This is a genomic window from Rhodococcus sp. NPDC060086 (assembly GCF_042730275.1).
GTDB lineage: Bacteria > Actinomycetota > Actinomycetes > Mycobacteriales > Mycobacteriaceae > Rhodococcus.
In genome coordinates, this window is record NZ_JBHWWZ010000014.1 from 56,196 (window position 1) to 104,773 (window position 48,578).

Here is a 48,578-nt window from a genome sequence, read left to right on the forward strand (position 1 = left end):
TAGCGATCCTGATACCGCTGGAACAGTTTGCGTTTGATCACCCAGTCCACTTCGGTGTCGACCTTCGCGAAATCCTGCGATTCGACGGCGTCGAGGACCCGACCCCACAGATCCACCACCTGCGCCACATGCGCATCCGGCTCGCGGTGCCGCAGATACTCCACCGCCCGCGCATGATATTCGCGTTGGATATCGAGGGCGCTGGCCTGCCGGCCCCCCGCCAACCGCACCGGGCGGCGGCCGGTCAAGTCGTGACTGACCTCCCGGATCGCGCGGATCGGATTGTCCAACGCGAAATCGCGGAACGAGATCCCGGCCTCGATCATCTCGAGCACCAACGACGCCGACCCGACCTTGAGCATCGTCGTGGTCTCCGACATGTTCGAATCGCCCACGATCACATGCAACCGCCGGTACTTCTCGGCGTCGGCGTGCGGCTCATCGCGGGTGTTGATGATCGGCCGCGACCGGGTCGTCGCCGACGACACACCCTCCCAGATGTGCTCGGCGCGCTGCGACAGGCAGAACGTCGCCGCCTTCGGCGTCTGCAGTACCTTTCCGGCCCCGCAGATCAACTGGCGGGTCACCAGGAACGGCAACAGCACATCGGAAATACGAGAGAATTCCCCGACCCGCGCCACCAGAAAATTCTCGTGGCAGCCGTACGAATTCCCGGCCGAATCGGTGTTGTTCTTGAACAGGTAGATGTCGCCGCCGATACCTTCCTCGGCGAGGCGTTCCTCCGCATCGACGAGCAGATCCTCGAGCACCCGCTCCCCCGCATGATCATGCTCGACCAGCTGAAGCAGATCGTCGCACTCGGCGGTCGCGTACTCCGGGTGGGAACCCACATCGAGATACAGGCGCGCCCCGTTCCGAAGGAACACATTCGAGCTGCGACCCCACGACACCACCCGCCGGAACAGATAGCGGGCCACCTCGTCCGGGCTCAACCTGCGATGCCCGTGGAAGGTGCACGTGACGCCGAACTCCGTCTCGATACCCATGATTCGTCGCTGCACACTTCGACAGTACCGCGCACACCCGACCCCGAGCGGGTGCAACGCATCTACAGTTCCCACCTGTGACCTTCCACCGACAGACCCGCGACGCCGACCATGCGCTCTTCACGCTCACCGACCGTGTTCCGACCGCCGTCGATTCGACTTTCCGCCGACTCACCCGCAGCGCCGATCACAGTGTCCTGTGGATGGGGTGCGCCGCGGTGTGCGTCCTGTACGGCGGCCGGGCCCGCCGCGGCGCGGTCCGCGGGCTGTTGTCGGTGGCCGGTGCCAGTGCGCTGGCCAACGCTGCCCTCAAACCACTGCTGCCCCGCCGACGTCCCCCGGCCCGCACCGACCCCCGATTCGCGCGGCGCCTCGTGCCGATCCCCCGGTCCTCGTCGTTCCCGTCCGGGCATGCCGCCTCGGCGGCAGCCTTCGCCACCGGGGTGGCACTCGAATCACCGGCGGCAGGCGCGATGCTGGCCCCGCTCGCGGCCGCCGTCGCCTATTCACGGGTCCACACCGGGGTGCATTGGCCCAGCGATGTCCTCGTCGGTGCCGCCGTGGGCTCCGCGGTCGCGCTGTCCACCCGGCGCTGGTGGGCGGTCCGCACCGCGGAACCGGCCCGCGTCGACACCGCCGCCGATGCCCCGGCACTGCCCGGCGGCCGTGGGCTGCTGGTGGTGGTCAACCCGCAGTCCGGCAGCAGCGACACCATCGCAGCGGACCTCGCCGAACTGCTTCCACAGGCCCGCATCGAACTCCTCGACCCCGACACCGATCTCGAGGAGCACCTCGAACAACTCGTCACCACCGTCCGCCCCCGGGCGCTGGGGGTGTGCGGCGGGGACGGCACCGTCGCGACCGGCGCCGCGTTCGCGCACCGTCATGACCTACCGCTCGCGGTGTTCCCCGGCGGCACCCTCAACCATTTCGCCCTCGACGTCGGCTCCGGCACCACCGGCGACACGGCCCGCGCCGTCACCGGTGGACTCGCGGCCCGCATCGACCTCGGTGCGGTGACCGTCACCGGCCCCCACGGACACCGCAACCGGATTTTCCTCAACACCGCCAGCCTCGGCGGCTACCCCGATTCGGTGCGGCTCCGGGAGCTGTGGGAACCCCGCATCGGGAAATGGCCCGCCGCGGCCGCCGCGATGGTCGCGGTACTCGCCACCGCCAGCCCGATACAGGCCCGGGTGGACGGCATCGACACGGCACTGTGGTTGCTGTTCATCGGCAACGGCCACTATCGGCCCACCGATCAGGTGCCGATGTCGCGGACCGCTCTCGATGCCGGCACTCTCGACGTGCGGTACCTGCGCGCCGATCGGCGCTGGTCGCGCACGCGGCTGTTGTTCGCGGCCGCCACCGGCACCCTCGGCAGCACCGCCGTGTACCAGCAGCGTGACGTCACGTCGGTGTCGGTGCGGCTGGGCGGACCGCCGGTCGCGTTGGCGACCGACGGAGAAGTCAGCGCCGACGGTACCGCCTTCGAGGTGAAAGCGGTACCGACGGCGCTGACCGTGTACCGATTACCGGATGCTCAGCTCGCACCCTGATCGGTGCCGTCGTCGTCCCCAGTGTTCTCGGTCGCGGTATCGGACGGGGCAGCTGCCGCGGTGGCCGCAGGCAGCAGAGCATCGAGTGCCGCACCGGAGATACGCCGAAACGCACGCCGCGGCCGGGACCGTTCGAGCACCGCCACTTCCAGCTCCCCGCGACCGAGGACACGCCCGGCGGCATCACCCCCGGTCGACGTACCCTTCTGCAATGCGGACACGGCCACCTCGATCGCCGCCGCCAAGTCCAGTCCCGGACGGTACGACTCGCGCACAGCCGTCAGGATCGGTTCGGTGTTTCCGCCCATCACCACGAACTGCGGCTCGTCGACGATCGACCCGTCGTAGGTGATGCGGTACAGCTGCGCCGACGCATCATCGCCCGCACGACCGACCTCCGCGACACAGATCTCCACCTCGTACGGCTTCGGCTGATCGGTGAAGATCGTCCCGAGGGTCTGCGCGTACGCATTCGCCAGCGACCGGCCCGTCACATCCCGCCGATCGTACGAATAGCCGAGCATGTCGGCGCGCATGATCCCCGACCGCCGCAGACTCTCGAACTCGTTGTACTTGCCCACCGCGGCGAACCCGAGCCGGTCGTACAGCTCACTGATCTTGTGCAGCGCCTTCGACGGATTCTCCGCCACGAACACCACACCGTCGGAATAGATCAACGCGATCACACTGCGTCCCCGGGCGATGCCCTTGCGGGCCAGCTCCGAACGATCACGCATGATCTGCTCGGCGGACGCATAATACGGCAACGTCATCGGGCACCTCCTGCAGTACGGTCGACCACGATTGCCTGCGCCAACTCCGCCAACACCGCTTCCGGAACCACTACTGCCCCGGCCGCGGTGATCGCCACCGCGGTCGGATAGATCCCGCGGGTGGTATCCGGGCCACCGGTCGCCGAATCATCGTCGGCCGCGTCGTACAACGACTCGACCGCGATGCGCAGCGCAGCCGCTTCGTCGGCGTCGGCGCGGTAGAGCTTCTTGAGCGCCGACTTCGCGAACACCGACCCGGACCCCACCGCGTGATACCCGGCGCGTTCCTCGTAGCGACCACCGACCACGTCGTACGACACGATCCGCCCCGCCCGCCGCACATCCGACGCATCCACATCGAACCCGACGAGCAACGGCACCACCGCAAGACCCTGCATCGCCGCCCCGAGATTGCCGCGCACCATCGACGCCAGCCGGTTCGCTTTACCGTCGAAGGTCAGCGAGACACCCTCGATCTTCTCGTAGTGCTCGAGCTCGACCGCGAACAAGCGCACCATCTCGACGGCCAACCCCGCCGTGCCGGCGATACCCGCCGCCGAGTACGCGTCGGTGACGAACACCTTCTCCACGTCACGTGACGCAATCATGTTGCCCATCGTGGCGCGCCGGTCGCCCGCGAGGATCACCCCACCGTCGAACGTGACCGCCACGATCGTCGTGCCGTGCGGTGCGAGCTCACCGAAACTACCCTGCTCACGCACGAACCGGTTCTCCGGCAACAACTCCGGCGCATACGCCCGCAAATGATCGGTGAACGACGACAACGGGGACGCGAGGTGCAGGCGACCCTGCACCTCGCGGTAAGGAAGCGAGGATCTGTCCGCTGTCACTGGCCACCCTTCTGCACATACGCCCGGACGAAGTCCTCCGCATTCTCCTCGAGCACATCATCGATCTCGTCGAGGAGATCGTCGGTCTCCGAGGCCAGCTTCTCACGGCGTTCCTGACCCGCACCGCCGTCGCCGGTCACCTCGTCGTCGTCTCCGCCGCCACCGCGTGTGGTCTGCTCCTGCGCCATAGCCGCGACCTCCTCCTGCACTCGAGTGGCACACGACCCCGGTCGGCGACCGTGCCGCACACCACGACATTGCTCTCCACACTACCGAGCAGAGGCGACCGCGCGCGGCGTCCCGGCGCGTGTCGCGACCCCACCACCCCACACCCGTGCGGGCATCGGAAGGTCAGTGAGTGAGCTGATCGACCAGTTCCGCAGCCGACTGCGCCGTCTCGAGCAGCTCCCCGACATGCGCGCGACTGCCCCGCAACGGCTCGAGAGTCGGGATCCGCACCAGCGACTCACCCCCGAGATCGAAAATCACCGAATCCCACGACGCCGCTGCAATATCGGCACCGAACCGGCGCAGACACTCACCACGGAAATACGCGCGGGTGTCCGTCGGCGGGGAGTGCACCGCATCGAGCACCTGCTGTTCGGTGACCAGACGTTGCATCGACCCGCGGGCCACCAGCCGGTTGTACAGGCCCTTGTCGAGACGCACATCCGAATACTGCAGATCCACCATGTGCAGCCGCGGCGCCGACCAGGCCAGCGACTCCCGCTGCCGGAATCCCTCGAGCAACCGCAGCTTCGCGGGCCAATCCAACAGATCCGCGCACTCCATCGGGTCCCGCTCGAGCAGATCGAGCACCATCGCCCACTTGTCGAGAATGTCGAGCACCCGTGCATCGTCGGTGCCGTCGTGGAACTTCGCAGCCCGCTCGTGGTACAGACGCTGCAACGCCAGACCCGTGACCTCCCGGCCGTCGGACAACGCCACCGTCTTCCGCAGCGTCGGATCGTGACTGATGTGATGCACCGCCGTGACCGGCCGCGCCAACTGCAGATCCGACAGATCGACACCCGCCTCGATCAGATCGAGCACCAACGCGGTCGTACCGACCTTCAGGTACGTGGACATCTCCGCCAGGTTCGCATCACCGATGATCACATGCAGACGCCGATACTTGTCGGGATCGGCGTGCGGCTCGTCGCGGGTGTTGATGATGCCGCGCTTGAGGGTGGTCTCCAACCCGACCTCGACCTCGATGTAATCGGCACGCTGCGACAGCTGGAAACCCGGTTCGTCCCCGGACTGCCCGATCCCCACCCGCCCCGACCCGCAGATCACCTGCCGGGACGCGAAGAACGGGGTCAGCCCCGCCACCACCGCTGAGAACGGGGTGTCCCGCGCCATCAGGTAATTCTCGTGCGTGCCGTAGGACGCGCCCTTACCGTCGACGTTGTTCTTGTACAACTGCAGGCGCGGCGCTCCCGGCACACTCGACGCATGCCGCGCCGCGGCCTCCATCACCCGCTCGCCTGCCTTGTCCCAGATCACCGCATCGAGCGGGTCGGTGACCTCCGGTGCCGAGAACTCCGGATGCGCATGATCGACATACAGGCGCGCCCCATTGGTGAGAATCATGTTCGCCGCCCCGACCTCGTCGGCGTCGATCACCGGCGCCGGGCCGTTGAACCGCCCCAGATCGAACCCACGGGCATCCCGCAAGGGCGACTCCACCTCGTAATCCCACCGGGTCCGCTTCGCGCGCGGCACTCCCGCCGCCGCCGCGTACGCGAGCACCGCCTGGGTGGACGTGAGAATGGGGTTCGCTGTGGGGTCACTGGGCGACGAAATCCCGTACTCGACCTCGATACCGATGATCCGCTGCATACCATCGAGACTAGGTGATCGAGGACCCCGCGCCCGTGCGGCGGGCCGCACAATCCAGATAGCTCGACGCATCGATCAGCCGCAACACCGCCCCGACCGGCCACGGCGCCCACCCGGCCCCCGGATCACATCCGATGGTCGGGTCCGTGACCGGCACCCGCCGCCCCCGGGTGAGCAGCACCGCACCCCCGGCCGCCCGCACGTTACGGACCCAGTCGGTGTCGGTGCCATAGGTCAACGCCACCCGGAACCGCGCACCATCGGTGAACAACAACACCGGAGTCCGGTACTGCCGCCCCGACCGACGACCACGATGCTCGACGACACCGGCGCCCGGCAGAAACCGGGCTACCGGTGTCGCAATCCGATTCGTGGCCACCCGATTGACCCGGGCCAGCACACGCGGCAACGGCATGAGGCGTCCTACAGGTACTGGCCGGTGTTCGACTCGGTGTCGATCGCGCGGCTCGCGCTTGCATTCTTGCCCGTGACCAGCGTGCGGATGTACACGATCCGCTCGCCCTTCTTCCCGGAGATCCGCGCCCAGTCGTCGGGGTTGGTGGTGTTCGGCAGATCCTCGTTCTCGGCGAACTCGTCGACGATCGAGTCGAGCAGATGCTGCACCCGCAGACCGTTCGTCCCGGTGTCCAGCACCGCCTTGATCGCGTACTTCTTCGCGCGGTCGACGATGTTCTGGATCATCGCACCCGAGTTGAAGTCCTTGAAGTACAGGACCTCCTTGTCGCCGTTGGCGTAGGTGACCTCCAGGAACCGGTTCTCCTCCGACTCCGCGTACATCCGATCGACCACCCGCTCGATCATCGCCCGCACACACGCCGTCCGATCGCCACCGAACTCGGCGATGTCGTCGGCGTGCACCGGCAACTGCTCGGTCAGGTACTTCGAGAAGATGTCGAGCGCCGCCTCCGCATCGGGACGCTCGATCTTGATCTTCACATCGAGCCGGCCCGGCCGCAGGATCGCCGGGTCGATCATGTCCTCACGGTTGGAGGCACCGATGACGATGACATTCTCGAGCCCCTCGACACCGTCGATCTCACTGAGCAACTGCGGCACCACCGTCGTCTCCACATCCGACGACACACCCGAACCGCGGGTACGGAAAATCGAATCCATCTCGTCGAAGAACACGATCACCGGAGTGCCCTCGGACGCCTTCTCCCGAGCCCGCTGGAAAATCATCCGAATGTGCCGCTCGGTTTCACCGACGAACTTGTTGAGCAGCTCCGGACCCTTGATGTTGAGGAAGAAGGACTTCGCCTCCTTCGAATCCTCACCGCGGGCCTCAGCGATCTTCTTCGCCAGCGAATTCGCCACCGCCTTCGCGATGAGAGTCTTACCGCACCCAGGTGGGCCGTACAACAGCACACCCTTCGGTGGTCGCAGCGCATACTCGCGAAACAGATCCTTGTGCAGGAACGGCAACTCGACCGCATCGCGGATCTGCTCGATCTGCCGACCCAGACCACCGATATCACCGTAGTCGACGTCCGGCACCTCCTCGAGCACCAGATCCTCGACCTCGGCCTTCGGGATCCGCTCGAACGCGTACCCGGCCTTACTGTCGACCAGCAACGAATCACCCGAGCGCAGCGTCAACCGGTCACCGTTCTCGTCGATGACATCCTCGACCGACGAATCGAGAGTGCGGGCCGCGATCTGCGCGAGCGGCTCCGACAGCCACACCACCCGCTCCTCGTCGGCATGCCCGACCACCAACGCGCGGCGCCCGTCGTCGAGCAGCTCGCGCAACGTGGTGATTTCCCCGACCTGCTCGAACCCGCCGACCTCGACGACCGTCAACGCCTCGTTCAGACGCACCGTCCGGCCCGTCCGGAACGATTCGACCTCGAGATTCGGGGAGACCCCCACCCGCATCTTGCGGCCCGACGTGAACACATCGACAGTGCTGTCCTCGAACGCCTCGAGCAACACCCCGTACCCGCTGGGCGGCTGACCGAGCCGATCGACCTCTTCGCGGAGCGTGAGCAACTGCTGCCGGGCCTCCTTGAGAGTCTCGAGCAGCTTCCCGTTACGTATCGTGACCGACTCGAGCCGCGACTCGAGGTCGCGGAGCCGATCGGACGGTTCGGTGAGCCTGGTCCGGAGGGCGACCACCTCGGCGCGCAGTTCTTCGAGTTCCCGTGCGGCAGCACCCGAGTCCGGTTTCTCTGACGAGCTCATGTGCGACTCCCTCCACTTGGTCATTCCACGCTACCGGCAGTTCACCGAAAAGTGGGGGGTGACACGAAATCCTGGTGTTGCGAACGCGTGTCGTCCCTGTCACGGCGCCACGGCGACACACCCCTCCGCCGCACTGTTAGCCTTACCTAATCTCGATGCTCGTGCCGTTTCGTCTGTTCCCGAAAGGACCACTTCTGTGAACACCCGCACCCTCTGGGCCGCTGCGGCCACCGTCCTCGCCGTCACCGCACTGCCCGCCTGTTCCTCGGAGAACGACACCACCACCGAGACGTCGACCACGACCCCCACCAGCGCCGACGCAACCGCCGCCACCACCGGCACCGTCGACGCACCCGTCACGGCCGCCGACCTCCAGACACAGATGGACGTGTTCTTCGACCCCGCCGCCCCCGTCGCCGCCAAGGTCGCCGTCATCGAAAACGGCGAGGCCCGCACCGCCGTGATCACCCAGTTCAACGAAGTACTCACCGGCTACCCGCTCACCGCCACGGTCGCAGAGGTCACCGGCATCGACGACACCACCGTCACCGCCGTCACCGAGGTCACCGGCCCACACGGCGGCGCGCCCCTGACGCTCACCTTCACCGAGGCCGACGACGCATGGCTGCTCGCCGACGACAGCACCTGCTCCCTCCTCGAACTGGGACGCCTGACCTGCGAGTGAACCGACACTCCCCCGACCAGCGGCCGGCGTCTCAGCCCTTGCTGGGACGCCGCTGCGGTCTCGGCGTGACAGTCCCCTCCGCCAACTTCCGGGCCGACACCAGGAACGCGGTATGCCCCTGCATACGATGCTCCGGCCGCACCGCCAACCCCACCACATGCCAGTCCCGCACGATCGACTCCCACGACCGCGGCTCGGTCCAGCACGTCTGCTCACGCATCGCCTCGACGACCTTCGACAACTGCGTCACCGTCGCCACATACACGATCAACACACCACCGGGCACCAACGCATTCGCCACCGCAGGCAACGCATCCCACGGCGCCAACATGTCCAGCACCACCCGATCCACCGGCCCGTGCTTCTCGACGTCGTACGACGCGACATCGGCGACCGTCAGATCCCAGTTCGCCGGACGCTCCCCGAAGAACGTCTCCACATTGCGCACCGCATGCACCGCATGATCGTCGCGCACCTCGTACGAGATCACCGAGCCCTCCGGGCCCACCGCCCGCAGCAGCGAACACGTCAACGCACCCGACCCGGCACCCGCCTCGAGAACACGCGCCCCCGGGAACATGTCGCCCTCGTGCACGATCTGCGCCGCATCCTTCGGATAGATCACCTGCGCCCCACGCGGCATCGACAGCACATAATCGACCAGCAGCGGACGCAACGCCAGATACGGCGTGCCGTTCGTCGAGGTCACCACCGTGCCCTCGTCCGTACCGATCAGATCGTCATGCAGGATCCCGCCGCGATGGGTGTGGAACTCCTTACCCGGCTCGAGCACCACGGTGTACTTGCGGCCCTTGGCGTCGGTCAACTGCACCCGATCGCCCACCTCGAACGGTCCGCTGCGCCCGAGTCCGCCTACTGCCATCGCCGTGCCACCTTCACCTACATACAACCGCCACACTCGTGACGCCAGACCCGACACGGTGCCAGGCCGCACACCAGCCTGCCAGGTGACCGCAGGTGAGCCCCCACGCACCCCACACCCACCGGCCCTGCCATCATCGAAAGCTCATACTCGACCAGACCCGGGAGACCGACCGCGTGAGCGACACCGCCTATTTCGTGCCCATCCCCGCACCCGAAAGCACACGCGAGCGCACCCCACCCGACACCCACGTCGAATACTTCCGACCCACCCGCCACACCGTCAGCACCTGGGGTCCCGACCTGCAGCACGGCGCACCCCCGTCCGCCCTACTCGCCCGCGCCCTCGCCCGCCACCTGCCGCGCCCCGACACCCGGCTCTCCCGCCTCTGCATCGACCTGCTCGGCCCCGTACCGCTGACCGACATCGAAGTGCGCACCCGCCTCGACCGGCCTGGCCGCCAGATCGAACTCGTCGTCGCCGAACTGTGGGCCACCACCCCCGGCGGCACCGCACGCGCCGTGGCGCGCGGCACCGGCTGGCGCCTTCAGACCCACGACCTCCCCGGCGTCGCCCGCACCTCCGAACCGGCACTGACCCCCATCGACCCCGCCGCCGAGCCCTCCGACATGACCCTGTTCGGGCTCAGCGGCTACATCGACACCCTCGACTGGCACATCGTGACCCCACTCGGAGTACCCGGGCCGTCCGCCGCATGGCTCCGCGCCCGCCTCGACCTCGTCGAAGGGGAAACCCCCACCTGCCTCGAACGACTCTTCACCGTCGCCGACGTCGCCAACGGCATCGGATCGAAACTCGACCCCGCACACTGGCTGTTCCTCAACACCGACCTGACCGTCCACCTGTTCCGCGAACCCAGCAGCCACTGGACCGGCATCTCCGCGGAAACCTCCGTCGGCCCCGACGGCATCGGCATGACCACCGGAGTACTCCACGACGAACACGGCCCGCTCGGACGCATCACCCAGAACGTGCAAGTGCGGCCCCGCTGACGCGAGACCGCACCCGTCACCCACCCCCAGCAGGGGGCACCGTTCACTCGCCCGCGACGCCCCGCATCGCACGGCACGACCGGATGTCCGACGCCAGGATCGCGCGGGCACCGAGCTCCGCAAGCTGATCCATCACCGCATTGTGACCCTTACGCGACACCATCGCCCGCACCGCCACCGAATAATCGTTCGCCAGCGGCGAGATCGTCGGCGACTCCAAACCCGGCGTCACCTTCACCGCGGCGTCGAGCAAATGCTTCGGGCAGTCGTAATCGATCATCACGTACTGCTGCGCGAACACCACGCCCTCGAGCCGGGCAATCAACTGGTTACGAGCCCGATCGGTCCGATCCGCACCCTCCCGCTCGATCAGCACACCCTCCGAATCGCACAGGGACTCACCGAACGCCACCAGATCATGCTGCCGCAGCGTGCGACCCGACCCCACCACATCGGCAATCGCATCCGCGACACCGAGCTGGATCGAGATCTCCACCGCACCATCGAGCCGAATCACCGTCGCCTCGATACCCCGCTCCGCCAGATCCTGACGCACCAGATTCGCGTACGACGTCGCGACCCGCAGACCCTGCAGATCCTCGATCTTCCACGCCCGATCCTTCGGACCCGCATACCGGAACCGCGACGACCCGAACCCCAACGACAACCGCTCGCTGACCGGCGCACCCGAATCCAACGCCAGATCCCGGCCGGTGATCCCCAGATCCAACTCACCCGACCCGACGTAGATCGCGATGTCCTTCGGACGCAAGAAAAAGAACTCGACCTCGTTGACCGGATCGATCACAGTCAGATCCCGAGAATCGGAACGCCAGCGGTAACCGGCCTCCCTCAAAATCTCGGCGGCGGACTCGGACAACGAACCCTTGTTGGGAACCGCAACGCGCAGCATGGAAGAAACCTTTCAGACAGAAGGGGACACGAAGATTCGATCAGGACACATCCGGGGCACGGACGGCGCACCCGCCACCGAGGCGACGCTCACCGGCCGTCACAGATGCTTGTAGATGTCCTCGAGCTTCAGTCCACGCCCCACCATCAACACCTGCGTCCAGTACAGCAGCTGCGAGATCTCCTCGGCGAGCTCCTCATCGGACTGGTACTCGGCGGCGATCCACACTTCGCCGGCTTCCTCGAGTACCTTCTTGCCCTGCGCATGGACACCGGCATCCAACGCAGCAACGGTGCCGGAACCCTCAGGGCGGGTCGCAGCACGCTCGGTCAGCTCGGCGAACAGGGATTCGAAGGTCTTCACGGAAACCGATTGTTTCATGCCGCGGCCCCGCACCCACAATCAGGACACCGGTCCACTCACCACGACAACTCCCGCACACTGTCGAACCGACGCACCCGACCACTCACCGGATCCGTGAACTCCAACGTGCGCGCCAGCAACTGCAACGGATCGGTGAACTGCCCCGGCGCGCGGCGCACGAACACCGGATAGAAATTGTCCCCCTCGATCGGCACACCCAACGACAACAGGTGCAACCGCAACTGATGCGTACGCCCCGTGCGCGGAAACAACCGATACCGCGCCCGACCGCCACGATGCTCGACGAGCTCGATCCGAGTCTCCGAATTCGGCTCGCCGGGCACCTGCGTCGCCGTCAACTCACCATGCCGCTTGACGATTTTCGTCCGCACCGTACGCGGAAACTCCAGCTCGGGCCGATACCCCGCGATCGCCTCGTACACCTTGCGCACCCGCTGCCGCTCGAACAACTCCTGATACGGGCGTCGCAACGCCGGATCACTCGTACACAGCAACACCCCGGCAGTCATCCGATCGAGCCGATGCACCGGCACCAGATCCGGCAGATCCAGATCCCGCCGTAACCGCACCGTCACCGTCTCCCGGATGTGCGCACCCCGCGGAATCGTCGACAGAAACGGCGGCTTGTCGACCACCACCAGCCCATCGCCGCGATACAACACCTCCACCGGGAACGGCACCGGCGTCTCCGGCGGCGGCTCACGATAGAAATACACGAACCGGCCCGGCTGGAACCGGGTCAGCTCATCCACCGGCCGCCCATGCTCATCGACAAGCTCCCGCGCCGCCATCCGAGTGTGCCAATCCTCCTCCGGATGCTCCTCGATCAGGAACCCGAGCACCGTGCGCGCGGCACCCTCGGCCGGCATCCGGAGACGATCCGGACCCAACCCGTCACGCACCGGCAACGGTGCGCCGGCCATGTCAGGACCCGGCTTCGGCAGCGCCCTCGACAGCAGCGCCCTCGAAGACTCGCTCCGGAACACACCCCTCACACACCAACGTCAACTCACGAGCGTTGACATCGGGATGATTGCGATACCGCGACGTGGGGGCCCCGCACAACGTGCAGCGACCCAACGTGACAGCGTCCTCGGAGAACTCCACATTCATCCGACCGTCGAACACGTACAGCGAACCCTCCCACAACCCGGCATCACCGAACGTCTCGCCGTACCGGACGATCCCACCGTCGAGCTGGTACACCTCTTCGAAACCACGATTGCGCATCAACACCGACAACACCTCGCACCGCACCCCACCCGTGCAGTACGTGACCACCGGCTTCGACTTGAGATGGTCGTACCGGCCACTGTCCAGCTCGGCAACGAAATCGCGGGTGGTGTCCACATCGGGCACCACCGCATCCCGGAACCGCCCGATCTGTGCCTCGAGCCTGTTTCGGCCGTCGAAGAACACCACGTCGTCCCGCTCCGCCATCAACGCGTGCACGGCGAGCGGCGACAGATGCGTCCCACCGCCGACGACACCGTTCTCGTCGACCTCGACCTCGTCCGGCGTACCGAACGTGACGATCTCGGGGCGCACCTTCACCGACAACCGCGGGAAATCGTCGCCGGTGCCGTCGGACCACTTGACGTCGACATCGCGGAACGCCGGATAGCTGCGCAACCCCCGCACATACCTCTTCACCGCCGCGATATCGCCACCGACAGTGCCGTTGATCCCGTGCTCGGAGATCAGAATTCGGCCCGTCAACCCGTTCGACGCAGCCAGGGTGTACTGCCACAACCGGATTGCCTCCGGATCCGGCAACGCCGTGAACTTGTAGAACAGGACGATCTTCGGAACGGCCACGATCACTGCCGACCGGATGCGTACAGCACGTGCAGATCAGCCGCAGAAAGACCTTCCAGCGTCGATCGGAACACCCGCCGCGGCGAAACAGGCACCGTCGTCAATGACGGCACCACCAGCACCGTGCAGCCCGCCGCATCCGCCGCCGCCGCCCCGGTCGGAGAATCCTCCACCGCCAGACACTGCGCCGGATCGAGACCCAGCAACTCCGCCGCCCGCAGATACGGCGCCGGATCCGGCTTGCCCGCAGGCACCTCGTCACCGCACACCGTGTGATCGAAATGGTCGCGGCCGAGAGTGTCGAGCGCAACATCGCACAACGTCCGGCCGGTGTTGGTCACCAACACCTGCCCGAGCCCCGAAGCCCGTACCGACCCCAGAGCCTCCCGCGCACCCGGCCGCCACGGCAACCCCTGCGTGAACAACTCCGACATGTACGCGTTGAGCCAGTCCTCCGCGGCGGTCTGCTCGTCGGGCGTCGGAGCGAGCCCGAGACCGTCGAACGTCCGCCACACCGACAGATCCAGCGGACCGCCGATCGTCGAGATCCGCGTCTCCTCCGACATCGGCCCACCCAGATGCAGCGACAACTCCCGCATCCCGATGTCCCACAACTGCTCCGACTCGAGCAGCGTGCCGTCCATGTCCCACAACACCGCCTGCAACGCACCCGTCCCGCTCGTCGAACCGGATACGTTGCTGATCAACTCAGACATTGAAGTACTTGGCCTCCGGGTGATGCAGAACGAACGCATCGGTGGACTGCTCGGGATGCAACTGCAACTCCTCCGACAACACCACCCCGATGCGCTCGGGCTCGAGCAACTCGACGAGCTTGATCCGATCCTCGAGATCCGGGCACGCGCCGTAACCGAACGCGAAACGAGCACCCCGGTACGCGAGCTTGAAATACTCGGCCACATCGTCCGGATCCTCGTCCGCAGCAGTACCGCCACCGGAGAACGCCAGCTCCTGCCGGACCCGCCGATGCCAGTACTCGGCCAGGGCCTCGGTCAACTGCACACCGATGCCGTGTACCTCCAGATAGTCGCGATACGAGTTCGCCGCGAACAACTCGTTCGCAAAATCCGCGATCGGCTGACCCATCGTCACCAACTGGAACGGCCACACATCGACCTGACCCGACTCGATCGCATCCTTACGCGACCGCACGAAATCGGCAATGCACAAAAACCGCGACCGCTGCTGACGCGGGAACGTGAACCGGTACCGCTCCGGAGCATCCGGACGCGGCTCCGTCAAGATCACCACATCGTCGCCCTCGGACACCGCAGGGAAGTACCCGTACACAACCGCAGCATGCTGCAGGATGCCCTCGGTCGACAACCGGTCCAGCCAGTACCGCAACCGCGGCCGACCCTCGGTCTCCACCAACTCCTCGTACGACGGACCGTCACCGGCACGCTGCCCGCGCAACCCCCATTGCCCGAGGAACAACGCCCGCTCGTCCACCAACGACGCATAGTCGGCCAACGCGATGCCCTTGACCACCCGTGTACCCCAGAACGGAGGCGCAGGCACCGGCAGATTCGCCGCCACATCACTGCGCTCGGGGATCACGGCCGGAGTCTCCTCCGCCTTACGCTTCTCCGCGATCCGCTTACTACGCTCGTGCCGCTCCTTGCGGTCGGCTGCCTTGCGCGCGGCTTCGAGCGCCTCCGGGCTGTCCGGATCCGGACCCTCCCCGCGCTTGATCGCCATGACACGATCCATCAACGACAGGCCCTCGAACGCATCGCGCGCGTACGACACCTCACCCGCATACACGTCTGCGAGATTGTTCTCGACGTAGCTCCGGGTCAGCGCCGCGCCGCCGAGGAGCACTGGGAACTGATCCGCAACACCTCGAGAGTTCAGCTCCTCGAGGTTCTCCTTCATCACCACGGTCGACTTCACCAGCAGACCTGACATTCCGATGACGTCGGCGCGCTTGTCGATCGCCGCATCGAGGATCGTTGCGATCGGCTGCTTGATACCGAGGTTGACCACCTCGTACCCGTTGTTCGACAGGATGATGTCCACGAGGTTCTTACCGATGTCGTGCACATCGCCCTTGACGGTCGCCAGCACGATCCGGCCCTTGCCGTCGTCACCCGTCGACTCCATGTGCGGCTCGAGATGCGCCACCGCCGCCTTCATCACTTCGGCGGACTGCAACACGAACGGCAACTGCATCTGTCCCGATCCGAACAGCTCACCGACCGTCTTCATCCCCGACAGCAACGTCTCGTTGATGATCTCCAGCGGAGGCACCGCCGTCATCGCCTCGGTGAGATCGGCCTCGAGTCCGTTCCGCTCCCCGTCGACGATCCGCCGCTCCAAGCGTTCGAACAACGGCAGCGCAGCAAGCTCCTGCGCGCGTGATTCGCGCGCCGACGCCGCCGACACCCCCTCGAACAGCTGCATCAGCTTCTGCAGCGGGTCGTAACCCTCGCGGCGGCGGTCGTACACCAGATCCAACGCGACCTGCCGATGCTCGTCGGGAATCCGCACCATCGGCAGAATCTTCGACGCATGCACGATCGCCGTATCGAGACCCGCCTCGGTGCACTCGTTCAAGAACACCGAGTTGAGTACCTGCCGCGCGGCCGGATTCAGACCGAACGACACATTGGACACACCGAGAGTGAAATGCACCCGCGGATGCAGACGGTGGAGCTCGCGGATCGCCTCGATCGTCTCGATCGCGTCGCGTCGCACCTCCTCCTGCCCAGTCGAAATGGGGAACGTCAACGCATCGACGATGATGTCGTCGGGATCGAGGCCCCAGTTCTCCGTCAGGTCCGTGATCAGACGCTCGGCGATACGCACCTTGTGCTCGGCCGTACGTGCCTGACCTTCCTCGTCGATCGTCAGTGCCACCACTGCGGCACCGTGCTCGGCGACGTGCTCCATGATCCGCTGGAACCGCGACCCCGGCCCCGCACCGTCCTCGTAGTTCACCGAGTTCACGGCGCACCGACCACCGAGATGCTCGAGGCCCGCCCGGATCACCTCCGGCTCGGTCGAGTCGATCATGATGGGCAGTGTCGATGCGGTGGCGAACCGCGATGCGAGCTCCGCCATATCGAGTGCGCCGTCACGACCCACGTAGTCGACATTGAGGTCGAGCATGTGCGCACCGTCGCGCACCTGGTCCTTCGCGGCGTCGACGCACTTCTCCCAGTCGCCGGCGAGCATCGCCTCACGGAACGCCTTCGACCCGTTCGTGTTGGTGCGCTCACCGATCATCAGGATCGACGCGTCCTGCTCGAAAGACACCGCCGTATACAGCGACGACACACCCGGCTCATGTTCCGGGTTCCGCTGCGCAGGCTGCGCCTCGCGCACCGCGGCGGCAACCTGACGGACATGCTCGGGAGTCGTGCCGCAGCACCCACCGACCAGCGCCAGACCGAACTCCGACACGAACCCGGCCAATGCGTCGGCCAGCTCCGCGGGCGTGAGCGGATACTCGGCACCGTTCTTCCCCAGCACAGGCAGACCTGCGTTCGGCATCACCGACACCGGGATACGGGCGTGCTGCGACAGGTACCGCAGGTGCTCGCTCATCTCGGCGGGCCCCGTCGCGCAATTCAACCCGATCAGATCGATACCGAGAGGTTCCAACGCAGTGAGGGCCGCTCCGATCTCGGAACCGAGCAGCATCGTGCCCGTGGTCTCGACCGTGACATGCGCGATGATCGGGACCCGCCTGCCCGCCTGTTCCATGGCGCGGCGACTACCGATGATCGCGGCTTTCGCCTGAAGCAGGTCCTGGCAGGTCTCGACGAGGATCGCATCGGCACCACCGTCGAGCATGCCCAGCGCGGCTTCGCCGTATGCATCGCGCAGCACGTCGAACGGCGCATGACCGAGGGTGGGTAACTTGGTACCCGGTCCCATCGAACCCAGCACCATCCGAGGCACACCGTCGGCGGACGGACCCATCTCGTCCGCCACCTCCCGCGCAAGCCGGGTGCCACGCTCGGAAAGGTCACGAATCCGGTCGGAAATGTCGTAATCGGCGAGGTTGGGCAAGTTGCAGCCGAAGGTGTTCGTCGAGACGATGTCGGCCCCGGCTTCGAAGTACGCCCGGTGGATCCCCTTGATCACATCGGGACGAGTCTCGTTCAAGATCTCGTTGCACCCCTCGAGGCCGCGGAAGTCGTCGAGCGACAGATCCGCGTCCTGCAACATGGTGCCCATCGCCCCATCTCCGATGACAACGCGCTGCTTCAGCGCATCGAACAAGGCAGAGTTCAGTGGGGTGGACATGGCAACCAGAGTAGTGGGCGCGCAAACCGCACCCCGCCGTAGGCTGGACGGGTGAGTGCAAGTGAGTATCCCGAGACCCCGGAGCAGGCCGTTCCCGACTTCAGAAACCCGGTGCTCGTCGCCGCATTCGAAGGATGGAACGATGCAGGCGACGCCGCTACCGGGGCTGTCGAGCACCTCGAACTGATCTGGGACGCCGAACCCTTCGCCGAACTGGACTCCGAGGAGTACTACGACTACCAGGTCAACCGCCCCCAGGCCCGCCTCGTCGACGGCGTGACCCGACAGATCGACTGGCCCGCGACGCGCCTGTCCGCATGCTCCCCGCCGGGCAGCGACCAAGACATCGTCCTGCTGCGTGGCATCGAACCCAACATGCGGTGGCGCAGCTTCTGCGACGCGATCCTCGAACTCATCGACGACCTGGGAATCCACACCGTCATCGTGCTCGGCGCACTGCTCGCCGACACCCCGCACACGCGCCCGGTACCCGTGACGGGCACCGCCTACAGCGCCGAAGCAGCCAAACGGTTCAACCTCGAGAAGTCCCGGTACGAAGGACCGACCGGCATCAACGGGGTCCTACAGGATGCCTGCGTGCGCGCGGGAATCCCCGCTGTGTCTTTCTGGGCGGCCGTCCCCCACTACGTGTCGCATCCACCGAACCCCAAGGCCACCGTTGCGCTGCTGCGCCGCGTCGAAGACGTCCTCGACGTCGAGGTTCCACTCGGTGAACTCCCCGCACTCGCCGAGGAATGGGAAGAAACCGTCACCTCGATGACCGAGGACGACGAAGACATCAGCGACTACGTCCGCAGCCTCGAAGAAGCCGGCGACGCAGAAACCGACATCTCCGAGGTCATCTCCAAGATCGACGGTGATGCACTCGCCGCCGAATTCGAACGCTATCTGCGAAGGAGAGGCCCCGGCGGGTTCGCTCAGTGAACGGACTCCGCGAGCCCATCCAGCGCGCGGCGCTCTACATCGGTGGATTCCTCGGTCCGTTCGGCGGTGGCGTCGTCGTGTCGATGCTCCCCGAAATCGGGGAAGACACCGGTGTCTCCGCAGGGGTCGCCGCGACCACAGTCACCGCGTACTTGGGTGTGTTCGCCGTCTTCATGTTGTTCTCCGGGACCCTCGGCGCCCGCTGGGGCCGGTTGCGGACGGTGCGTACCGCATACGTGATGTACGCGGTGGTCTCGATCGCTGCAGCACTCGCGCCGACGTTCTCACTGCTGATCGGCGCCCGAATGCTGCAGGGTGCAGGCAACGCATTCACCACTCCCCTGTTGCTGGCGGCCCTGGCCGCAATCACTCCTCGTGCCTCCCTCGGGCGTGCGCTCGGCCTGTTCGGCGCGATGCAGGCCGCCGGGCAGACCACGGCGCCGCTCGTCGGGGGTCTCGCTGCCGAAGTGAACTGGAGGTGGGCGTTCGTCGTACTCGCCGCCGCAGCGGTCGTACTCGCCGTGATCGGCCTGCCCGGTCGGATGGACGAGGCGGAGGATGGCTCGGCTCGCCTCCGTGACGCACTGCGGCCACGGGTGCTCCGCGTGGGGGTGGTCGCGCTCCTCGGCTTCGGAGCGCTCGGCGGCTTGGGGTTCCTTCTTGCGTTCCGGGTAGAGGACGACTTCGGTCTCTCTCCCGCAGGGCGAGGTGCGCTGCTCACGGTGTTCGGGCTGGCAGGGATCCTCACGGCCCGCCGTGTGGGCACGCTCATCGACCGGATCGGTGCGCACCGCGCGGTACTGATCGGGGCAGTTGCCGGCGGTGTCCTCGTCGTCGCAGCGGGGACGCTCGGCAGCATTGCCGTCATCGCGGTGGTGTGGTTCGTCGCCGGGATTGCCTCGCAGTGCGTCCTGGTGGCCGCGAACGCCGCGGTCCTCGGCGACGCCGGCGGCAATCGAGGTGGCGCAGTCTCGGTGGTCCTGGCATTTCGCTTCGGCGGTGCGGCCCTGGCACCCGTCGCATTGACTCCCCTGTATGCCACGTATCCGCTCGCGGCGTTCATTGTGCCTGCGGTGCTGCTGGCAGTGGTGGCGCCCTTGGTCATGCCTGCGGATTCGACGCCCGCAACCGACCGGTGAGCAAAGCTAGTGCCTCTTTGATTGGTGAGGTCAGGTGGGAAGTGGTGTAGATATTCTGTTTTTCTAGTTGTTCCGTATAGTTCAGAATATTTGAAGGCACGCTGCGGTTTGGATCGAACTACCCTCGGCGACCCTCTTTCACCCGCACTACGCGGGCGTTTCTCTACATCGACTCGATCAGGTGCTCACTCCCCCGATTCCCCGGGAGACCCTCGCGGCCCCCAGGGAATCCCCCTCATTCGAGGGAGCGAAAACTCCCGGGCTCAGCGCTACTCCCCCACCGGGAGTGCCCGCAAGGACTTCACCGTCGCATCGACGGCACGCGCGGCTTCAGCACCCTTGGTGACGAAGTGGCGCGTGTAGTAGCCGACGTGCTCCTCGTGCTCGTGGAAGTGGTGCGGGGTCAGCACGATCGAGAAGACAGGAACATCCGTGTCGAGCTGGACGCGCATCAAGCCGTCGATCACGGCCGTCGCCACGAAGTCGTGCCGGTAGATACCACCGTCCACAACCAGGCCGGCGGCGACGATCGCGTCGTACCGGCCGGAGCGCGCGAGGCGCTGGGCGTGCAGCGGAATCTCGAACGCTCCCGGCACCTCGAAGTAATCGAGTGAGTCCTTCGCGTAACCCAGGGCAACGATCTCGTCGGTGAAGCCTTCCTTCGCCTGGTCGACGATAGTGCGGTGCCAAGTGGCCTGGATGAACGCGATACGGCGCGCGGTGTCACTCATATCGATGAAGTTAGCGCATGCACCTACCGCACTTTGCGGGTTGTACCGACGTGACGCGCGTTACAGCACCGTCATTTCGTTTAACTAGGTATTCCGTCTTGTACAGACTGTTAGTGTGACGGATGTGATGCAACAGGACCCATCGGACGCCGCCGAAACCGCCGCCGGCCCCAAGCCGGAACGGCCGATCGACATCTACCGCCGCGCGTCGGTGTGCCTGGACGCGTGCCTGCCTCTGGGGTGGACGATGTCCAGCGACAGGCCCCGCTCCCCCGAGGCCCCGCAACGCCTCGTTGTCACCGCACCCGACGGTGAATCGGTGTCGTTCGCGATCGTCGCATCGCGGGGTGTCCTCAGCGGCGACGTCGCGCGCATCGTCGCCGAACTCTCCGACTCCGACCGCGGCTTCGTGTGCGCGCACTACCTGTCCGATCCTGTTCGCCGTCAATTCGACCAGCACGGCATCTCTTACGCGGACGCCACCGGAAATCTCACGCTGGTCGCGTCACGGCCCGCCGTATGGGTACGTAATCGTGGCGCCGACGCAGATCCCTGGCGGGGGCCGGGGCGCCCCTCCGGTGTCCTGACCGGGGAACCGTCCGACCGTGTGGTCCGTGCCCTCGCCGACCACTCCGGTGAGATGACGGTGCCCCAGCTGATCACACTCTCCGGGGCATCCACCGGCGCGACCTACCGCGTGGTGGAAGTCCTGGTGGAACGCGAGCTCATCCGGCGAATCCCCCGCGGTGGCATCACCGAAGTCCGGTGGGAACAGATGCTGCGCGCCTGGGCCGCCGATCGCAAAATGTGCGCGACGCGCCGGTTCGCAGCACCGGACGGCCTCGATATCGTGCGCAACCAGCTCGCCGAGCGGATCGACATCACCTACGCCCTCAGCGGTGTCGGCGCCACCGACTACGCACAACCCGACGTCCTCGAGCTGTACGCAGACGACCCCGACGACTTCGCGGGGGCATTGGGATTGCGCCCCGTCGATCGCGGTGGCGACGTGGTGATCGCGATTCCGTGGTCGCCGGTGGTCTTCGACCGAATGGAACGCTCCGGGGCACTGCGGAGGGTTGCTCCGTCGCACGTCTACGCAGACCTGTTGTCCGGCCCGTTCCGCAATCAGGAGGCGGCGGAACATCTGCGTGCGCAGCTCACCGCCGACGAAGCGCACTGGCGTCGCCCCGTCCACTGACCGGGTCGCCGAGTCCCTGTACGGTTCGGAGAGGCAGTACACGCGTAACAGGAGGTTCGGCCGGGATGGATTCCACATCGGCGGTCGGGGGTCTTACCTCGGCGCTCGACTCGGCAGCATTGGGGAAGCGCTCGAGCGGCCGCAGGCCCGCGGTATTCCTCGACTACGACGGCGTGCTCACCCCCATCGTCGACCGACCCGAAGATGCGGTCCTGTCCGACACGATGCGCGCCATCGTCCGCGCCTTGGCCGACCGCTGCCCCGTCTGCATCATCACCGGCCGCGACCGCGCGGTCGTCCAGCAGTTGATGGGGATCGACGACCTCACCGTCGCGGGAAGTCACGGCTTCGACATCTGGATGCCCGGGCAAGGTGCCATCTCCCCTGATTCCCTCGGCGACTTCACCGAACTCGTCGCCGAGGCCACTGCCACATTGCGCGACCGACTCGCCGACACCGACGGGGTCACCCTCGAACCGAAGCGGGCCTCCGTGGCCGTGCACTATCGCAATGCCGCACCTCAGGAGCGTCAGCGCGTCCACGACATCGTCCACGCATTGCTCGCCGAGATGCCCGATCGCCTCGAGGTCATCCCCGGGAAGATGGTGTACGAGCTGCGGCCTGCGGTCGACTGGAACAAGGGCAAGGCAGTCCTGCACCTGATCGATGTGCTCGGCCTAGATTCCGACGACATCGTCCCGATGTACCTCGGCGACGACATCACCGACGAGGACGCATTCGCTGCCCTCCGCGGCACGGGGATCGGGATTCTCGTGGGCAGCCCCGACGACCCGGAGATGAAAGATAGGGTCACCGCAGCCGAATTCGGGCTCGCGTCGGTGGACGACGTGGCACGCTTCCTCTCCGAATTGGAATGTTGACCAGTATGTGACCGAACGGCTCGACTGCCAGGAGGTACTCCGTGTACGACCCCGAGTTCACCCTCGACTACGACCGGTTCGATCCCGAGGCGGAGGGCCTGCGGGAATCGATGACCTCAACGGGCAACGGCTACTTCTGTACTCGCGGCACCGCCGAGTGGGAGGACATGGGCGAGGTCCACTATCCCGGCACCTACGCGCACCGCTGCTACAACCGCGAGACGACGATCATGGGCGGAAGCCCGGTCCTCAACGAGGATCTGGTCAACCTGCCCAACTGGCTCGTCCTCAAACTGCGTATCGACGGTGAGGAAGCGATCCGGCTGTCGAATGTCGAGGTGTTGTCGTACCGGCACGTCTATGACATTCGCACCGCGACGGTCATCCGCGAACTCCGCTTCCGCGATCGGAACGGCCGCGAAACCTCGCTGACGAGTCGACGGTTCGTCAGCATGGCGCATTCGCATCAGGGCGCACTCCAATGGACGCTCACGCCCGAGAACTGGTCCGGCCACGTCGAGATCGTCTCGGCACTCGACGGCCGTGTCACCAACCGCGCGGTCGCCCGCTACCGCGATCTCGTCGGTCGCCATCTCGATCCGGTCACGCCCCGCACGTTCGGACCCGAGACGATCGCGTTGAAAGTGCAGATCCGGCAGTCGGACATCTACATCGCGCAGGCCGCACGCACGCGGGTGTTCTCCGGCAACGACACCGAGCCCACCGAGGTCGAACGCGACCTGTATCAGACCGAGGACTACATCCAACAAGTCCTGGCCTTGGACGTCACCGAGGGGCACACGATCCGCGTCGAGAAGATCGTGGCGATGTTCACCTCGCGTGATGACGCGATCACCGAGCCGCTCGCATCCGCCGGCCGCCATGTGCTGCGATATTCCGATTTCGCCGCGGCGCATCTCGAACACGCCGCGGCGTGGGAAGAGCTGTGGGACATCTGCGATATCCGGCTCCCCCGGGAGCCACGGACACAATTGCTGCTGCGCCTGCACATCGCGCATGTCCTTCAGGTGTGTTCGCGTCACACGTCGCGCCTCGATGCCGGGGTCCCGGCGCGGGGGCTCAACGGCGAGGCGTATCGCGGGCACGTCTTCTGGGACGAGCTGTACGTGTATCCGTTCCTCGATCTGCGGATGCCGGAAGTCACCAAGGGCCTGATCATGTATCGGTACCGGCGGTTGGCCGAGGCACAGGCCGCTGCGCCCGAGGCCGGGTACCGGGGTGCGATGTACCCGTGGCAGAGCGGATCGGACGGTACCGAGGAGACCCAGCTGGTCCACCTCAATCCGATGTCGGGTCTGTGGGATCCCGACCTGAGCCGACATCAGCGACACGTCAGTGCCGCGATCTTCTACAACGTGTGGCGGTACTACCAGGCGACCGACGACTTCGAGTTCCTGGCCGACCACGGTGCGGAGATGATGCTCGAGATCACCCGGTTCTGGGCGTCGATCGCCGAATACAACCCCGAGCTGGATCGATTCGAGATCCACGGGGTGATGGGGCCCGACGAGTTCCATGAGCGCTACCCCGGATCGGACGAGCCGGGGCTGCACAACAATGCATACACGAATGTGATGGTGGCGTGGATCGCGTCGAAGGCAATCGAGGTGCTCGAACTGCTTTCGACGAGCAGGCAGACGGCCCTGCGGGTGACCGACGAGGAACTGGCGCGCTGGTCGGAGATGAGCCACAAGATGTTCGTGCCGTTCCACGACGGTGTCATCAGTCAGTTCGAGGGTTACGACAAGCTCGACGAGATCGACTGGGAACACTATCGCGCGTCGTATCCGAACATTCAGCGGATGGACCGGATTCTGCGGGCCGAGGGGCGTGATCCCAATCGGTACAAGGTGTCCAAGCAGGCGGATGCGGTGATGCTGTTCTTCCTGTTCGACGACAACGAGTTGCGGCCGATCTTCGAGCGTCTCGGCTACGAGTACGACCGGGATCTCGTGCGACGCACCGTCGACTACTACGACGAGCGTTCCTCTCACGGGTCCACTCTCAGTTTCGTCGCGTACGCGGGTGTGCTGGCGGGATTCGATCCCGAGTCGTCGTGGGAGCGGTTCAAGGTGGCCCTCGAGAGTGATGTGAGCGATCTGCAGGGCGGCACCACCAAGGAGGGCATCCACATGGGGGTCATGGCCGGGACGCTGGATCTGGTACAGCGCTATTACGTCGGCGCCCGGATCTACGACGGTGTGCTGATGTTCCGGCCGCGGCTGCTCCCCCACCTCGACGGGGTGTCGTTCTCCATGAGGTATCGGGGTACCCCGCTGCGAGTGCAGATCTCCGGTGAGACATTGTCGGTGCTCGCGGAGGTCGAGGGGTTCCGGGTGCCGGTGCGGGTGGGAGTCAACGGAGAGACGGTGCGGCTCGAAGCGGGGCAATCGCACGAGTTCCGTGTCCCGACCACTCCCCTACCTGCCTGAGCGAGGGAATCGCCATGACACGCGATGAGAGTTCGCCCGCAATGGGTTTCGCAGGTGTGATATTCGACGTCGACGGTGTTCTCGTCGATTCACCACACGAAGCGGCCTGGCGGGAGTCGCTGGCGGAGCTCATGACGGGCCCGTGGCAGGACGCGGCCGAGCGTTCCTCATGGTCGCCGGACGCATTCACCTCGCGGGTCTACCGCGAGGTTCTGTCGGGGAAACCTCGGCACGAGGGAGCACTGGCCTGCCTCGAGTACTTCGAGGTACCCGACGCGCAGCAGCGTGAGAGCGAGTACGCGGAGCGTAAGCAGACGATGCTGCTCCGGTTGATCGAGGAGGCCCGGTTCGACGCATATGCGGACGGGGTTCGGTTGGTGATGGCGGTGCGCGCCGCGGGCATTCCCGTCGCCGCGGCGTCGTCCTCGAAGAATGCGCACCGCTTCCTACGGGCGATCCGGCTCGGAGAGTTCGGCGGTGGCGACACATCCTTGCTCGACACATCGCTGCTCGACGTGTTCGACGCAGACCTGTCGGGTCGCGATTTCGCCAAGGGCAAGCCGGATCCGGAAATTTTTCTCACCGCGGCCGCCGAACTCGGTGTAGCTCCGGAGCGGTGTGTGGTGGTCGAGGACGCGGTCAGTGGTGTGCAGGCCGCGAAGGCGGGAGCGTTGGTCGCGCTCGGTGTGGCGCGTGCAGATGACGAGCACGAATTGGCACGGGCGGGTGCAGATCTCGTCGTGACCTCGCTCGATGATGTGGACCGTGAGGCGTTCGCCGCCGGACGGCTGGAGCGGCGCGCACATTGACTCTGCGGCTGTTCAAGGGTTGAGGCCGTGCCAGCGCCAGTCGGCGATCTCCGGCATGTCCTCGCCGTGCTCCCGGATGTACTGCCGGTGCCTGATCAACATGTTCTTCAGGTGCTCGCGGGCGTAGGCGGCGACCGGGCGGATGCGTTCGACGCGGTCGATGACGTCCAGCGCCAGATCGAAGCGGTCGATCCTGTTGAGGACGCACATGTCGAACGGGGTTGTCGTGGTGCCCTCTTCGATGTATCCGCGCACGTGGATGTTGTCGTGGTTGCGGCGGCGGTAGGTGAGCCGGTGGATGAGCCACGGGTACCCGTGGTAGGCGAACACGACGGGTGTGTCGGTGGTGAACAGGGCGTCGAAGTCGGGGTCGGGCAGTCCGTGCGGGTGTCCCCTGTCGTCTTGGAGCCTCATCAGGTCGACGACGTTGACCACTCGGATCAACAGGTCGGGAAACCACTCGTGGAGGATCTCGACTGCGGCAAGAGTTTCCATGGTGGGAACGTCGCCTGCGCAGCCGAGCACCACATCGGGTTCGGCGCCGCGGTCGGTGCCCGCCCAGTCCCAGATCCCGATGCCTTTGGTGCAGTGAACAATGGCGTCGTCGATCGACAGGTACTGCGGCTCCGGTTGTTTCCCGGCGACGATGACGTTGATGTACTGGCGGGTGCGTAGACAGTGGTCGGCCACCGAGAGCAGCGTATTGGCGTCCGGTGGTAGGTAGACGCGGATCACGTCGGACTTCTTGTTGACGACGTGATCGATGAATCCGGGGTCCTGGTGGGAGAACCCATTGTGATCCTGCCGCCACACATGTGAGGTGAGGAGATAGTTGAGGGACGGGATCGGTCGGCGCCACTCGATCCGGTTGGTGGTGCGCAGCCATTTGGCATGCTGGTTGACCATCGAGTCGACGATGTGTACGAACGCCTCGTAGCAGGAGAACAATCCGTGCCGTCCGGTCAGCAGGTATCCCTCGAGCCATCCCTGGCAGGTGTGTTCCGACAGGATCTCCATGACCCGGCCGTCGGGTGCGAGGTGTTCGTCGGTCGGCAGGATGTCGGCATTCCAGGTGCGATCGGTGGCGTCGAGGACGTCGCCGAGGCGGTTGGAGTTGTGCTCGTCGGGTGCGAACATGCGGAAGGTTGTCGGGTTGTACCGCATGACTTCGCGAAGGAAGGTGCCCAGAACCTTTGTGGCCTCCGCCTGTTCGTGTCCGGGTCGGTCGACGGCGACAGCGTGGTCGCGGAAGTCGGGCAGGGCGAGGTCGCGGACGGCGGGGCCACCGTTGGTGTGCGGATTGGCGCTCATGCGCCGAGTACCGGCGGGGTGCAGGTGACGGACGGCCGGTATCGGCGTTCCATGGTCGTCGAACAATTCGTCGGGCCGGTAACTGCGCAGCCAGTGTTCGAGGATGCGCCGGTGTTCGTCGTTGTCGCGGGCGTTCGCGAAGGGCACTTGATGTGCCCGCCACGTCCCTTCTATGGGGAGTCCGTCGACCTCGACCGGTCCGGTCCAGCCCTTCGGGGAACGCAGCACGATCATCGGCCACACGGGTCGGTCGCTGCGACCGGATTGTCGTGCCTCTTGCTGGATCTCGGCGATGCGGTCGAGGCTGCGGTCGAGCGCGTCGGCAAAGTGCCGGTGCATGTAGTCCGGGTCCTGACCGGAGACGACGATGGGTTCGTGCCCGTATCCGCGGAGCAGTGATTCGAGTTCGTCGTCGCCGATGCGGTCGAGAAGCGTGGGGTTGGCGATTTTGTATCCGTTGAGGTGCAGGATCGGAAGTACGGCCCCGTCGCGGCGCGGATCGACGAATTTGTTGGAATGCCAGCTCGCGGCGAGCGGTCCGGTTTCTGCTTCGCCGTCTCCGATGACTGCTGCGACCACGAGGCCGGGGTTGTCGAACGCGGCGCCATATGCGTGGGATAGTGAATACCCGAGTTCGCCTCCTTCGTGGATGGACCCGGGGGTCTCCGGAGCCACGTGGCTGGGTATGCCGCCGGGGAAGGAGAATTGGGTGAACAGGCGGCGCATGCCCGATTCGTCCTGGGAGACGTCGGGATAAATTTCACTGTAGGTGCCTTCGAGCCACGCTGCGGCGACCGGTCCAGGTCCGCCGTGGCCGGGGCCCATGACGTACATCATGTCGAGGTCCCGGGCGAGGATCGCGCGGTTGAGGTGCGCATAGATGAAGTTGAGTCCCGGGGTGGTGCCCCAGTGGCCGAGTAGACGCGGTTTGATGTGTTCGGGACGCAGCGGTTCCCTCAGGAGAGGGTTGTCCATGAGGTATATCTGCCCGACCGACAGGTAGTTGGCGGCACGCCACCATGCATCGAGTTCATCGAGACCGTCGCCGGTCAGGGCGCTGGAGTCAGCGGTGTCGGAGATCTGCATCGGGCTCCTCGTTGTCGGCGACCGCCCGTGACGACGTGCTGCACGATCGGCTCGAGCGCGTACCCTCTGGAAGAACGGTACCCACCACACAGGCGTCTCACTCGTCGATCTCGGATTCATCGGTGGGTGGCCCGTGAGGAGGCCGGTCGCGCCTGCGCGGCGTGGCCGTAGACACTCGCACGGATCGAGCAGCTTCGGGAGTTGAGTGCCCATGGCGTGGGCCCGAGCAGCAGAACAGCGCACAGATGGCGCTGCGTCCTTCGTGCACGAGCAGGTGCACTCGTTTGCGGGCCGCGTCGTGTGGCCGATCGCGGCGGTCGTCGCGGTCGCTCATCTGGTGGCGGCGGTGGTGGGTGGTGACGGCTACTGGTTCGACGAGGTGTACATGCTCGCGATCGGCCGCGATCACCTGGACTGGGGATCTGCCGATCAGCCGCCGGTCGCGCCGCTGCTGGCGCGGGTGTCGGATGTCGTTGCGCCGGGTTCGATCCTGGTTCTGAGATTTGTGCCCATCGTGGCGACGGTCGCGGCGGTGGTCGTGGCGGCGCTGATCGCGCGCGAACTCGGCGGGGATCGGCGGGCGCAGGGCATCACTGCGGCGGCGCAGGCGACGTCGATTTCGGCGGCGTTGTTCGGGCATTGGCTCACGCCGTACACTCTCGAGCCGGTGCAGTGGTTGCTTCTGTTGTGGTTGTTCGTCCGGTGGGTGCGGCTCCGCGACGACCGGTTGCTCTTGTTTGTCGGTGTGGTGGCGGGGATCGCCGCGGAGACGAAGTTTCAGGTCATGTTGTTGTGTGCGGCGCTGGTGGTCGCTGTGCTGGTGTGCGGGCCGCGTGAAGTGTTACGGCGACCGATGTTCTGGGCCGGTGTGGCAGTCGGAGCCGTGATCACCGCACCGACCCTGGTGTGGCAGGCGCGCCACGGCTGGCCGCAGTTGCTGATGTCCGAGATCGTTGCCGAGGAAGCAGAGGTGCTGTACGGAGGCCGGGCTTCGGTCACGATTCAAATGCTGGTGTGGGCCGGTGCGGCGGGCACGGTGCTCGTCCTGCTCGGGTTGTGGTGGTTGCTGCGCGATCGGGAGTTCCGCCACTATCGGTTTCTTGCGGTCGCCTTCCTTGCCTTGCTGATCGTCTTCACGGTCACCGCAGGGCGGCCCTACTATCTCGCCGGGTTCCACGGCGCGCTCATCGCAGTCGGGGCGGTGGGATTGCAGCGGCGACGCGAACGGGGTCTGCACCGCTGGAGTTGGACGGCGTGGCCGGCGTTCGCGATCAGTGCACTCATCGCCGGGGTGGTGCTCGCGACGTCGGTGGGGATCTCCAACAGTGATGTGGGTGAACGGATCGCGGAGAGCACAGCCGGCGCGTACCGGGAACTGTCCGACGATCGTGACCGTATCGCGGTGATCGGCCAGTCGTACATCATCGCCGCCTATCTCGACGGATACGCGGCGACTGTCGATCTGCCACCGGCCCACAGCCCGAACCGTGCCTACGGGTATTTCCCACTACCCGACGACTCGCGGACCGAGGTCCTGTTCGCCGGGACCGACCCGTCGACACTCGCTCCCTTCTTCACCGAGGTCACGCAGCTACGCGGGCCCGTGAGCGACGAGATCGATACCGGTGTGTGGCTGCTGTCGGGCCGCACCATGCCGTGGAACGAGATCTGGCCACAGGTGCAGACCTTGCGGGTGGGCTGATTCGAAGGTTCACAGTCCGAGGCGGGTGACGGCGTTGGCGACGAGGCCCGCGTGCTGGCGGCTGTACAGCGCGACCATGCGTTCGTCGGCGTGCCCGGTCTGCGTCATGATCGTCTGAGTGGTGGCGCCGCCCCGCACGGCCTGGGTGACGAATCCGGCGCGCAGGCTGTGTCCGCCGAGGGTCGCGACGAGTTCGTCGCTGAATCCGGCGCGGCGGGCGCGGCGCTGGATCATCGAATGCACGGATTGTCCGGACAACGCTTCGGCGCCGAGCGACCCGGTGCGGTGGACCGGCCGGAACAGCGCACGGTGACCGCCCGCTTTGGCTCCGGCAGCGAGGCCCCGGCAGCAATGCTGCACCGGCCCCTCGTCGCCGTGTTCGAGCAGCGCCGCGACCGCGGGTCTGCCTCCGGCGTCCCAGGTGTCGAGTACTTCCCGCCAGCGCCGATACGCGCACACCGGGCAGGTGTGCGGGTCGTGTCCGTGTGGGAGGGTCACGGTGCGGCCACGCGCATCGCGGTCTGTTTTGGATCGGCGGACGGTGACGTAGAGGCCGTCGGCGCGGTGAGGGACGACGTCGACGACGGTCAGAGCAGTCAGTTCGGAACGGCGCAGTGCCCCGGCGAGACCCATGAGCAGCAGGGCGGCGTCGCGGCGTTCGGCGGCGCGTTCGGCCCAGCCTGCGGCCGCGGCGTCGGCGCGCATGTGGGTGAGGATCGTGCGGATGTCATCGGTGAGCAGCGGGGTCCGCCGGGCGGGCGGTGTGGCTCGGTCACGGCGGATTCCGCGGAGGAGTTCGCGGACCGATTCATGGTGTCCGGGTTTCGGGTGTCCGGCCAGGGAGTGCATCTTGTTGATCGTCGATACCCAGCGCGACAGCGTCGACGGCGCATAGGCGTAGCGGCCGTCGGCGCGGACTTCGACCGATTTCTCGGTGACGAACCAGGAGATCTGGTCGGGTGTCGCCGGGAGGGGGCTGTGGCCGGTGCTCTGGCACCAGCGGGTGTAGGTGTCCCAGTCGTTCAGTTGTGCGACACGGGTGTTGTCGGAGGCGGCCTTGTCCCGTAGCCGGCGCATGGCGTCGGCGATGGTGTCCGGGGGGTGCGGGGTGTGGTGGGCGAGGTCTGCCGGGACGACGACCTCGGGAACGTGTTCGGTGCTCATGGGATCGGTCAGGCCTCGCTGACCTGTTGGACGCGCAGATCGCGGGCGAGGTGGTCGCGTTGCTCGACGACGAGGCGGCGCAGTGCGCCGGGTGCGTCGGTGTTCGACTCGAGCCACGCGTCGACCTGGTCGAGGGTGTCGGTCGCGGGGAACAGCCCGAGGACGATGCGGCGGGCGATCTCGATGCTGCGTTCGGACCAGGTGTCGCGCAGGACCGCGAAGTAGTCGTGGTCGTAAGGGCCGGTCAGATCGCGGCGCGCGCCGGCGTGGAAACCGCCGATGGTGGCGTCGAGGTGGTCGTTGGTCAGGGTGTGATCGGCGAAGATGGCCGCCCACGCGTGGGCTTTCACTTCGGCACGAGGGCGGGCCGTCATGGCCCGCAGGTGCGCGGTGCGGCCGGTGGCGGTGTCGTCGCGGCTCAGTTCGTCGTCGAGGTCGGGCTTGTCGGCGAATCCGGTAGCGGTGAGCGCCGTCCACCAGGTCCATCGCAGATCGGCGTCCAGTGCAAGTCCCGAGGGGGCGGGTGTGATGCCGTCGAGGAGTGCCCGGAGGTCGGCGGCACGGTGGGCGTCCATGGTGGCGGCTGCGCCGACAGCGCGGGCGAACGCGAGTTGGGCGCCGCTGCCGGGTTCCGCAATCTCGAGTCCGTGCCAGACGGCGTCGAGCCACGCTGCGCGCGCGTCGGGTCGGGCTGCCGGAGGAAGGTAATGCTCGATGGCGGCGGGAGCGTTGGCGAGGACAGCGGTGAGCAGCGCGAGGTTCGGTTCGTTCGTCGAAAAGCGTCTCGCCATCGCGATGTAGCGGCTGGCGGTGAGTTCACCGTCGCGGGTCGCGTTCCACAGTGCCGACCAGATGAGACCGCGTGCGAGGGGGTCGCGGACCCGGTCGAGTGCGGATTCGACGGTGGTCAGGGAGCGTTCGTCGAGGCGGATCTTGGCGTAGGTGAGGTCGTCGTCGTTGAGCAGGATCAGTGGTGCGTCGGGCAGTTCGAGCCGGGTGCGGGCGTCGGCGACGTCGACCTCGATGCGGTGGATGCGCACGAGGTCGCCGGCGGGATCGCGGTCGTAGCAGCCGACCGCGAGGCGGTGGGGTCGCGGGTCGGTCTGCAGGATGTCGTAGCGGCCGTCGCCTGCGGGTTCGAGGACCAAGGTGGAGACACCGGAGGTCTGCAGCCACGCGCGCGCCCATTCGGTGAGGTCGCGGCCGGAAGTTGCGGACAGTTCGGTGAGGAGATCATCGAGGGTGGTGTTGCCGTAGGCGTGGGCTCGGAAGTAGCGACGGGATCCTTCGAGGAAGGCGTCGCGGCCGACGTAGGCGACGAGTTGTTTGAGGACGCTGGCGCCCTTGGCGTAGGTGATGCCGTCGAAGTTGAGTTTGGCGGCTTCGAGGTCGACGATGTCGGCGACGATGGGGTGGGTGGTGGGGAGTTGGTCCTGCAGGTACGCCCAGGCCTTGCGGCGGTTGGCGAACGCGACCCAGGCGTCGGTGTATTTCGTGGCCTCGGCGCTGACGAGCGATCCCATGTAGTCGGCGAAAGATTCTTTGAGCCACAGATCGTCCCACCACTTCATGGTGACCAGGTCGCCGAACCACATGTGCGCCATCTCGTGCAGGATCGTGTTGGCGCGGCCCTGGTACTGGGCTTCGGTGGCGGCACCGCGGAAGACGTAGGCCTCGGTGAAGGTGACGCAGCCGGGGTTCTCCATGGCGCCGAGGTTGTATTCGGGAACGAACACCTGGTCGTACTTGCCGAACGGGTACGGGTAGTCGAAGTGTTCGGCGTAGAAGTCGAGACCTTCGGTGGTGACCTGGAGAATCTCGTCGGCGTCGAGGTGTTCGGCGAGCGAGGCGCGGCACAGCACGCGCAGCGGCACGGTGAGTTCTCCCCTGGTCCACGAGGAGTCGACGCGATGGTAGGGCCCGGCGACGATAGCGGTGATGTAGGTGGAGATCGGCAGGGTCGGGGCGAACGTGACGGTCTGGTTGTCGCCGCCGCGCTGCCGGTGATCGACGGCTTGGTTGGAGACCACCTGCCAGTGTGCGGGTGCGGTGACGACGAATGTGAATGCGCCCTTGAGATCGGGTTGTTCGAAACAGGCGAAGACGCGGCGGGCGTCGGCGGGTTCGTACTGGGTGTAGAGGTACGTTTCGCCGTCGACCGGGTCGAGGAAACGATGCAGGCCCTCCCCCGACCTGCTGTATCGGCCGGTGGCGACGATGGTGACGACGTTGATTTCGCGGAGTCCGCTGATACTGATCCGTGCGCCGTCGTAGACCACGGGGATCAGGTCGCCGTTGACGGTGACGGATTCGACCGAGTCCCCGAGGAAGTCGACCCAGGTCTCCGGTGTGGAAGCGGTGAACTCGATCGTGGTCACCGTGGGGAAGCCGGTGCGGTCTTGGTCGACGGCGCCGCGCAGGTCGAGTTCGACGTGGTAGGAGTGCACGTCGAGAGCGCGGGCGCGCGCGGCGGTTTCGGCTCGGGCAAGGTTCGCGGAACTCACGGATCCGATCCTGCCATCCCCGCACCGGTTTCTGGTCGGTGTGCGTGTGTCGGCGGGTCCGGTTATCGGCGGGTCAGGGTCGTCCAGTCCGGATCGAGGTGGCCGAGGAACAGATCCTGCTCGTCGGCGAGCGGTTCGGGCAGTGGTAGCGGCACGAAGTGGCACGCGAACTGCAGTCCGGTGTCGGTGCCGGTGCCGGTGCCGCGGACGGTGTGGGTCCAGGTGTCGGGAGCATCGTCGGGTACGCGGAGGTGGAGGACATGGGTGTGGCGTGGTTGCCCGGTGATCGGGTGCGGTCGGTGATCGATGCCGACCACCCCGATCACGGTGCAGGTGTCGAGTCCGGTTTCTTCGGTGACCTCCCGGAGCGCGGCTGCGTGTGAGTCCTCCCCTGGTTCGATACCTCCGGCCGGGATCTGGGTGCCCGCGTCAGGAATACCGACGTGGTCGAACACGAGCAGTTCAGGGCCCGCGCGGTGGCGGATCACGTAGGCGGCGACGCGTCTCCGGGGTGTGGACATCGACTCAGTATTCAGGTGTGCTCTTCCAGGTGCGCTGAGTGTCAGGCGCCGAGGACATCCGCCAACGGCGTGGAGGGACGTCCGGTGAGGCGTCGCAGGTCGTCGCGATCGGTGTCGAGTACCCCTGCAGCGATTCCGGCATCGGAGTCGGCGAGGATCCGAGCGAATGGCGCCGGCACTCCAGCGCCCTCGAGCATGGTGGCGTACTCCGCCTGCGGCAGGTCCTTGTAGGTGACGGCGGTGCCGATAGCACGGGAGAGCACGTCGGCGATGTCGGCGTAGGTGAGGTGCTGGTCGCCGCCGAGTTCGTAGGTGACGCCGTCGTGGCCGTCGGTGGTGAGAACGACGGCGGCAGCATCGGCGAAGTCCTTGCGTGCGGCTCCGGCGACGCGCCCGGTGCCGGCCGCGCCGAACAGTGCGCCGGTGGCCCTGGCCGTGTCGACGGCCGTCTCGTAGTTCTCCCAGTACCAGCCGTTGCGCAGCAGTGTGTGGGCGATTCCGGACTGGGCGAGCAGTTCTTCGGTGGCCTTGTGTTCGGCGGCGAGCGCCAAGGGGCTGGTGTCCGCGGCCAGGACCGAGGTGTAGGCGATGGATCCGACTCCGGCGGCCTTGGCTGCCTCGATGATGTTGGTGTGCTGCGGCAGGCGCCGGCCGACCTCGCTACCGGAGATGAGGAGCAGCTTGTCGACGCCGGTGAGGGCCTCGCGGAGCGCAGCCGGATCAGTGTAGTCGGCTGCACGGACCTGAACGCCGGTGGCGGCGAGATCGGCGGCTTTGGCGGTGTCACGGACGATTGCGACGATGTCGGCGGCGGCGACGCCGCGTTCCTGCAGTGCGGTAATGGACAGGCGGCCGAGGTGTCCGGCAGCTCCGGTCACGGCGATGGTCATGTGTGTCTCCTCGTGTTGGGTCCGCTCGCCGAAGCGCGCGAACTGTTGATGCTTCAACTTCCCCACTAGTTATACGCTTACTTTTCGATAGTGCAACATTTTCCTCAGTGCTTCTTCAAGGTTCGCGAGGTAAAATGGGCAGCCATGAGCACCGCCGACCTCCCCGAAGCCAATGTCTTCGCGCGCGACTGCGCGTCCCGTCCGGTGCTTCAGAACATCACCGGACGCTGGGGTGCCCTCGTCCTCGCGGCGCTGTCCGAGAAGACCCACCGCTTCTCCGAACTACGCCGCCACGTCGACGGCATCAGCGAACGGATGCTCTCGCAAACCCTGCAGACCCTCGAACGCGACGGCCTGGTGCACCGCGAGGTTCTCACGACCATCCCCCCGCACGTCGAGTACTCGCTCACCGACCTGGGGCACCGCATCGTCACTCCGCTCCTCACCCTCCTGTTCCTCGTGGAGGACAGCGTGCCCGAGATCCTCGCGGCGCAGATCGAGCACGATCGCGCGCACTGAGAGTTGGCAGCTCGACGGGCGGGGTCCCGCGACCACGCCCTTACAATGCTGACGTGACACCGATCCGCTACGGCATCCTCCTGTTCGACGACGTCGAGGTGCTCGACGCGTTCGGCCCGTTCGAGGTGTTCTCCGTGGCCGCACGCCTGAGCCCGACCGACGTCGCCGGAGCCGTCCTGGTGTCCGCCTACCCCGAGTGGTCGACGATCACCGCGCGTGGAGGCCTGCGGGTACAGACGGACGTGTCGATCGCCGACGCCCCACACTTGGATGTTCTTCTGGTCCCCGGCGGTGTCACCGATCGGGTCGAGCACGACGATGCCGTCGTGTCCTGGATCGCGGCGCGATCCTCCGCTCCCGTGGTGGCGTCGGTGTGCACGGGCGCGTTTCTGCTCGCCGCAGCGGGCGTGGTGACCGATCATCGCGTCACCACACACTGGGAGGACCAGGCCGAACTGGCACGTCGTTTCCCCGACCTGACCGTGTTGACCGAACCGCGGTGGGTGCACGACCGTGGCGTCTACACTTCCGCGGGAATCTCTGCGGGCATCGACCTCGCCCTGCACCTGGTATCGCTGGTCGACGATGCCCTCGCGCTCCGCGTCGCGCGGCAGATGGACTACCACTGGCAGAAGGTTCACGCCGTCGACTGAACTTCCCTGTCGGACAGGCGCATCTGCGTTTCTTGCCGTGTCATGTCATGTCTCGTCCGACAGGATCTCGACGTACCCGTCCGTTCCGTTCACCCGGATTCGTTGCCCGTCGCGAATCACCCGGGTGGCATCGGGCACCGCGACGACGGCGGGCACACCGTACTCCCTCGCGATCACCGCACCGTGGGTCATCAGTCCGCCCACCTCGGTGACCAGGCCGGCGATCGCGACGAACAGTGGCGTCCAGCTCGGATCGGTGTACGCGGTGATCAGGATGTCGCCCGCGTCGAGATCGGCCCGCGCGATGTCGGCGACCACGCGGGCGCGTCCTTCGACGACCCCCGCGGATACCGCGAGGCCGGGTAGTGCTCCGGTGGGAAGGTCGTCTCGGCGATACACACCGGTGACGGTCTCGCCGTCCGAGGTGAGTACGCGTGGCGGTGTGAGAAGCCGGTACGAGCGAAACGCCTCTTGTCGTTCACGGATGAGCTCGGCGGAGGCGTGTTGTGTGCGTACGACCTCGCGGAGTTCGTCGAAACGCAGGTAGAAGATGTCGTCCGCTCGCCGAAGCACACCGGCCCCGACGAGGCGCTCGGCTTCGCCGAGGAGTGCCTGCTTGTAGACGAAGTAGCGGCAGACCATTCCGTATTTCGGATACTCGCGGTACCCCGCGAACGCGCGGACGCGGTCGATCATTTCCTTGGTCTCGTCCGCCTTGCGCGCGCCGTCCGGCAGTGCGCGCAGCCGCTCGAGCACCTCGTGTTCCTTCTGCTGTGCCGCGCGCAGTCCGTCGTCGAAACGTCGACGAGCGGCCCCCGGCGCAAAGTTTGCGACGTTGCCGAGGAGGGTGGGGACGAGCGCGGTAGGGTGCTCGCACCATCGAGGCCTGGTGATATCGATTTCTCCGACGCAGCGCATCCCGTACTTGCCGAGGAAGGAGTCGATGGCAGCGCGGGCTTCTCGCCCACCGGGGACCGTGGCCAATGCGTCGAGGAAGTGCACCTCGTCGATTCCGGCGTCCTCGACACGGCGGAGGAAGGAGACGACCTCCGGATTCGGCCGGATCACGTCGGCCACGTCGAGCAGCTCGAGGCCCATCTCGGAGGTGATGTTGTGGGGAACGGATTGGGTGAGGGTGTCGACCGCGTGCTTCTCCCCCAACCACTCCTCGAGGTGGTCGCGCAGCCAGGTTGCGCCGTCCAATGAGGCCATGATCGCTCGGTAGCTCTTCGGCGCGAACAGGATCCGTCGGAGTTCCCCGATGTCGTCGGCTATGAACTCGAGCAGCGCAGGCCCTGTTCGGGTGCGGATGTCGCGGGTCAAGGCTGCGGTGGAGGCTTCGCTGTCGGCGATCAGTTCGGTGACGAGTGCCTCGTCGGGCGGGATCGGCGCGGGTGCGGCACCGTCGGTCGGCGCCTCGACCGGATCGGTGTCCGGGACGGTCGGAACGAAGCCGCGGTCGACGAGGGTGCACAATGCATCGCCGACGAGTGGTTCGGAACTGCCGAGCGCCGCCACCAGGCCGGCGCGCGCGGTGGGTGATGCCAATCGTTCGGTGACGTCGACGAACAGCCGGCCTCCGGCGTCGCGCATGGGCGCCGTGCTCGTCATCTGCCACACGGACAGCCCCAGCGGTGTCATGGCGTCGGTCATCATCTGCTGGTGACCGACCGACACGTACACGCGGTTGGCGTCGTCGGCTGCTTCCGGGATCGGGAAGAGTGTGGTGATCGGCCGGCTTTGGACGATCCGGATTTCGTTGTCGACGAGGCACCATTCGATGTCCTGGGGACTTCCGAAGTGGGCTTCGATGTCGCGACCGAGCTGCGCGAGCCGCACTGCCTGCGCATCGGTGAGCACCGGCCGGTTCTGCTGCTCGGGTGCGAGGGACCGAATTCTCGTTCCGCCTGTGGGTTCTGCCTCGAGGGCGAGTTCTTGTCTCGCCACGGCCCTGTCCGTGACTTCACCGCGGCGCACTGTGTAGACGTCCGCGTCGACCAGGCCGGAGACGAGAGCTTCGCCGAATCCGAATCCGGCGTCGATGGAGACGACGGTGCGATCGGAGGTGATGGGGTCTGCGGTGAAGAGGATCCCGGACGCCTGCGGGAACACCATGTGCTGCACGATCACCGCCATCCGGATCGTGCGGTGGTCGAACCCGTTCCGCAGCCGGTAGGTGACGGCGCGTTCGGTGAACAATGAACCCCAGCACCGGCTGACGTGCTGGAGGATCTCCTGCGCTCCGACGATGTTGAGGTAGGTGTCGTGTTGGCCGGCGAAGGAGGCGTTCGGGAGGTCCTCGGCGGTCGCGCTCGAGCGGACGGCATATGCGCCGTGTTCGCCGAGTTCAGCGTGTGCGCCGACGATCGCGGCCGCCACCTCGTCGGGGATCGCGCATTGTTCGATCGCGCGGCGGATGTCGGCGCTCGAGGCTCGGATTCCTTCGCGGTCGCGCTCGTCGAGCTCCCAGAGTCGTTCGAGCAGCGCGTCGATCTGCGGTGCGTCGGTCATGACCCGGCGGTAGGCCTCCGTCGTCACGCAGAAGCCGTCCGGCACCTGGATGCCTGCGAGGCGCGTCAATTCTCCGAGGTTCGCGCCCTTTCCTCCGACCTCTGCGATATTTGTGCGGTCGACCTCGTCGAAGCCCAGCACATAGCCCATTCCCTGCTCCTGACCTGTGGTCTCGGTATGCGAGAGGCGAGTATGGACCAATTTTCCGGGCCTCATGAGCGGCACCGATCGTGTATAACGTGAAAGGGGGACGAGGAAGTCGCAGGCAAGTGCCACAGTCCCGAACGATCCTCATCGCTGAGTGCCCGTAGGCGCCTGAACACCCAGGTCAGGGCTGCACGGGTCGTCGTGCCCGAAGTCGGTCGACGATGATACTGCGGGCGACTCTCCCCTCGGGTGTGGGAGTGAGCGGGTAGACGTGCAGAAGCCCGTCGCCGGTGTGATAGTCGACGTCGACGCCTGCGGTCGTCGCTTTCTCGACGACCAGGCGTGTGTCGGGGTAGATGATGTCGCGGGTGCCGATGAACACGGTGAGTGGTCCGAGTCCGTGTAGGTCGGCGGCGAGTGGGCTGACCCAGGGGTGGTCGAGGGCGAGGTCGCGCCGCCAGTGGTCGATGAACACGCGGGTGCCCTCGCGGGCGAGCCACGGGTCGGTGGGTTGGACGTCATCGATTTCGGGGTTGGACAGGGACAGGTCGAGCGCCGCCGAGATGAGTACCGTGCGCGGCAGTATCAGCGCGTGCTCGTCGCGCAGCGCGATTGCGGCCGAGAGCGCGATCTGCCCGCCCGCGGAGTCACCGGCCAGGCACACGGTGGCGTGCAGGTCGTGGTTGGCCCGGACGAGTTCGGCGATCGCCGGGACGACCTGCCCGGCGGTACCGAACGGCACCAGCGGATAGATCGGCACCGTGACGGTCGTCTGCGCCTCCGCGGCGATCTGTGCCGCGAGATGCCAATGCTGCGAGACGATTTCGTTGACCCACCCGCCGCCGTGAACGTAGACGGTGTTGCCGTGGGGTTCTCCCGCGGCGGGGGTGATCGTGTAGATCGGCCACTGTCCGCTCCGGTCGATGGTCACTGTCACGTCGCGGCGCAACCGGGCAGGCGGCCCGTAGGGTCGCGGTCGGAGTGAGACGTCCTTCAGGTGGTCGCGCGCGGTGGCCGGGTCGAGGTAGTTGCGGTTTCGGCGCATCGCTTTGATGACCGTGGGCAGTAGACGACTCGGCACGCTCGGCAACGTGTCCTCCTGTGGTCGAAGGTGGAGCCGGGCAGCGCGATCTGCTCCCTTCCCGGCGTCGGTGCCCACTCTAGATCCATGGGGAAGGTCGCGGACGCCCTCGACGGCCGGTTCAGATCGCGGCGCATGCGGGGGCCGGCGCATCCTCGAACAACGGCGCTCCGATCGGCGTGAGATACACGACGTCGAGTATCACCGGCACCGTCCCTGCATTGCGGCCCTCGTGCATGTGGTCGGCCCCCGCGGGTTCGTCGATCACCTCACCCGCGTCGTAGATCACCGGCGCGCAATCCGCTCCGGGATGTGTGAGCGTGCCCGCCCGGACGATGCCGAGAACGGGCCCGTCGTGGTAGTGCCACCCTGTCGTTCCACCCGGGTCGATGGTGATCTCGCGCGCCACGGCGTGCACCCCGTCGGGCACGAACGGTAGAAGGTTCGGTGGAACCTCGATGTCCACCCATGTCACGCCCGAGATTCCCGCGCTCGGGGTGGCGTGGGCCCACCCGGGCACCGCGACAGAACCTGCGATGACGATCGCCGCGAGCACACCACGCGTGGGTCGTCTCATGGCCAGGGACGTTACCGCCCGCGCGACCCACGCGGGGGGCGAACGCGCACGCCGGTCGCCGACACGGGCCGTGGGTGATGCAGGCCCGAGTGCCTCGTCCGCCTACCCTGTCACAGTGAACGAAACAGGTCGATCCCCCGTCGGAGCGGTCGAGGATCCGCTGGTGCGGGACGATCGGCTGCGGTTGTTCTCGTTCGCGACCGCCGAGAAACGCACCCACTACCTGTGGGTTCTGCGCGCATTCGACCACGCGCGCGGCAACTACACGGTGCTGCTGCACGCCGGGGACGTCGAGACCGTCCTGAACCGCATCGCAGCAGACCGACCCGGAGACGGGCCCGAGGCCTCCGACCTTCCGGCGCTGCTCGAGCAACTCCACGCGTGGGGTGTGCTCGAGCGCAGCTACGACGGCACCCGCGCCGCAACGCTCGCCGAGTACCGCAATCGCCACTACGTCTACCAGTTCGGCCAGGCAGGCTACCGGGCGTTCCGCGCAGTGGAAGATGTGCTGTCGGCGCGCGGGGAGGACGTGTCCCTGTCGCGGCTGGCGCTGGCCGATCTGCTCGCCGATCTCACCGAACTCGCCGACGCGAACGCCGCCGGTGACGGTGAACTCGTCTACCGCAAATTGAACCGGCTCGACTCGACGCTGTCGGACATGGCCGAACGCGCCGCCCGGTTCTACCTGGTGCTCGGCGATCTGGTGCGCACCACCGAGATCACCCCGGAAGTGTTCCTCGACCAGAAGGACGCGCTGCTCACGCATATGCGCGAGTTCAGTTCCGATCTTGCCCGCTACGCCCCGAAGCTCACCGCGGCGCTCGACCGTGTACATGCCACCGGCTCCGACACACTGCCCACGCTGGCGGCGCAGCACGACGAGCGGGTGCTGCTCTCGTTCGAGGAACGCGAAGCCGACTGGCGGATGCGCTGGCGCGGTGTCGAGCATTGGTTCGTCGGTGTGGGGTCCGCGCCGAGCGAATCGGAGCGGCTGCGCGGCGCGACGATCAATGCCATCTCGGCGGTGCTGTCGCTGCTGCGGCGCCTGACCGAGCAACGACGCGGCGGCGTCAGCCGCGAATCGCAGTTGCGGCACCTGGCGGGGTGGTTCGCGAACGCGCCCACCGAGGACGCCGCGCATGCCCTGTTCGGCGCCGTGTTCGATCTCGGCCGGCCCCGGCATTTCTCGATACCGCATCCCGACGCGGACGTCATCCCCGTCACCCGTTCGTGGTGGGAGGCGCCGCCGGTGGAGATCTCGCGCACGCTCGCGGAAACCGGGCGGCGTCCCGCTGCGGGAGCGCCCGGACGGATCCAGCGTAATGATGCCGGGGTGCGCAGGTTGCGGGAGAAGCAGCTCGAGACGCAGCGGCGCCGCGCGCAGGCCGCGAAGTCGCTCGCGGTCGGTGGTGTGCGGGAGCGGGAGCTTTCGGAGCCGGAGGCCGAGGTGTTGTTGAGTCTGCTCGATGCGGCGTTGTCTGCGCGGGTGCCGGTCAGTGGGCGGGTGCGGTCCGATGAGGGAACGTCGGGGACACAGAACGGGGTGAAGCTCACGTTGCGGCCGAGTGAGGAGTCGATGGTGGTGCGCACCGCGCGGGGCAGTTTGTATCTGGATCATCTGTCGGTGGAGGTGCAGTGAGGGCGCGTGCGATTGCGTCGGTCGATCTCGATGCGTATCAGCGGGCGGCGCGGCTGATCCTGACGCATCATCTGGTGACGGCGACGTTCCCGGATCGGTCGGCGTTGTCGTCGCTGCGCCGGTGGGCGACGGAATTGCGTGAGGATCTGCTCGCCACGTTCGGGTATCGGCTCGAGGTCACCGAGACCACGGCGCGGTTGTTCACGGTCGCGGATCGGCTCGATCCGGGTGCGGGTACGAGTACCGCGACGGACCGGCCGTTCGATCGTCGCCGGTATGCGTTTCTGGCGTTGTCGATCGCGGCGTTGGGTCGCGGTGGTGGTCAGATCACGTTGTCGGAGTTGGCCGATCATGTGGCGTCGGATGCGAGCCGGGTGGAAGGCATCGATCTCGACACCGAGCGCAGCGCGGATCGGGATGCGTTCGTCGATGCGGTGGCGTGGTTGACGGCGCGGGGTGCGCTGGCGCTCGCCGATGGTGATGCGAGTGGCTGGGCGAGCGACCCGGGGCGCGGGGAGGCGCTCTACGACATCGATCGTGCGGTGGTGGCCGCGGTGTTCCGTCCTCCGCGGGCGTTGCAGCACCTGACGTCGGTGCGGGCGCTGCTCGGCTCGTCCGTGCCGCACACCGACACCGGTGAGGTGCGGCGGCGGGTGCGTCGCGCGCTGGTGCAGAAGCCGGTGGTCTACGCCGAGGAGTTGTCGGACGACGAGGCGTTGCAGTTGGCGTTGCCGCGCACCACCGAGGAGGTGGAGTTGTTGACGGGGCTGGTGTGTGAGCGGCGCGCCGAGGGGGTGGCGCTGGTCGATACGTCGGGCCGGTTGTCGGATGTGCGGTTCCCGAATACGGGGACGGTCGCGCAGGTCGCGTTGCTGTTGGCCGGGGAGATGTGCGATCGGGTGCTGGATCCGGATGCTGCGGCGCCGGAGCGGATGCCGTTGCCCTCTGATCGGCATGGTGCGCTGGCGGCGGCGATCGACGGTGCGATTCCGCGGTCGGGGTTGTTCACCCCGTTGGCGTCCGCGGCGCCGGGAGAATTGGTCGATCGTCTCGAGGGTGAGTCGGAGCGTCCGGCCCCGATGCATCCGTTGATCGAGGATTCGTGGATCGCGGGCACGATCGGGCGGCTCGTCCAGACTTATGGGCGGACGTTCGCTGCGCAGTGGCAGGCGGATCCGGCGGGGCTTGCGCAGGCGGCGACGGAGCGGCTCGAGCAGATGCGGTTGGTGGTGCGCACGCCCGGCGGGGTGCTGGCGTTGCCGGCGCTGGCGCGGTTCCGTGGCGTGACGGTCAGTGTGCGCAAGCGTGATCCGGAGTTCGATCTGTTTCCTGATGCGTCGCCGCCGGACGATGTGCCCGGGGCCGACGCCCCATGCCCTGTACCTGATTCGATCGACTCGGAGATTTCATGAGCAGCGCCCGTTTCCGCCCGACGCGTGCCGGGATCATCAATCTGTGGGACTACCGCGATCAGGAGTTCTCGTTTGCCGACGGTCGTCTGGTGCTGCGTGGTCCGAACGGCTCGGGCAAGACGAAGGCCCTCGAGGTGTTGTTTCCGTTCGTGTTGGACGGGCGCATCGAGCCGCGCCGGTTGAACCCGTTCGCCGGTGAGGAACGCACGATGCGCTCGAATCTGCTGTATCAGGGGCAGGAGAGCGCGCATTCGTATGTGTGGATGGAGTTCAGCCGCGGGCAGCGCGACGACCCGGAGGCTGTGACGGTCGGGGTCGGGATGCGCGCGACGAAGGGCAACGACAAGGTCACCCGCTGGCATTTCGTGGTGGACGGCCGGGTCGGGGTCGACTTCTCGCTACTCGACGACGAGGATCGGCCGCTGACGAAGAAGCAGCTGATCGAGCAGGTCGGTGCCGATGCGATCACCGAACGTCCGATCGAGTACCGGGCGGCGATCGATGCGCGGATGTTCGGTCTCGGCGCGCAACGGTACGACCAGTTGATCAATCTGATCCTGACGTTGCGGCGTCCGCAGCTGGCGAAGAATCTCGATCCGAAGGGCTTGTCGCAGGCCCTGACCGACGGGTTGCGGCCGCTCGACGACGAGCTGGTCGTCGAGGCGGCCCGGTCGTTCTCCGACATGGAGGAGGTGGCCCGCACGCTGGAGTCGCTGGCAGCCGCCGATGATGCGGCGCAGCGGTTCGTCACCGTCTATTCGAAGTATGTACGGCAACAGGCGCGGGTGACGGTGGAGCAGGTGGCGGGGCGGCTCGAGGCCGTCGACGCCGCGGTGCTCGCGTTGCGGCAGGCCGCCACCACGCAGCAGGAGGCCACGGCTGCACGCGCCGAGTCGGAGGAGCGGCTCGCCGGTGCGGAGCGGGAGCACGAGCAGGCCCGCACCACGCTCGATGCGTTGCAGCGGTCGAGCGCGTACGAGGGCAAGCAGCAGCTCGACGACCTCGCGTCGGTGGTGGCGAACCTGGAACGCACCACCGCGGCGCAGACCGACAATGCGACGCGGGCGCAGGCTGCGTTGGCCGATCGGGTCGGCGAGCAGACTCGTGCCGAGGACGCCGTGACCGCCGCGACGTCGACGCGGCGCCGCACGGAAGATGCGATGCAGGCTGCGGCCGAGGATGCGTCCATCGCATGGTCGGGTGTGGAGCACATCGATCGGACGGAGCGGCTGGTCGCGGTGATCGAGGCGAACGCCGAGGAACGCGACGCCGACGTGCGGGCGGTGCGCAGCGCATTGTCGAAGGTCGAGGGGGCGGCTGCGGCGCGTACGCGAGCGGAGGTGGCGGCGACGCGCAGCCGCGGTCAGCGCGACACGGCGCTGGCGGCGGTGGAGGCAGCGGAGACCGTCGTCGAACTGGCCCGCAGTGAGACGGCGAACGAGCTGCGGCGCTGGTGGACCGAGCACACGAACACCCTGTCCGGCGTGGGATTGTCGACACCGGTGTTCGAGGCGCTCGATGCCGCGTTCGGTGTGGTCGGTGAGGATGACGCCACCTCGCCGACTGCGGTGCTGGCCGAGCACACCGGCCCGGTCGTCGAGGAGATCCGGTTCCGGCGGCGCGCGACGGTCTCCGAGATCGATGCGCTCGGGGTGCGGATCGGTGAGCTCGAGCAGGAGCGTGCTGCGGTGGCGGCCGAGCGGGACGACGCTCCCCCGCCGTTTCCCGCGCGCTGCGGGAGCCGAGCGGATATGGACGGCGCGCCGCTGTGGCAGCTCGTGCGATTCCGGGACGATGTGTCGGCGGAGGATGCGGCGGGCGTCGAGGCGGCGTTGCAGGCGGCGAATCTGCTCGACGGGTGGCTCGTCGGGGGCGCCGGTGAAATCCCGGATCTCGAATCGGAGCAGCTGCTGCTGGCGTTGCCGACGGAGCAGCGACCGACCGGCCGCACGCTGTCGGATGTTCTTGTGCCCGAATCTGATACGCCGGTACCTGAGTCTCGGGTCGCGGAGGTACTCGCGTCGATCGCGTTGACGGCGGAGCCGGGCAGTGGCGTCGCGGTGGATGTGCGCGGCGGATATCGGCAGGGTGTGCAGCTCGGTCGTCACAGCAAGGATCATGCGGAGTTCATCGGGGCGACGGCCCGTGCACGACGACGGCAGCGGCGCATCGCCGAACTCGAAGCGACCATTGCCGAATCCCGCGCGGAGGCGCAGACCCTGCGTGAGGAAGAGCAGTCGCTCGGCGACCGTCTCACGGCTCTCGACCGGGCAGTGAAGGCACTTCCCCGCACCGGCTCGGTCCTCGCCGCGCTGCGGAAGGTGACCGAGTGTGCGGGTGCGTTGCGTACCGCGCAGGACTCGGCGGCGGCGGCCGACCGGGATCACGATCAGGCGATCGCCGATGCGTCGGTCAAGGAACAGCAGCTGCGTGCGGCTGCGGCGCGGCACCGCAGCCCGCTCACCGCCGTCGAGCTGGACAGCCTCGACGCTGCGATCCGGCATTTCCGGACGCAGGGCCAGACGCTGCTCCGGGCGCTGCGTGATCAGGCGAACACAGCCGAACGTCTGCGGGAAGCACAGTCTCGGCACGACGAGGCGCGGGTCGCGGCGGACGAGGCCGCCGAACAGTCTCTCGAGGCTGCGGAGTCGCTGGCACATCAGCAGCAGCGGCTCGAGACATTGCGGGAGTCGATCGGCGCGAGCGCCGAGCGCATCGATGCGCAACTCGAGGAGGCCCGGAGTCGAATCGAGTCGGCGAAAACAGCCGAACGCGCGGCTCGACATGCGTTCCAGTCGACACTCGAGCAGATCGGCAAGTCCGAGGCCGCACACACGGCCGCGGAGCAGACGTTGCGGTCGGCGCTGGTGGAATGTCACGTCGATGCCCGTAAGTTGGCGCCGTTCGCGCACCGCGACCTGTTGGCGTTGCTCGAGGTGCAGAGCGAGCACACGTGGCCGGCGAGCGAGGCTGCGTGGCTCGATGCCGATCAGGTGGTCTACCGGATCCGGCACACTACAGGCGTCGACGGCGCTGCCGTCGAGGTGCCACCCGTCGAGGTGCTGCCCGTCGAGGTGCTGCCCGTCGAGGTGGCCGGGTTGTTCCGGTCGCTCCAGACCGCGACGGAGTCGGTGTCGGCCGGGGAATCTGCGCGCAAGTCGACGGGGTCGGCGTTGACGTCGGCGCTGCAGGACTTCGATGCCGAACTCGCGCGGGGACGCGACTATCGCCTGACCTGGGATGCTCCCGACGGGGTGACGGTGGTGCAGGTGCAGGACGAGCAGGGCTACACCTCGGTCGGGCGGTTCGCGGCGCGCATCGCGCGGGCGCGGCAGGAGCAGGAGGCGTTGCTCACCGATTCGGAGCGCCGCATCCTCGAGGATGCGCTGCTGACCGGGTTGTCTCAGCAGATCCACGAACGCACTGTTGATGCCCGCGATCTGATCGGCCGGATGGGGACCGAGATGCGGCAGCGGCACATGTCGTCGGGAAACACGATCGGGGTGCACTGGGTGCTCGCCGATCATCTGGACGAGCGGGCGCGGGCGGTGTGCAAACTGCTCGATCGGGATGCGTCGGCGTTGTCGCCGGAGGATCTGGCGGGGATCCGGGCGCATTTCGCGTCGCGGATCCGCGCGGAGCGGGCGGCTCATCCGGAGCGGTCGTATCCGGAGATCCTCGCGGCGACGCTGGATTACCGGCGGTGGCGGGTGTTCTCGTTCAGCCTCATCGGGTCGGATGGCAGTGAGGACCGGTTGACGCCGGCGCGGCATTCGGCGTTGTCCGGTGGTGAGCAGTCGGTGTCGCTGCATCTGCCGTTGTTCGCGGCGGCGCACGTGATGCTCGATTCCGCCGATCCGCACGCGCCGCGGCTGCTGGCGCTCGATGAGGCGTTCGCGGGTGTCGACGACACCGGGCGCAGCGAGTTGCTGGGCCTGTGTGTGCAATTCGACCTCGACCTGTTCATGACCGGGTTCGATCTGTGGATCACCTACGGTGGGGTACCGGGGTGTGCGCACTACGATCTGTCGCATTCGGTGGCGGAGCACACGGTCGCGGCGACGCTGCTGGTGTGGTCCGGTGGCGAGTTGCTCGCCGAGCACGACGGGTCGGATCTGGCGACGGCGTTGGGGTCGCCGGGCACGCGGCGGGTGACGCAGCCGGTGGATGGTGCGTTCGAGTTCGCCTGATCGGCATGGGATTCCGGGGAGAGTAGATGAGCTGGGCCGGAAGCAACGAACTGCGTGCGGTGCTCGACAGGGCCCGCCGTCATCTCGAACGCAACGGACTTCAGGTGACCGGGAAGATCACCGTGCCGGTCACTGAGGAAACCCCCGATCTGTATCGGTTGGCTCTCGCTATGCGCGGAGTCGAGTTGACTTCCTCCCCCGCATGAACACGGAGGATTCCTACGCAGCCTCACCATCCGGCAAGATCTGTTCAGCGGGTTCCTGCTTCACCGGGTCCGCGCATGCAAGCACACGTCTT

At 66.8% G+C, this 48,578-nt stretch carries 39 protein-coding genes (1 of these 39 only partly in view); 16 read left to right on the forward strand and 23 right to left on the reverse strand.

The features are described from left to right. Positions 1 to 1,022 carry the 5' portion of a Pup--protein ligase gene (pafA, locus tag ACFWB0_RS11160; RefSeq protein ID WP_378490501.1) on the reverse strand. The gene continues 337 nt to the left of window position 1, outside the view, so only the first 1,022 of its 1,359 coding nucleotides appear in the window; its start codon is at positions 1,020 to 1,022; the stop codon falls past the left edge of the window. 62 nt (positions 1,023 to 1,084) lie between these two features. Here pafA and ACFWB0_RS11165 point away from each other — a divergent pair, with 62 nt between their 5' ends. After that, positions 1,085 to 2,566 (forward strand): bifunctional phosphatase PAP2/diacylglycerol kinase family protein, encoded by a 1,482-nt coding sequence (locus ACFWB0_RS11165; protein ID WP_378490502.1) that lies wholly within the window; start codon positions 1,085 to 1,087, stop codon positions 2,564 to 2,566. Here ACFWB0_RS11165 and prcA read toward each other — a convergent pair. From prcA to arc, 6 genes are all read right to left on the reverse strand, one after another. Continuing rightward, positions 2,551 to 3,339: a proteasome subunit alpha gene (gene prcA / locus ACFWB0_RS11170; RefSeq protein ID WP_378490503.1), complete on the reverse strand. Its 789-nt coding sequence runs from the start codon at positions 3,337 to 3,339 to the stop codon at positions 2,551 to 2,553. The two genes, ACFWB0_RS11165 and prcA, sit on opposite strands and share 16 nt — an antisense overlap. Next, positions 3,336 to 4,190 (reverse strand): proteasome subunit beta, encoded by an 855-nt coding sequence (prcB, locus tag ACFWB0_RS11175; RefSeq protein WP_378490504.1) that lies wholly within the window; start codon positions 4,188 to 4,190, stop codon positions 3,336 to 3,338. The genes prcA and prcB overlap by 4 nt, the downstream gene beginning before the upstream one ends. After that, a complete protein-coding gene (locus tag ACFWB0_RS11180) occupies positions 4,187 to 4,378 on the reverse strand; it encodes a ubiquitin-like protein Pup (RefSeq protein ID WP_169690235.1) in 192 nt (63 codons plus the stop codon). The genes prcB and ACFWB0_RS11180 overlap by 4 nt, the downstream gene beginning before the upstream one ends. Positions 4,379 to 4,541: 163 nt before the next feature. After that, positions 4,542 to 6,035, reverse strand: a complete 1,494-nt coding sequence (gene dop, locus ACFWB0_RS11185) for a depupylase/deamidase Dop (RefSeq protein ID WP_378490505.1) — start codon at positions 6,033 to 6,035, stop codon at positions 4,542 to 4,544. 10 nt (positions 6,036 to 6,045) lie between these two features. Beyond that, positions 6,046 to 6,450, reverse strand: coding sequence for a nitroreductase/quinone reductase family protein (locus ACFWB0_RS11190; RefSeq protein ID WP_378490506.1), 405 nt, complete (start codon positions 6,448 to 6,450; stop codon positions 6,046 to 6,048). Positions 6,451 to 6,458: 8 nt separating this feature from the next. After that, positions 6,459 to 8,240 (reverse strand): proteasome ATPase, encoded by a 1,782-nt coding sequence (gene arc, locus ACFWB0_RS11195; RefSeq protein WP_378490507.1) that lies wholly within the window; start codon positions 8,238 to 8,240, stop codon positions 6,459 to 6,461. Between the two features lie 196 nt (positions 8,241 to 8,436). Here arc and ACFWB0_RS11200 point away from each other — a divergent pair, with 196 nt between their 5' ends. After that, positions 8,437 to 8,925: a nuclear transport factor 2 family protein gene (locus tag ACFWB0_RS11200; protein ID WP_378490508.1), complete on the forward strand. Its 489-nt coding sequence runs from the start codon at positions 8,437 to 8,439 to the stop codon at positions 8,923 to 8,925. A 31-nt stretch (positions 8,926 to 8,956) separates the two neighbouring features. Here the strand turns inward: ACFWB0_RS11200 and ACFWB0_RS11205 are convergent, their stop codons facing one another. Then, positions 8,957 to 9,808, reverse strand: a complete 852-nt coding sequence (locus ACFWB0_RS11205; protein WP_378490509.1) for a tRNA (adenine-N1)-methyltransferase — start codon at positions 9,806 to 9,808, stop codon at positions 8,957 to 8,959. 176 nt (positions 9,809 to 9,984) lie between these two features. On the opposite strand from ACFWB0_RS11205, the gene ACFWB0_RS11210 reads away from it, so the two are divergent. Then, the gene (locus tag ACFWB0_RS11210; protein WP_378490510.1) at positions 9,985 to 10,821 is read left to right on the forward strand and encodes a thioesterase family protein; all 837 of its coding nucleotides are present in this window, start codon (positions 9,985 to 9,987) and stop codon (positions 10,819 to 10,821) included. A gap of 43 nt (positions 10,822 to 10,864) precedes the next feature. Here the strand turns inward: ACFWB0_RS11210 and hisG are convergent, their stop codons facing one another. The 6 genes from hisG to metH all read right to left on the reverse strand — a co-directional run bounded on the left by hisG (position 10,865) and on the right by metH (position 18,214). After that, entirely contained in the window at positions 10,865 to 11,734 is an 870-nt protein-coding gene (gene hisG / locus ACFWB0_RS11215) for an ATP phosphoribosyltransferase (RefSeq protein WP_378490511.1), read from the reverse strand. A 99-nt stretch (positions 11,735 to 11,833) separates the two neighbouring features. Further along, complete coding sequence (locus tag ACFWB0_RS11220) at positions 11,834 to 12,115, reverse strand: phosphoribosyl-ATP diphosphatase (protein WP_378490512.1); 282 nt, start codon at positions 12,113 to 12,115, stop codon at positions 11,834 to 11,836. Between the two features lie 38 nt (positions 12,116 to 12,153). Next, positions 12,154 to 13,041: a pseudouridine synthase gene (locus ACFWB0_RS11225; protein WP_378490513.1), complete on the reverse strand. Its 888-nt coding sequence runs from the start codon at positions 13,039 to 13,041 to the stop codon at positions 12,154 to 12,156. 1 nt (position 13,042) lies between these two features. Next, positions 13,043 to 13,936 carry a rhodanese-related sulfurtransferase gene (locus ACFWB0_RS11230; protein ID WP_378490514.1) on the reverse strand — a complete coding sequence of 298 codons (894 nt, stop codon included), beginning with the start codon at positions 13,934 to 13,936 and terminating at the stop codon, positions 13,043 to 13,045. A 2-nt stretch (positions 13,937 to 13,938) separates the two neighbouring features. Continuing rightward, complete coding sequence (locus ACFWB0_RS11235; protein WP_378490515.1) at positions 13,939 to 14,652, reverse strand: HAD family hydrolase; 714 nt, start codon at positions 14,650 to 14,652, stop codon at positions 13,939 to 13,941. Continuing rightward, positions 14,645 to 18,214 (reverse strand): methionine synthase, encoded by a 3,570-nt coding sequence (metH, locus tag ACFWB0_RS11240; RefSeq protein ID WP_378490516.1) that lies wholly within the window; start codon positions 18,212 to 18,214, stop codon positions 14,645 to 14,647. Before metH ends, ACFWB0_RS11235 begins: the two co-directional genes overlap by 8 nt. A 51-nt stretch (positions 18,215 to 18,265) precedes the next feature. On the opposite strand from metH, the gene ACFWB0_RS11245 reads away from it, so the two are divergent. Then, the gene (locus tag ACFWB0_RS11245) at positions 18,266 to 19,159 is read left to right on the forward strand and encodes a PAC2 family protein (RefSeq protein WP_378490517.1); all 894 of its coding nucleotides are present in this window, start codon (positions 18,266 to 18,268) and stop codon (positions 19,157 to 19,159) included. Continuing rightward, positions 19,156 to 20,298, forward strand: a complete 1,143-nt coding sequence (locus ACFWB0_RS11250) for an MFS transporter (RefSeq protein ID WP_378490518.1) — start codon at positions 19,156 to 19,158, stop codon at positions 20,296 to 20,298. Before ACFWB0_RS11245 ends, ACFWB0_RS11250 begins: the two co-directional genes overlap by 4 nt. 269 nt (positions 20,299 to 20,567) lie before the next feature. Here the strand turns inward: ACFWB0_RS11250 and ACFWB0_RS11255 are convergent, their stop codons facing one another. Further along, positions 20,568 to 21,029: a 6,7-dimethyl-8-ribityllumazine synthase gene (locus ACFWB0_RS11255; RefSeq protein WP_378490519.1), complete on the reverse strand. Its 462-nt coding sequence runs from the start codon at positions 21,027 to 21,029 to the stop codon at positions 20,568 to 20,570. 127 nt (positions 21,030 to 21,156) lie between these two features. On the opposite strand from ACFWB0_RS11255, the gene ACFWB0_RS11260 reads away from it, so the two are divergent. The 4 genes from ACFWB0_RS11260 to ACFWB0_RS11275 all read left to right on the forward strand — a co-directional run bounded on the left by ACFWB0_RS11260 (position 21,157) and on the right by ACFWB0_RS11275 (position 26,373). After that, positions 21,157 to 22,230, forward strand: a complete 1,074-nt coding sequence (locus ACFWB0_RS11260) for a helix-turn-helix domain-containing protein (RefSeq protein ID WP_378490538.1) — start codon at positions 21,157 to 21,159, stop codon at positions 22,228 to 22,230. A 65-nt stretch (positions 22,231 to 22,295) separates the two neighbouring features. Next, complete coding sequence (gene otsB, locus ACFWB0_RS11265; RefSeq protein WP_378490520.1) at positions 22,296 to 23,111, forward strand: trehalose-phosphatase; 816 nt, start codon at positions 22,296 to 22,298, stop codon at positions 23,109 to 23,111. 41 nt (positions 23,112 to 23,152) lie between these two features. Then, entirely contained in the window at positions 23,153 to 25,564 is a 2,412-nt protein-coding gene (locus ACFWB0_RS11270) for a glycoside hydrolase family 65 protein (RefSeq protein WP_378490521.1), read from the forward strand. A gap of 14 nt (positions 25,565 to 25,578) precedes the next feature. Further along, positions 25,579 to 26,373, forward strand: coding sequence for an HAD family hydrolase (locus tag ACFWB0_RS11275; protein ID WP_378490522.1), 795 nt, complete (start codon positions 25,579 to 25,581; stop codon positions 26,371 to 26,373). Between the two features lie 12 nt (positions 26,374 to 26,385). Here the strand turns inward: ACFWB0_RS11275 and ACFWB0_RS11280 are convergent, their stop codons facing one another. Then, positions 26,386 to 28,770, reverse strand: coding sequence for a phosphoketolase (locus tag ACFWB0_RS11280; RefSeq protein WP_378490523.1), 2,385 nt, complete (start codon positions 28,768 to 28,770; stop codon positions 26,386 to 26,388). 211 nt (positions 28,771 to 28,981) lie between these two features. On the opposite strand from ACFWB0_RS11280, the gene ACFWB0_RS11285 reads away from it, so the two are divergent. After that, the gene (locus ACFWB0_RS11285; RefSeq protein ID WP_378490524.1) at positions 28,982 to 30,472 is read left to right on the forward strand and encodes a glycosyltransferase family 39 protein; all 1,491 of its coding nucleotides are present in this window, start codon (positions 28,982 to 28,984) and stop codon (positions 30,470 to 30,472) included. Between the two features lie 9 nt (positions 30,473 to 30,481). Here the strand turns inward: ACFWB0_RS11285 and ACFWB0_RS11290 are convergent, their stop codons facing one another. The 4 genes from ACFWB0_RS11290 to ACFWB0_RS11305 all read right to left on the reverse strand — a co-directional run bounded on the left by ACFWB0_RS11290 (position 30,482) and on the right by ACFWB0_RS11305 (position 35,551). After that, on the reverse strand, positions 30,482 to 31,636 hold the full coding sequence (locus tag ACFWB0_RS11290; protein ID WP_378490525.1) for an integrase: 1,155 nt from the start codon (positions 31,634 to 31,636) through the stop codon (positions 30,482 to 30,484). A gap of 8 nt (positions 31,637 to 31,644) precedes the next feature. Beyond that, positions 31,645 to 34,140, reverse strand: coding sequence for an aminopeptidase N (gene pepN, locus ACFWB0_RS11295; protein ID WP_378490526.1), 2,496 nt, complete (start codon positions 34,138 to 34,140; stop codon positions 31,645 to 31,647). 62 nt (positions 34,141 to 34,202) lie between these two features. After that, complete coding sequence (locus ACFWB0_RS11300; RefSeq protein ID WP_378490527.1) at positions 34,203 to 34,661, reverse strand: NUDIX domain-containing protein; 459 nt, start codon at positions 34,659 to 34,661, stop codon at positions 34,203 to 34,205. Between the two features lie 41 nt (positions 34,662 to 34,702). Further along, positions 34,703 to 35,551: an SDR family oxidoreductase gene (locus ACFWB0_RS11305; RefSeq protein ID WP_378490528.1), complete on the reverse strand. Its 849-nt coding sequence runs from the start codon at positions 35,549 to 35,551 to the stop codon at positions 34,703 to 34,705. A gap of 144 nt (positions 35,552 to 35,695) precedes the next feature. On the opposite strand from ACFWB0_RS11305, the gene ACFWB0_RS11310 reads away from it, so the two are divergent. Together ACFWB0_RS11310 and ACFWB0_RS11315 are read left to right on the forward strand one after the other, a co-directional pair. After that, entirely contained in the window at positions 35,696 to 36,070 is a 375-nt protein-coding gene (locus ACFWB0_RS11310) for a winged helix-turn-helix transcriptional regulator (protein WP_378490529.1), read from the forward strand. A gap of 53 nt (positions 36,071 to 36,123) precedes the next feature. Further along, positions 36,124 to 36,723, forward strand: a complete 600-nt coding sequence (locus tag ACFWB0_RS11315; protein WP_378490530.1) for a DJ-1/PfpI family protein — start codon at positions 36,124 to 36,126, stop codon at positions 36,721 to 36,723. Positions 36,724 to 36,768: 45 nt separating this feature from the next. Here ACFWB0_RS11315 and rph read toward each other — a convergent pair whose 3' ends face one another. The 3 genes from rph to ACFWB0_RS11330 all read right to left on the reverse strand — a co-directional run bounded on the left by rph (position 36,769) and on the right by ACFWB0_RS11330 (position 41,039). After that, positions 36,769 to 39,384: a rifamycin-inactivating phosphotransferase gene (gene rph, locus ACFWB0_RS11320; RefSeq protein WP_378490531.1), complete on the reverse strand. Its 2,616-nt coding sequence runs from the start codon at positions 39,382 to 39,384 to the stop codon at positions 36,769 to 36,771. Between the two features lie 178 nt (positions 39,385 to 39,562). Next, positions 39,563 to 40,462, reverse strand: a complete 900-nt coding sequence (locus ACFWB0_RS11325; protein ID WP_378490532.1) for an alpha/beta hydrolase fold domain-containing protein — start codon at positions 40,460 to 40,462, stop codon at positions 39,563 to 39,565. Positions 40,463 to 40,583: 121 nt separating this feature from the next. Further along, on the reverse strand, positions 40,584 to 41,039 hold the full coding sequence (locus tag ACFWB0_RS11330) for a cupin domain-containing protein (RefSeq protein ID WP_378490533.1): 456 nt from the start codon (positions 41,037 to 41,039) through the stop codon (positions 40,584 to 40,586). Between the two features lie 178 nt (positions 41,040 to 41,217). Here ACFWB0_RS11330 and ACFWB0_RS11335 point away from each other — a divergent pair, with 178 nt between their 5' ends. Genes ACFWB0_RS11335 through ACFWB0_RS11350 form a run of 4 tightly spaced genes read left to right on the forward strand, consistent with a single transcriptional unit; the run spans position 41,218 to position 48,486 of the window. Then, complete coding sequence (locus ACFWB0_RS11335; protein ID WP_378490539.1) at positions 41,218 to 42,678, forward strand: TIGR02677 family protein; 1,461 nt, start codon at positions 41,218 to 41,220, stop codon at positions 42,676 to 42,678. After that, a complete protein-coding gene (locus ACFWB0_RS11340; protein ID WP_378490534.1) occupies positions 42,675 to 44,090 on the forward strand; it encodes a TIGR02678 family protein in 1,416 nt (471 codons plus the stop codon). The genes ACFWB0_RS11335 and ACFWB0_RS11340 overlap by 4 nt, the downstream gene beginning before the upstream one ends. Then, positions 44,087 to 48,280, forward strand: coding sequence for a TIGR02680 family protein (locus ACFWB0_RS11345; protein ID WP_378490535.1), 4,194 nt, complete (start codon positions 44,087 to 44,089; stop codon positions 48,278 to 48,280). Before ACFWB0_RS11340 ends, ACFWB0_RS11345 begins: the two co-directional genes overlap by 4 nt. Before the next feature lie 26 nt (positions 48,281 to 48,306). Further along, positions 48,307 to 48,486, forward strand: a complete 180-nt coding sequence (locus ACFWB0_RS11350) for a hypothetical protein (protein WP_378490536.1) — start codon at positions 48,307 to 48,309, stop codon at positions 48,484 to 48,486. Positions 48,487 to 48,578: the final 92 nt, after the last annotated feature.

What these genes read in the sequence shown, in the direction of transcription:
- prcA (WP_378490503.1), bottom strand. Translation starts at nt 3,339, where the DNA reads ATGACGTTGCCGTATTATGCGTCCGCCGAGCAGATCATGCGTGATCGT.
- ACFWB0_RS11180 (WP_169690235.1), bottom strand. Translation starts at nt 4,378, where the DNA reads ATGGCGCAGGAGCAGACCACACGCGGTGGCGGCGGAGACGACGACGAG.
- dop (WP_378490505.1), bottom strand. Translation starts at nt 6,035, where the DNA reads ATGCAGCGGATCATCGGTATCGAGGTCGAGTACGGGATTTCGTCGCCC.
- ACFWB0_RS11190 (WP_378490506.1), bottom strand. Translation starts at nt 6,450, where the DNA reads ATGCCGTTGCCGCGTGTGCTGGCCCGGGTCAATCGGGTGGCCACGAAT.
- arc (WP_378490507.1), bottom strand. Translation starts at nt 8,240, where the DNA reads ATGAGCTCGTCAGAGAAACCGGACTCGGGTGCTGCCGCACGGGAACTC.
- ACFWB0_RS11205 (WP_378490509.1), bottom strand. Translation starts at nt 9,808, where the DNA reads ATGGCAGTAGGCGGACTCGGGCGCAGCGGACCGTTCGAGGTGGGCGAT.
- hisG (WP_378490511.1), bottom strand. Translation starts at nt 11,734, where the DNA reads ATGCTGCGCGTTGCGGTTCCCAACAAGGGTTCGTTGTCCGAGTCCGCC.
- ACFWB0_RS11220 (WP_378490512.1), bottom strand. Translation starts at nt 12,115, where the DNA reads ATGAAACAATCGGTTTCCGTGAAGACCTTCGAATCCCTGTTCGCCGAG.
- ACFWB0_RS11225 (WP_378490513.1), bottom strand. Translation starts at nt 13,041, where the DNA reads ATGGCCGGCGCACCGTTGCCGGTGCGTGACGGGTTGGGTCCGGATCGT.
- ACFWB0_RS11235 (WP_378490515.1), bottom strand. Translation starts at nt 14,652, where the DNA reads ATGTCTGAGTTGATCAGCAACGTATCCGGTTCGACGAGCGGGACGGGT.
- metH (WP_378490516.1), bottom strand. Translation starts at nt 18,214, where the DNA reads ATGTCCACCCCACTGAACTCTGCCTTGTTCGATGCGCTGAAGCAGCGC.
- ACFWB0_RS11255 (WP_378490519.1), bottom strand. Translation starts at nt 21,029, where the DNA reads ATGAGTGACACCGCGCGCCGTATCGCGTTCATCCAGGCCACTTGGCAC.
- ACFWB0_RS11260 (WP_378490538.1), top strand. Translation starts at nt 21,157, where the DNA reads ATGCAACAGGACCCATCGGACGCCGCCGAAACCGCCGCCGGCCCCAAG.
- otsB (WP_378490520.1), top strand. Translation starts at nt 22,296, where the DNA reads ATGGATTCCACATCGGCGGTCGGGGGTCTTACCTCGGCGCTCGACTCG.
- ACFWB0_RS11275 (WP_378490522.1), top strand. Translation starts at nt 25,579, where the DNA reads ATGACACGCGATGAGAGTTCGCCCGCAATGGGTTTCGCAGGTGTGATA.
- ACFWB0_RS11280 (WP_378490523.1), bottom strand. Translation starts at nt 28,770, where the DNA reads ATGCAGATCTCCGACACCGCTGACTCCAGCGCCCTGACCGGCGACGGT.
- ACFWB0_RS11285 (WP_378490524.1), top strand. Translation starts at nt 28,982, where the DNA reads ATGGCGTGGGCCCGAGCAGCAGAACAGCGCACAGATGGCGCTGCGTCC.
- ACFWB0_RS11290 (WP_378490525.1), bottom strand. Translation starts at nt 31,636, where the DNA reads ATGAGCACCGAACACGTTCCCGAGGTCGTCGTCCCGGCAGACCTCGCC.
- ACFWB0_RS11300 (WP_378490527.1), bottom strand. Translation starts at nt 34,661, where the DNA reads ATGTCCACACCCCGGAGACGCGTCGCCGCCTACGTGATCCGCCACCGC.
- ACFWB0_RS11305 (WP_378490528.1), bottom strand. Translation starts at nt 35,551, where the DNA reads ATGACCATCGCCGTGACCGGAGCTGCCGGACACCTCGGCCGCCTGTCC.
- ACFWB0_RS11310 (WP_378490529.1), top strand. Translation starts at nt 35,696, where the DNA reads ATGAGCACCGCCGACCTCCCCGAAGCCAATGTCTTCGCGCGCGACTGC.
- rph (WP_378490531.1), bottom strand. Translation starts at nt 39,384, where the DNA reads ATGGGCTATGTGCTGGGCTTCGACGAGGTCGACCGCACAAATATCGCA.
- ACFWB0_RS11330 (WP_378490533.1), bottom strand. Translation starts at nt 41,039, where the DNA reads ATGAGACGACCCACGCGTGGTGTGCTCGCGGCGATCGTCATCGCAGGT.
- ACFWB0_RS11345 (WP_378490535.1), top strand. Translation starts at nt 44,087, where the DNA reads ATGAGCAGCGCCCGTTTCCGCCCGACGCGTGCCGGGATCATCAATCTG.
- ACFWB0_RS11350 (WP_378490536.1), top strand. Translation starts at nt 48,307, where the DNA reads ATGAGCTGGGCCGGAAGCAACGAACTGCGTGCGGTGCTCGACAGGGCC.